At 44.4% G+C, this 56,546-nt stretch carries 58 protein-coding genes, 4 tRNA genes and 1 other annotated feature (1 of these 63 only partly in view); of the genes, 44 read left to right on the plus strand and 18 right to left on the minus strand.

Annotated features, from left to right (window positions below; translation table 11 throughout):
• Positions 1-384, plus strand: the 3' portion of a protein-coding gene (gene sigE / locus BK120_RS14165) for an RNA polymerase sporulation sigma factor SigE (protein WP_054027973.1). It extends 339 nt beyond the left edge of the window; the window shows 384 of its 723 coding nt (coding positions 340-723); its start codon lies beyond the left edge, outside the window; it ends in the stop codon at positions 382-384.
• A 104-nt stretch (positions 385-488) separates the two neighbouring features.
• Positions 489-1,271 carry an RNA polymerase sporulation sigma factor SigG gene (gene sigG / locus BK120_RS14170; RefSeq protein ID WP_054027974.1) on the plus strand — a complete coding sequence of 261 codons (783 nt, stop codon included), beginning with the start codon at positions 489-491 and terminating at the stop codon, positions 1,269-1,271.
• A 54-nt stretch (positions 1,272-1,325) separates the two neighbouring features.
• Here the strand turns inward: sigG and BK120_RS14175 are convergent, their stop codons facing one another.
• On the minus strand, positions 1,326-1,754 hold the full coding sequence (locus BK120_RS14175; protein ID WP_076268168.1) for a DUF3995 domain-containing protein: 429 nt from the start codon (positions 1,752-1,754) through the stop codon (positions 1,326-1,328).
• Positions 1,755-1,770: 16 nt separating this feature from the next.
• Entirely contained in the window at positions 1,771-2,337 is a 567-nt protein-coding gene (locus tag BK120_RS14180; RefSeq protein WP_076268169.1) for a TetR/AcrR family transcriptional regulator, read from the minus strand.
• A gap of 178 nt (positions 2,338-2,515) precedes the next feature.
• Here BK120_RS14180 and BK120_RS14185 point away from each other — a divergent pair, with 178 nt between their 5' ends.
• The 9 genes from BK120_RS14185 to BK120_RS14225 all read left to right on the plus strand — a co-directional run bounded on the left by BK120_RS14185 (position 2,516) and on the right by BK120_RS14225 (position 10,646).
• Complete coding sequence (locus BK120_RS14185) at positions 2,516-2,797, plus strand: YlmC/YmxH family sporulation protein (RefSeq protein ID WP_076268170.1); 282 nt, start codon at positions 2,516-2,518, stop codon at positions 2,795-2,797.
• Between the two features lie 140 nt (positions 2,798-2,937).
• Positions 2,938-3,789 (plus strand): peptidoglycan editing factor PgeF, encoded by an 852-nt coding sequence (gene pgeF / locus BK120_RS14190; protein WP_076268171.1) that lies wholly within the window; start codon positions 2,938-2,940, stop codon positions 3,787-3,789.
• 3 nt (positions 3,790-3,792) lie between these two features.
• The gene (locus BK120_RS14195) at positions 3,793-4,512 is read left to right on the plus strand and encodes a YggS family pyridoxal phosphate-dependent enzyme (RefSeq protein ID WP_076268172.1); all 720 of its coding nucleotides are present in this window, start codon (positions 3,793-3,795) and stop codon (positions 4,510-4,512) included.
• A gap of 2 nt (positions 4,513-4,514) precedes the next feature.
• Positions 4,515-4,964, plus strand: coding sequence for a cell division protein SepF (locus BK120_RS14200; RefSeq protein ID WP_076268173.1), 450 nt, complete (start codon positions 4,515-4,517; stop codon positions 4,962-4,964).
• Between the two features lie 10 nt (positions 4,965-4,974).
• Entirely contained in the window at positions 4,975-5,241 is a 267-nt protein-coding gene (locus BK120_RS14205) for a YggT family protein (protein WP_054027981.1), read from the plus strand.
• Positions 5,242-5,259: 18 nt separating this feature from the next.
• Entirely contained in the window at positions 5,260-6,042 is a 783-nt protein-coding gene (locus BK120_RS14210) for a YlmH family RNA-binding protein (RefSeq protein ID WP_076268174.1), read from the plus strand.
• 96 nt (positions 6,043-6,138) lie between these two features.
• Complete coding sequence (locus BK120_RS14215) at positions 6,139-6,636, plus strand: DivIVA domain-containing protein (protein ID WP_076268175.1); 498 nt, start codon at positions 6,139-6,141, stop codon at positions 6,634-6,636.
• A 79-nt stretch (positions 6,637-6,715) separates the two neighbouring features.
• Positions 6,716-7,017: a binding site (T-box leader), on the plus strand.
• 46 nt (positions 7,018-7,063) lie between these two features.
• On the plus strand, positions 7,064-10,162 hold the full coding sequence (ileS, locus tag BK120_RS14220) for an isoleucine--tRNA ligase (RefSeq protein WP_076268176.1): 3,099 nt from the start codon (positions 7,064-7,066) through the stop codon (positions 10,160-10,162).
• 145 nt (positions 10,163-10,307) lie between these two features.
• Positions 10,308-10,646: a DUF5665 domain-containing protein gene (locus BK120_RS14225; protein WP_256710892.1), complete on the plus strand. Its 339-nt coding sequence runs from the start codon at positions 10,308-10,310 to the stop codon at positions 10,644-10,646.
• Here BK120_RS14225 and BK120_RS14230 read toward each other — a convergent pair whose 3' ends face one another.
• A complete protein-coding gene (locus BK120_RS14230) occupies positions 10,647-11,378 on the minus strand; it encodes a TraR/DksA C4-type zinc finger protein (RefSeq protein ID WP_076268178.1) in 732 nt (243 codons plus the stop codon). It abuts the gene before it with no gap.
• Positions 11,379-11,606: 228 nt separating this feature from the next.
• Between BK120_RS14230 and lspA the strand changes: the two genes are divergently transcribed.
• The 16 genes from lspA (at position 11,607) to BK120_RS14310 (ending at position 32,655) form a co-directional block, all read left to right on the plus strand.
• Entirely contained in the window at positions 11,607-12,128 is a 522-nt protein-coding gene (gene lspA, locus BK120_RS14235) for a signal peptidase II (protein ID WP_076268179.1), read from the plus strand.
• Positions 12,109-13,047, plus strand: coding sequence for an RluA family pseudouridine synthase (locus tag BK120_RS14240; protein WP_083681965.1), 939 nt, complete (start codon positions 12,109-12,111; stop codon positions 13,045-13,047). Before lspA ends, BK120_RS14240 begins: the two co-directional genes overlap by 20 nt.
• 112 nt (positions 13,048-13,159) lie before the next feature.
• Positions 13,160-14,395, plus strand: coding sequence for an LL-diaminopimelate aminotransferase (locus BK120_RS14245; protein ID WP_076268181.1), 1,236 nt, complete (start codon positions 13,160-13,162; stop codon positions 14,393-14,395).
• Between the two features lie 339 nt (positions 14,396-14,734).
• Entirely contained in the window at positions 14,735-15,310 is a 576-nt protein-coding gene (gene pyrR / locus BK120_RS14250) for a bifunctional pyr operon transcriptional regulator/uracil phosphoribosyltransferase PyrR (protein WP_076268182.1), read from the plus strand.
• The gene (locus BK120_RS14255; RefSeq protein WP_076268183.1) at positions 15,307-16,206 is read left to right on the plus strand and encodes an aspartate carbamoyltransferase catalytic subunit; all 900 of its coding nucleotides are present in this window, start codon (positions 15,307-15,309) and stop codon (positions 16,204-16,206) included. The genes pyrR and BK120_RS14255 overlap by 4 nt, the downstream gene beginning before the upstream one ends.
• 40 nt (positions 16,207-16,246) lie before the next feature.
• Positions 16,247-17,533, plus strand: coding sequence for a dihydroorotase (locus tag BK120_RS14260; RefSeq protein WP_076268184.1), 1,287 nt, complete (start codon positions 16,247-16,249; stop codon positions 17,531-17,533).
• A 60-nt stretch (positions 17,534-17,593) separates the two neighbouring features.
• A complete protein-coding gene (carA, locus tag BK120_RS14265; protein ID WP_076268185.1) occupies positions 17,594-18,739 on the plus strand; it encodes a glutamine-hydrolyzing carbamoyl-phosphate synthase small subunit in 1,146 nt (381 codons plus the stop codon).
• A complete protein-coding gene (gene carB, locus BK120_RS14270; protein WP_076268186.1) occupies positions 18,726-21,950 on the plus strand; it encodes a carbamoyl-phosphate synthase large subunit in 3,225 nt (1,074 codons plus the stop codon). Before carA ends, carB begins: the two co-directional genes overlap by 14 nt.
• 137 nt (positions 21,951-22,087) lie before the next feature.
• Positions 22,088-22,825 (plus strand): orotidine-5'-phosphate decarboxylase, encoded by a 738-nt coding sequence (pyrF, locus tag BK120_RS14275; RefSeq protein ID WP_076268187.1) that lies wholly within the window; start codon positions 22,088-22,090, stop codon positions 22,823-22,825.
• Entirely contained in the window at positions 22,818-23,465 is a 648-nt protein-coding gene (gene pyrE / locus BK120_RS14280; RefSeq protein ID WP_076268188.1) for an orotate phosphoribosyltransferase, read from the plus strand. The genes pyrF and pyrE overlap by 8 nt, the downstream gene beginning before the upstream one ends.
• A gap of 175 nt (positions 23,466-23,640) precedes the next feature.
• The gene (locus BK120_RS14285; RefSeq protein WP_076268189.1) at positions 23,641-25,368 is read left to right on the plus strand and encodes a methyl-accepting chemotaxis protein; all 1,728 of its coding nucleotides are present in this window, start codon (positions 23,641-23,643) and stop codon (positions 25,366-25,368) included.
• Positions 25,369-25,545: 177 nt separating this feature from the next.
• Positions 25,546-26,277, plus strand: a complete 732-nt coding sequence (locus BK120_RS14290; protein WP_076268190.1) for an ABC transporter ATP-binding protein — start codon at positions 25,546-25,548, stop codon at positions 26,275-26,277.
• Entirely contained in the window at positions 26,249-27,310 is a 1,062-nt protein-coding gene (locus BK120_RS14295) for an efflux RND transporter periplasmic adaptor subunit (RefSeq protein WP_305953887.1), read from the plus strand. Before BK120_RS14290 ends, BK120_RS14295 begins: the two co-directional genes overlap by 29 nt.
• Before the next feature lie 3 nt (positions 27,311-27,313).
• Positions 27,314-30,244 carry an ABC transporter permease gene (locus BK120_RS14300; RefSeq protein ID WP_076268192.1) on the plus strand — a complete coding sequence of 977 codons (2,931 nt, stop codon included), beginning with the start codon at positions 27,314-27,316 and terminating at the stop codon, positions 30,242-30,244.
• Positions 30,245-30,252: 8 nt separating this feature from the next.
• A complete protein-coding gene (locus BK120_RS14305) occupies positions 30,253-31,143 on the plus strand; it encodes an ABC transporter ATP-binding protein (protein WP_076268354.1) in 891 nt (296 codons plus the stop codon).
• Between the two features lie 6 nt (positions 31,144-31,149).
• Positions 31,150-32,655 (plus strand): ABC transporter substrate-binding protein, encoded by a 1,506-nt coding sequence (locus BK120_RS14310; protein WP_076268193.1) that lies wholly within the window; start codon positions 31,150-31,152, stop codon positions 32,653-32,655.
• 67 nt (positions 32,656-32,722) lie between these two features.
• Here the strand turns inward: BK120_RS14310 and BK120_RS14315 are convergent, their stop codons facing one another.
• Entirely contained in the window at positions 32,723-33,235 is a 513-nt protein-coding gene (locus BK120_RS14315) for a 2'-5' RNA ligase family protein (RefSeq protein ID WP_076268194.1), read from the minus strand.
• 141 nt (positions 33,236-33,376) lie between these two features.
• Between BK120_RS14315 and BK120_RS35270 the strand changes: the two genes are divergently transcribed.
• The 4 genes from BK120_RS35270 (at position 33,377) to BK120_RS14330 (ending at position 33,948) form a co-directional block, all read left to right on the plus strand.
• A complete protein-coding gene (locus tag BK120_RS35270) occupies positions 33,377-33,541 on the plus strand; it encodes a hypothetical protein (protein ID WP_162839330.1) in 165 nt (54 codons plus the stop codon).
• Between the two features lie 109 nt (positions 33,542-33,650).
• Positions 33,651-33,727 (plus strand) — tRNA-Met (locus tag BK120_RS14320).
• Between the two features lie 37 nt (positions 33,728-33,764).
• Positions 33,765-33,841, plus strand: a tRNA-Ile gene (locus tag BK120_RS14325).
• A gap of 21 nt (positions 33,842-33,862) precedes the next feature.
• Positions 33,863-33,948 (plus strand) — tRNA-Leu (locus tag BK120_RS14330).
• A 206-nt stretch (positions 33,949-34,154) separates the two neighbouring features.
• Here the strand turns inward: BK120_RS14330 and BK120_RS14335 are convergent.
• A complete protein-coding gene (locus BK120_RS14335; RefSeq protein WP_076268195.1) occupies positions 34,155-34,670 on the minus strand; it encodes an RNase H family protein in 516 nt (171 codons plus the stop codon).
• 220 nt (positions 34,671-34,890) lie between these two features.
• Here BK120_RS14335 and BK120_RS14340 point away from each other — a divergent pair, with 220 nt between their 5' ends.
• The 3 genes from BK120_RS14340 to BK120_RS14350 all read left to right on the plus strand — a co-directional run bounded on the left by BK120_RS14340 (position 34,891) and on the right by BK120_RS14350 (position 36,686).
• Complete coding sequence (locus tag BK120_RS14340; protein WP_076268196.1) at positions 34,891-35,286, plus strand: RDD family protein; 396 nt, start codon at positions 34,891-34,893, stop codon at positions 35,284-35,286.
• 170 nt (positions 35,287-35,456) lie between these two features.
• The gene (locus BK120_RS14345) at positions 35,457-35,942 is read left to right on the plus strand and encodes a hypothetical protein (RefSeq protein ID WP_076268197.1); all 486 of its coding nucleotides are present in this window, start codon (positions 35,457-35,459) and stop codon (positions 35,940-35,942) included.
• 51 nt (positions 35,943-35,993) lie between these two features.
• Positions 35,994-36,686, plus strand: a complete 693-nt coding sequence (locus BK120_RS14350) for a uracil-DNA glycosylase (RefSeq protein ID WP_076268355.1) — start codon at positions 35,994-35,996, stop codon at positions 36,684-36,686.
• Positions 36,687-36,744: 58 nt separating this feature from the next.
• Here BK120_RS14350 and BK120_RS14355 read toward each other — a convergent pair whose 3' ends face one another.
• The gene (locus tag BK120_RS14355; protein WP_076268198.1) at positions 36,745-37,707 is read right to left on the minus strand and encodes an S-layer homology domain-containing protein; all 963 of its coding nucleotides are present in this window, start codon (positions 37,705-37,707) and stop codon (positions 36,745-36,747) included.
• A 200-nt stretch (positions 37,708-37,907) separates the two neighbouring features.
• Here BK120_RS14355 and BK120_RS14360 point away from each other — a divergent pair.
• Together BK120_RS14360 and BK120_RS14365 are read left to right on the plus strand one after the other, a co-directional pair.
• Positions 37,908-37,980: transfer RNA gene (locus BK120_RS14360), tRNA-Val, on the plus strand.
• 695 nt (positions 37,981-38,675) lie between these two features.
• Positions 38,676-39,218, plus strand: a complete 543-nt coding sequence (locus tag BK120_RS14365; protein WP_076268199.1) for an NAD(P)H-dependent oxidoreductase — start codon at positions 38,676-38,678, stop codon at positions 39,216-39,218.
• Positions 39,219-39,280: 62 nt separating this feature from the next.
• Here BK120_RS14365 and BK120_RS14370 read toward each other — a convergent pair whose 3' ends face one another.
• Entirely contained in the window at positions 39,281-39,655 is a 375-nt protein-coding gene (locus tag BK120_RS14370; protein ID WP_076268200.1) for a winged helix-turn-helix transcriptional regulator, read from the minus strand.
• Positions 39,656-40,030: 375 nt separating this feature from the next.
• Between BK120_RS14370 and BK120_RS14375 the strand changes: the two genes are divergently transcribed.
• Positions 40,031-40,630 (plus strand): DUF4352 domain-containing protein, encoded by a 600-nt coding sequence (locus BK120_RS14375; RefSeq protein ID WP_076268201.1) that lies wholly within the window; start codon positions 40,031-40,033, stop codon positions 40,628-40,630.
• A 361-nt stretch (positions 40,631-40,991) separates the two neighbouring features.
• Here the strand turns inward: BK120_RS14375 and BK120_RS34580 are convergent, their stop codons facing one another.
• Positions 40,992-41,162, minus strand: a complete 171-nt coding sequence (locus BK120_RS34580) for an aspartyl-phosphate phosphatase Spo0E family protein (RefSeq protein WP_083681967.1) — start codon at positions 41,160-41,162, stop codon at positions 40,992-40,994.
• A gap of 213 nt (positions 41,163-41,375) precedes the next feature.
• Positions 41,376-41,549, minus strand: a complete 174-nt coding sequence (locus tag BK120_RS14385; protein WP_076268202.1) for a YjfB family protein — start codon at positions 41,547-41,549, stop codon at positions 41,376-41,378.
• A 190-nt stretch (positions 41,550-41,739) separates the two neighbouring features.
• Here BK120_RS14385 and BK120_RS35275 point away from each other — a divergent pair, with 190 nt between their 5' ends.
• On the plus strand, positions 41,740-41,907 hold the full coding sequence (locus BK120_RS35275) for a hypothetical protein (RefSeq protein WP_179089803.1): 168 nt from the start codon (positions 41,740-41,742) through the stop codon (positions 41,905-41,907).
• A gap of 137 nt (positions 41,908-42,044) precedes the next feature.
• On the plus strand, positions 42,045-42,296 hold the full coding sequence (locus BK120_RS14390; protein WP_076268203.1) for a DUF3892 domain-containing protein: 252 nt from the start codon (positions 42,045-42,047) through the stop codon (positions 42,294-42,296).
• A 65-nt stretch (positions 42,297-42,361) separates the two neighbouring features.
• On the opposite strand, the gene BK120_RS14395 is transcribed toward BK120_RS14390, so the two are convergent.
• The gene (locus BK120_RS14395; protein ID WP_076268204.1) at positions 42,362-43,090 is read right to left on the minus strand and encodes an MBL fold metallo-hydrolase; all 729 of its coding nucleotides are present in this window, start codon (positions 43,088-43,090) and stop codon (positions 42,362-42,364) included.
• Between the two features lie 132 nt (positions 43,091-43,222).
• Here BK120_RS14395 and BK120_RS14400 point away from each other — a divergent pair, with 132 nt between their 5' ends.
• The 3 genes from BK120_RS14400 to BK120_RS14410 all read left to right on the plus strand — a co-directional run bounded on the left by BK120_RS14400 (position 43,223) and on the right by BK120_RS14410 (position 44,588).
• On the plus strand, positions 43,223-43,426 hold the full coding sequence (locus BK120_RS14400) for a hypothetical protein (protein ID WP_076268205.1): 204 nt from the start codon (positions 43,223-43,225) through the stop codon (positions 43,424-43,426).
• A gap of 169 nt (positions 43,427-43,595) precedes the next feature.
• A complete protein-coding gene (locus BK120_RS14405; protein ID WP_076268206.1) occupies positions 43,596-44,159 on the plus strand; it encodes a stalk domain-containing protein in 564 nt (187 codons plus the stop codon).
• 120 nt (positions 44,160-44,279) lie between these two features.
• Positions 44,280-44,588, plus strand: a complete 309-nt coding sequence (locus BK120_RS14410; RefSeq protein WP_076268207.1) for a DUF1292 domain-containing protein — start codon at positions 44,280-44,282, stop codon at positions 44,586-44,588.
• Between the two features lie 78 nt (positions 44,589-44,666).
• On the opposite strand, the gene BK120_RS14415 is transcribed toward BK120_RS14410, so the two are convergent.
• Positions 44,667-45,083: a DUF1885 family protein gene (locus BK120_RS14415; RefSeq protein WP_076268208.1), complete on the minus strand. Its 417-nt coding sequence runs from the start codon at positions 45,081-45,083 to the stop codon at positions 44,667-44,669.
• A 132-nt stretch (positions 45,084-45,215) separates the two neighbouring features.
• Positions 45,216-46,685 (minus strand): aminotransferase class I/II-fold pyridoxal phosphate-dependent enzyme, encoded by a 1,470-nt coding sequence (locus tag BK120_RS14420; RefSeq protein WP_076268209.1) that lies wholly within the window; start codon positions 46,683-46,685, stop codon positions 45,216-45,218.
• A gap of 175 nt (positions 46,686-46,860) precedes the next feature.
• Between BK120_RS14420 and BK120_RS14425 the strand changes: the two genes are divergently transcribed.
• Positions 46,861-48,054 carry an MFS transporter gene (locus tag BK120_RS14425; RefSeq protein WP_076268210.1) on the plus strand — a complete coding sequence of 398 codons (1,194 nt, stop codon included), beginning with the start codon at positions 46,861-46,863 and terminating at the stop codon, positions 48,052-48,054.
• Between the two features lie 60 nt (positions 48,055-48,114).
• Here BK120_RS14425 and BK120_RS14430 read toward each other — a convergent pair whose 3' ends face one another.
• Genes BK120_RS14430 through BK120_RS14440 form a run of 3 tightly spaced genes read right to left on the minus strand, consistent with a single transcriptional unit; the run spans position 48,115 to position 50,611 of the window.
• Positions 48,115-48,777, minus strand: coding sequence for a TetR/AcrR family transcriptional regulator (locus tag BK120_RS14430; protein ID WP_076268211.1), 663 nt, complete (start codon positions 48,775-48,777; stop codon positions 48,115-48,117).
• 56 nt (positions 48,778-48,833) lie between these two features.
• On the minus strand, positions 48,834-49,853 hold the full coding sequence (locus BK120_RS14435; protein ID WP_076268212.1) for an ABC transporter permease: 1,020 nt from the start codon (positions 49,851-49,853) through the stop codon (positions 48,834-48,836).
• The gene (locus BK120_RS14440) at positions 49,850-50,611 is read right to left on the minus strand and encodes an ABC transporter ATP-binding protein (RefSeq protein ID WP_076268213.1); all 762 of its coding nucleotides are present in this window, start codon (positions 50,609-50,611) and stop codon (positions 49,850-49,852) included. Before BK120_RS14440 ends, BK120_RS14435 begins: the two co-directional genes overlap by 4 nt.
• A gap of 255 nt (positions 50,612-50,866) precedes the next feature.
• Here BK120_RS14440 and BK120_RS14445 point away from each other — a divergent pair, with 255 nt between their 5' ends.
• Positions 50,867-53,896 carry an efflux RND transporter permease subunit gene (locus BK120_RS14445; protein ID WP_076268214.1) on the plus strand — a complete coding sequence of 1,010 codons (3,030 nt, stop codon included), beginning with the start codon at positions 50,867-50,869 and terminating at the stop codon, positions 53,894-53,896.
• An 80-nt stretch (positions 53,897-53,976) separates the two neighbouring features.
• Here the strand turns inward: BK120_RS14445 and BK120_RS14450 are convergent, their stop codons facing one another.
• From BK120_RS14450 to BK120_RS14460, 3 genes are read right to left on the minus strand one after another with little or no spacing between them, the layout of a single operon-like run.
• Positions 53,977-54,624, minus strand: a complete 648-nt coding sequence (locus BK120_RS14450; protein WP_076268215.1) for a DUF1054 domain-containing protein — start codon at positions 54,622-54,624, stop codon at positions 53,977-53,979.
• A gap of 26 nt (positions 54,625-54,650) precedes the next feature.
• Entirely contained in the window at positions 54,651-55,292 is a 642-nt protein-coding gene (locus BK120_RS14455; protein WP_076268216.1) for a response regulator transcription factor, read from the minus strand.
• Between the two features lie 41 nt (positions 55,293-55,333).
• Entirely contained in the window at positions 55,334-56,464 is a 1,131-nt protein-coding gene (locus tag BK120_RS14460; RefSeq protein ID WP_076268217.1) for a sensor histidine kinase, read from the minus strand.
• Between the last annotated feature and the right edge of the window lie 82 nt (positions 56,465-56,546).

Raw genomic sequence — 56,546 nt, forward strand, 5'->3', positions numbered from 1 at the left:
TACGCCTCGCGTTGTATTGAAAATGAAATATTGATGTACCTGCGCCGCAATAGCAAGACGCGTACCGAAGTGTCCTTTGATGAGCCGCTTAACATCGACTGGGATGGAAATGAACTGCTTCTATCGGATGTGCTCGGAACGGAGAATGACACGATTTACCGTAACATTGAAGAGCAGGTAGATCGTAAGCTGCTTCACAAAGCGCTTGATAAATTGTCAGAGCGTGAACGAATTATTATGGAGCTTCGCTTCGGTCTTGCCGACGGTGAGGAAAAAACACAAAAGGATGTTGCTGATCTTCTTGGCATTTCACAGTCCTATATTTCACGCCTTGAGAAGCGAATTATTAAAAGGCTACGCAAAGAATTTAACAAAATGGTTTAGATCCCGCATCCTGCTTGCAGTTGTCGAACGATGTCGCAATAGGAATAAAAAGGACTCCTGAGGAGATAATGTACATTAATGTTTCTCCTTGGGAGGTAATCACGTTGACCCGAAATAAAGTCGAGATCTGTGGAGTGGATACCGCGAAACTGCCTGTCCTTAATAATGTCGAAATGAGAGAATTGTTTACGGCATTGCAAACCCGTAATGAGTGGGCAGCAAGAGAGAAATTAGTTAACGGTAATCTGCGGCTAGTGCTTAGCGTTATACAACGGTTTAACAATAGGGGAGAGTTTGTAGACGACTTATTCCAGGTCGGATGCATTGGACTTATGAAGGCGATAGATAATTTCGACCTTAGCCAAAATGTCAAATTTTCCACCTATGCCGTACCGATGATTATCGGGGAAATACGCCGTTATTTGCGTGACAACAACCCTATACGCGTATCACGCAGCTTGAGAGACATTGCCTACAAGGCGCTTCAAGTTAGGGATAGCTTGACGAACAAAAATTCACGCGAACCGACGATTTTTGAAATATCGGAAGCTTTAAACGTTCCGAAGGAAGATGTCGTATTCGCACTGGACGCCATTCAAGATCCTGTTTCATTGTTTGAACCGATCTACCATGACGGCGGCGATCCTATTTATGTTATGGACCAAATTAGTGACGAACGAAACAAAGACGTATCGTGGATCGAGGAAATCGCGCTTCGGGAAGCTATGCATAAGCTGAACGACCGTGAAAAAATGATTTTGTCGATGCGCTTTTTCGAAGGCAAGACGCAAATGGAGGTAGCCGATGAAATCGGCATCTCACAGGCACAGGTTTCTCGTTTGGAAAAATCGGCTATTCAGCAAATGCAAAAGCATGTAAAAACATAAAAAAACGGTGCCTCTCGGCACCGTTTTTTTGTTTATGTGATTTATTGAAGGGGACTAACCAATAATCATCAACCAAAAAGATAAGAAACTGATGATCAGACAAAGCGGAGAGTAAACATACGTATCCATTCGTGCAAAATGCGTATTTCGAATCGTTTTGAACAACCCGACAGCACGAAATTCACCAACTGCTCTAGCCAAAAAAACAATAGCAAGTGCCCAGGCTGCAATGGAGGGCAGCGATGCTGGTCCGATGACAGGGATAATATCAGCAAACATGAGAATGAATGCGGCGCCCGCAAAGAAAAGTACTGCAACAGCTGCCGTTCCAACAGGACGAGGTTTAAAAAGAGGCTGAGATGTGTAATTCTTTGTCGGGACAGCAATGGAGATTCCATGCCGACCGCCTAACACCCAATATATATGTATTACGCCGATGACGAACAACACCGCACTAATGAGCGCTGCTAATAACGATTGCATCACATATCCCTCCGTGTCATGAATGATTTTTTTCAATAAACGGCATAAGCAGGTCAATCTGCTTCTTGGTTTCTTCTGGATTGAGAGTACGATGTTTATTTCGTTCGTACCATCCCAAGTAATAACTGTATAAGAGTTCAGATGTATTCTTTGCCTCATCTTCTAATAATTCGCACGCTATGAGCAAGCCGCTCATATAATTCAAGCGCTGCTGCTCAATTTGCTGAAGCAGCTCGGCATACGCAGGCGATGTCGTTCCTAATTTTCGGAAATGATAAATAAAATCTTTTCCTTCTATCGTGCTGAACATGACGCTGAGCAGCTGGTGTACCTTTTGCTTCGGTTCTAATGAATCATGCTGCTGAATATGAGCGATGATTGATGTGGTTGTTTGTTCATGCCAGTAATGAATAATACGATCCACATACAAAATACGATTTTTAAAATACCAATAGAAGCTGGTTTTACTGCTGTTTAACTGCTTAGCGAGCTGTTCGATAACGAGAGCTTCGATACCCCCTTCAGCAAATTTTTGCAGTCCAAGCTTGATCCAATCGAGTTCCGTTGCGACGATTTTTGGCATGATATGCTCCTTATTCGATCCTTTGATATTCTTTTATTGTACGCTATCGTACATAAAAATCAAATTTTGAAATAAGAGGCTCCTTTTCTTGATAAGAAGGACATTTTGGGCGATTTCCACATATAGTTATAGGAGAGACAAACGGGTGATCACTCTACTTGAAAAGTGGTGAGCGGAAATGAAAATATCTGATTTTCAAACAAAGGACGTTATTAATATTGTGGACGGAAAAAAGCTGGGTCAAATAACGGATTTGGAGCTTGATCTGCGGCAAGGTCGGATCGATTCTATTGTGGTGCCGCAGTATACTAAGTTTTTGGGGATGTTTGGCGGTGGCGGCACGGAAGTCGTTATTCCATGGCGCAATATTGTGAAAATTGGGGCAGACGTTGTGCTCGTTCGAATGGATGACACGAAACAGCTTCGTTCAGAGGAAGAAGATTTGCACGCTCGCTCATAAAACGCTAAACTGTGACTATACCAGCAAAGCTGATTTGCTTTGCAAACCTTAGCAAATGCTTACGAAGTAGGTTTGCTCTGTAAGCCTAAGCTTATGCTTACGAAGTAGGTTTGCTTCGCAAACCTTTAAGAGGTGAACAAATGGAAGCTTTTAAACATAATCAATCAGCGAAGGGACCTTCGCTTTTTTTATTGTCTGAATGGGAATCGCGTTATGGTCGTTTGAACGCGGGTTTTACAGGACGTCAAGGCGGTGTTAGCGAAAGCCACTTTTCATCGTTAAACATGGGCTTGCACGTCAAGGATCAAGATGCTGCGGTTATATCGAATAGGCGATTGTTGACCGATGCTATCGGCTGGCCATTTGAAGCATGGACATGTGCTGAACAGGTGCATGGGAACCGGGTATGGCAAGTGACTGAAGCAGATAAAGGCAAGGGTAGAAATAGTCTGGACGATGTGCTCAGGGATTGTGATGCTATCATGACAAATGTCCCTGGGGTGCTGCTGACTTCTTTTTACGCAGATTGTGTCCCATTGTATTTCTATGATCCAGAGCATGATGCGGTGGCGCTTGCCCATGCCGGTTGGAAGGGAACCGTCCAGCAGATTGCTGTAGAAACGGTACAAGCAATGGAGCAAGCATATGGAACCGACCCTAAAGCGCTTGTGGCAGCGATAGGGCCTTCTATAGGAGGCTGCTGCTATGAGGTGGATGGTCCGGTCATAGAGCAAGTACAGGCGCTTTTGACTGATCTGAGCTTGTCGCAAGAAGAAGCGGATTCCATGCTTAAGCTGAGCGAGAATGGCAAAGCGAACTTAGACTTGAAAGAAATAAACCGACAGATTATGATAAAAGCAGGAATTTTGCCGATACGTATCGAATTAACAGAGTGGTGCACTGGATGCGGACGGGATTTATTTTTTTCTCATCGCAAAGAAGGTGGCTTAACCGGCCGAATGGCCAGTTGGATCGGCATTCGGGAGAGGTGAAACATGTCATTCACATTAGAGAATAGAATTGAGCTTGTGGAAGAGCGAATTAAGAAAGCTTGCGAGCGTGCCGGGCGCAGCAGAGATGAAGTTCAAATTATTGCTGTTACGAAATATGTTTCTTTAGATACCACGAAGGCTGCCCTAGGGCAAGGCTTGCTTCATTTGGGTGAAAATCGTTGGCAGGACGCACAGACGAAGTGGGAAGCGATAAGCGGCAGTGATGATCTAGCAGCAGAGGATCAGCCTATCTGGCATTTTATCGGTTCATTGCAAACGAATAAGGTGAAGGACGTCATTGGGAAGTTTACATACATGCATTCGTTGGACAGGCTATCGCTTGCTGAAGCCATAAATAAGCGTGCTTCCCAGCTAGGGATTATCGTTCCTTGCTTTATTCAAGTAAATGTATCTGGGGAAGATTCCAAGCAAGGCATTAATCCAGACGAGCTCTTTCCCTTTGTGGAGCAGCTTGCTAAGTTTAATTCGATCAAGCCAATTGGTTTGATGACGATGGCTCCTTATGAAGCCGAACCAGAGCAAACGAGACCCGTCTTTAGAGCATTGCGAGAGCTGAAGGATGAATTAGAGCGGCGCTCGGAACATCCAAACACCATCACCCAGTTATCAATGGGCATGTCGAATGATTTTGAGGTTGCCATCGAAGAAGGAGCGACATGGATTCGCCTTGGTACGATATTAGTAGGGAAAGAGGAGGAATAGGGATGAGCGTCATGAACCGCTTTATGAGTTTTCTTGGCTTGCAAGATGAAGAAGAAGTTGTAGAGAGAGAACGTGTTGTACAGCAGGAAGAACAAGAAGCTGAAACTTCTCCCTTCGAGGCACGTAAAAACACGAAGAGCAATAATGTCGTCAGCATTCATTCACAGAAGAATGTCCGGGTAGTACTTAGCGAGCCAAGGTCTTATGATGAAGCGCAAGAAATTGCTGATCATTTGCGTTCACGCCGTGCAGTAATCGTGAATCTTCAACGTGTTCGCAGCGATCTTGCTGTTCGAATTGTTGATTTTCTAAGCGGTACCGTGTACGCTTTAGGCGGAAGCATCTCTAAGCTAGGACCCAATATTTTTCTTTGTACGCCGGATTCAGTCGAAATTCAAGGTGCTATAACGGAAATGCTGGCGGAGGAGAACGACTACAACAAAATGAGGTGACCTTGAGTTAATGGATGAAGTTTATAGTATTGTGATGCTGGTACAAAAAATTTACACGTTTATGATCATTGGTTATGTGCTGCTATCTTGGTTGCCTAACGCTCGTGAAAGCTTTATCGGCGTATTTCTAGGTAAGCTGGTTGAGCCATACTTAGGTATTTTCAGAAAGTTTATTCCGCCAATCGGAGGCATGCTGGATCTATCTCCAATCCTTGCCGTGTTCGCATTGCAATTTGTAGCGTATGGCCTGATTGCAGTAATCGGATTTTTTATTTGATTAAAGGAATGAGTTTAAATGAAACAAGGAATATACGATCATTTCCATCCCGACGAGAAACCTTTCGTAGATCGGGCGGAGGAATGGATAGAGCGGTCCGCACAGCAGCATGAGCTGAAGCGGACCGATTTTTTAGACCCAAGACAAGCACAAATATTGACTATTTTGGCAAATCGCAACCCTGACGTTAATGTCCGGTTTGACGGCGGTTATGATCAAGCTGAGCGTAGACGAGCCATTATAGGTCCAGATTATCGGAATTTGGATGACGAAAATGCTGGCATATCTGTTCTTGTAGTTAATGGACCGGGACAAGCCCAAATGGAATTAGATCATGGTGATTTTTTAGGAGCACTGCTTGGACTTGGTATAAAACGTGACCGAATTGGTGACATACATGTGCATGAGCATTTTTGTCATATCATTGTTATGGATGAAATTGCGGATTACTTGAATATCCATCTAAGACAGGTTCATCGGATTAATGTGCTGACAGACGTACTTCCACTATCTGAGCTTCAGACGGCTTTGGTTAAGCTGGAGGAAATGAGTTTGTCAGTTGCTTCTATGCGATTGGACGGGATTGCGAGCGATGTTTATCGCATAAGCAGATCCAAAATCGTTGATCCGATTCGGGCAGGGAGATGCAGGGTGAATTGGAAATCGGAAGAAGACCCATCCGAGCAGCTTCGAGCGGGTGACGTTGTGTCATTCAAAGGACTTGGCCGATTTAAAGTACTAGAGGTGGATGGCGTGACAAAAAAAGGCAGAATTCGAGTAAAGATCGGCAAATTTATTTGAATGATTGCAGGAATTTTCCTGTAGTTGTCGAATTATTCTCATCAAATCGTGTATTTTCGGTTACGAATGTTCCAAATACCATAAGGAGGTGCCCCAATGCCGTTATCGCCATTGGACATACATAACAAAGAGTTTGGTCGGAGATTACGTGGCTACGATGAGGATGAAGTTAATGAATTTCTAGATCAGGTCATCAAAGACTATGAATCGCTCATTCGTGAAAATAAAGAAATGCAAAACCAAGTATTAGGCTTGCAGGAGAGATTGAATCATTTTACGAATATCGAAGAAACGCTTAGCAAAACGATTATAGTTGCACAAGAAGCAGCCGATGAAGTAAGAAACAACGCGAAGAAGGAAGCGCAGTTGATCATTAAGGAATCAGAGAAAAATGCTGATCGAATCATTAATGATTCACTTGCCAAATCTCGCAAGGTTTCTCTTGAGGTGGAAGAGCTTAAAAAACAAGCTTCCGTATACCGTGCTCGTTTCCGTACACTTGTAGAAGCTCAGCTTGAACTGCTTTCCGTAGATGGTTGGGATACGCTGGAGCCGCATGTAAGACAAACCGAGCATGAATTGACTCGCGGCTAGTTTTTTTATAAACAGGCGAAATGCCATTTGACATTTGGCCTGTTGTTACGCTATAACTAATAGTAATTAATTGATGATCTAAACTTCGTTGATGAGAACAAGTACGTTTTGAGTTCACTCCTCAGAGAGCCGGCGGCAGCTGAAAGCCCGGTGTGTGAGCTATTGCGGAATATCCTCTCTGAGAAGCGGTGCTGAACCTGCGTAAGCAGCAGTAAGTGCTGACGGCTGTCCCCCGTTACAGGGAACGCGAATATTATGTTCGCGACTAAGGTGCCGCATGAAGCACAGCTGAATGTAGCTGTCTGCTCTCATTAACTTGTTGCTGGTTTTCAGCAGCAGTGCGGAACAAGGGTGGTAACGCGACTAAGCCTCGTCCCTTCTCATAGGGATGAGGCTTTATTTTTGTTTAAATTAGGAGGCTGAAGCGATGCAACGCGTAGACGTTAAGGAACGTGCCCGCACCCGTGAGCTGCGAGTGCTGGAGCAATGGAAAACAGATGAAACGTTTAAAAAATCAATAGCAAACCGGGAAGGCAAGCCGAATTTTGTATTTTATGAAGGGCCGCCTACCGCTAATGGAGCACCACATATCGGTCATGTACTTGGCCGCGTAATTAAGGATTTTATTTGTCGCTACAAAACAATGGCAGGATACCGTGTTATCCGTAAAGCAGGATGGGATACGCATGGACTGCCGGTTGAGCTTGGAGTTGAGAAGCAGCTAGGCATCTCCGGCAAGCAGGAAATCGAAGAATACGGTGTAGAGAAGTTTGTGAAAAAATGCAAAGACAGCGTATTTGAATATGAGAAGCAGTGGCGTGAGCTGACAGAAGGCATCGCGTATTGGACGGATTTAGACAATCCATATATCACGCTTAAAAACGAGTACATCGAGAGCGTATGGCATATTTTATCGTCAATCCACGGAAAAGGTCTGCTGTACCGCGGTCATCGCGTAAGTCCTTATTGCCCGGATTGTCAAACGACGCTTAGCTCACACGAGGTTGCTCAAGGTTATGAGGATGTTAAGGATCTAAGCGCAACAGCGAAGTTTAAGCTAGTGGAATCGGGAGAATTCGTTCTTGCTTGGACAACTACGCCGTGGACGCTTCCTGCAAATGTGGCGTTAGCCGTAAATCCAGAGCTTGATTATATCCGTGCTTCCAAAAACGGTGAAGTTTATATCGTTGCTCAAAATCTAGCGGAGAGCGTTCTTAAAGAAGATTATGAAGTTCTATCCGTATTGAAAGGTGCTGAGCTTGTTGGTCTTAGCTACGAGCCGCCATTCCAATACGTTGCTCTAGAAAAAGGCCACATCGTTATTGCAGGCGATTTCGTTAGCGACACTAGCGGTACGGGTATCGTTCATATCGCACCAGCACATGGTGAGGATGACTACCGAGTTTCACGCGACAACGGAATCAGCATGCTGAGTGTTGTTGATTTGGCTGGTCGCTATACGTCAGAGGTTACTGACTTTGCAGGACGTTTCGTGAAAGACGCTGAGCTTGATATTGACATCGTCAAAAACCTTAGTGAACGCGGTCTTCTTTACTCGAAGGAGCGCTACGAGCATAGCTATCCATTCTGCTGGCGCTGCAAAACGCCGCTCATCTACTATGCGATGGAAAGCTGGTTTATTAAAACAACAGCGGTTAAGGATCAGTTGATCGCCAATAACAACAGCGTAGATTGGTATCCTGGCCATATCCGTGAAGGTCGCTTTGGTAAGTTTTTGGAGGATTTGGTTGATTGGAACATCAGCCGCAACCGTTACTGGGGTACGCCGCTTAACGTTTGGGTCTGCGATGTAACAGGCAAGGAGTATTCACCAAGCAGTATTGCTGATCTGCGTGCGATGGCGATTGGCGATGTGCCTGAAGACATTGAGCTTCATAAACCGTATGTGGATGATATTAAGCTAAAATCACCTTTCGCTGAGGGTGCTGAAATGACGCGTACACCTGAAGTTATCGATGTATGGTTCGACAGCGGTTCGATGCCGTTCGCTCAGCATCATCATCCGTTTGAGAACGAGCAGCAATTCGCTGAGCAATATCCAGCAGACATTATCTGTGAGGGTATTGACCAAACGCGCGGCTGGTTCTACAGCTTGCTTGCAGTTTCTACGCTGTATAATGGCAAAGCGCCATATAAAGCGGTTATCTCGACTGGCCATATTTTGGATGAGAACGGGCAAAAGATGTCCAAATCTAAGGGCAATGTAATCGACCCTTGGGAAATCATCAACGAATATGGAACGGACGCGTTCCGCTGGGCATTGCTTGCAGACAGCGCGCCATGGAACAGCAAACGCTTCTCACGCGGCATTGTTGGCGAAGCGAAATCGAAAGTCATTGATACCATCGTAAATACACATGCGTTTTTCGCGTTATATGCTTCAATCGATGGCTTTGACTACACAGCGCATGAAGAGATCAAATCAGACAACAAGCTGGATCGCTGGATCATTTCACGTCTGAACAGCTTGATTAATACAGTGAACAAGGGTCTTGAAGTAAATGATTTCCTAAATCCAGCTAAATCGATTGAGGTTTTCGTTGACGAGCTGAGCAACTGGTATATCCGCCGTTCACGTGATCGTTTCTGGGGAAGCGGGCTTACAAATGATAAATTAGCCGCTTATCAAACTTTGCGCAGCGTATTGCTTACCCTCTCGCGTCTGATCGCTCCTTATGCACCTTTGCTTGCAGAGGATGTATTCGGAAACCTTGGCGGGGCAGGCAGCGTTCATTTGGCTGATTATCCGAAAGCGGATGAAACGCTTATTGATGAGATGTTGGAGCGCGATATGGAAAGCGCAAAACAAATCGTTGAGCTTGCTCGCAACGTTCGGAACGAAACGGGAATCAAAACGCGCCAGCCTTTGTCGGAGCTAATCGTATCGCTTGATCGTGATTTCAACGTAGCAGACTACGAGGATATCGTGAAGGATGAAATAAATGTAAAAGCTATTACCGTACAAAATTCAGACAGTGGTTTTGTTGACTTCACTCTTAAGCTGAATCTTAAAGTTGCCGGTAAAAAATACGGTAAAAACGTTGGACCTATTCAAGGTCAGCTAAAAGGACTATCAGCAGAACAGACTCGAAACATCGTAAATGGAGGAAGCTTCGACTTCACAAGTGCAGAAGGCGAACAGCTATCGATCACTGTTGATGAGCTGTTGGTTGAGAAGCAAGCGAAGTCAGGTTTCGCATCTGCATCTGGCAATGGTGTTACTGTAGCGCTGAATACGGATATTACAGCAGAGCTTGAGCAAGAGGGCTGGGTTCGTGAAGTGATTCGCGCCGTTCAGGATACACGCAAAAAGCTCGATCTGCCAATTGAGAAGCGCATCGATCTAGTACTTGATGTTGACGCAGAGCTTAAAGCGGCGCTGGATGCGTTCGCACAAGTGCTTCAAGACAACGTGCTTGTTCAAACCGTCACTTATGGTGATGAGCCGGGGATGGAGAAAGTTGTGCTTGGCGAAAAAGAAATAGGGATTTTCATCCGCGGATAAGGTTATAGTATAAAGGAAATTAACAAGCGAAAAAAACGAGGCCGTCGCCTTCCGACAGCTGCAGCAAACGACTGAATGGTCGCGATGCTTGCAATGTCCGGCAGGTCAGGCCTCGTTTTATTGTTTGACAAAGGGGATGCCTCGTATGAATACAAATAACCCGGAACAGCCGAAAAATTTGAACGAGTTACAAACTTCGTTAAGCAAGCTTGATAAACGACTGCAAACTATTGCTACCGAAATGGAACATACCCAAATAGCGGATTACATTGATCTGTTAAACAGACCATGGACAATGATTTGGAAAAACCTGCTGGCTGGTACAGCCAGAGGTGTAGGAATCGCGATTGGCTTTACCTTTTTTGCTGCGACTATTCTTTATGTTCTGCGTATATTAGGAGCGTTAAACTTACCGATAATCGGCGACTATATTGCAGACATTGTCCGAATTGTCCAAATCCAGCTTGAAGGAAAAGTTTATTGATTATAAGTGTTGATCTTCAAGATCAGCTTCTAATCCATGATCGCCTTCGTCTGACTCCAAGTAATTTTTGTACTCTCGGTTGCGAATGACGGACACATGGCGCCCTGTAATGTCAGTTGCAAGAAAGCTTTCAATGGATTCAACGAAGCCGTCATTCTCGAAAGCTTCAATGCCTACATGCTCATAATCGGCGACATCTCGATTCTCAGATGTGGCAGGTGAATCCGCATTGCCCCATTGCTCAACAATTTGCCAAGCATCCTCGCCATCAAAGCCGTTGTAGGAATCATGCTCATCCATGCTGGTTCGACCAAATGGCGGATCGAGAAATAATTCTTCAACTGGCCTGCGCAGGGATAAATGTTGCCTTGGCGCATGTTCAATGCAGTAAAGCGTATCGGGCACGGCATCCAAACGTTCAAGCGGAATAGGTTCATTGCATGTTTTACAAATGCCGTATGTTCCATCAGCAATCGCGGTTAGCGCTGCCTCAATGCGATTTAGATGCAATTCCTCTTGTTCATGAAGGGCTACATCTTTCTCGCGTTCATAAAGCTCAGTAGCGACATCACCTGGATGATTATCGATTGTGGATAGTTCTCCGGTAGTGTCACGCAACGAATTCGCTAAGCCATAATGATCGTTTTCTGAGAAACGTTTTTCAATTTCGCGCTGCTCGTCCAATAATCTGGCTTGCAGCAGCTGAATATGAGCAGTGTTTGGCTTTGTCATTTTGAGCACCCTCCTTAGCAGGGAACATAATTGCAGTATTAGCTTTTGCTGAAATACGGTTTTTCAGTATGGTCTTCAATGGAAGAACAGCAGGCGGGTGCTGGCTCTTATTTAGCTCCGTATGCTACAATTGATTAGCAAACTTTCAGAAATGCACTGGCTATTCACATTTGGTCTGAAGTGTTTTTGAATGGAAACGCTGCTTTACAAAAAATTAGGAGTGATTCGATGCGTTTTTATTATTACTGGGTAGCGGTATTAGTGTTAGTCCTTGATTTTGTAACAAAGAAATTAATTGAAACAAAATTAGAGATCGGGGATCAAATTAGCGTTATCGGTAATTTTTTTCTCATCACTTCGCATCGAAATCGCGGTGCTGCATTTGGCATCTTGCAAGAGCAAAGACTGTTTTTTATCATTATTACCGTTATCATTGTTTTGGGTATCATTTGGTACATACAGGCATCGAGAAAATCAGCTAAGCCTTGGCTGCTAGTAGGACTCGGACTAGTTCTTGGCGGCGCAATTGGCAACTTTCTCGATCGTGCGCGTTATGGTGAGGTTGTCGACTTTCTGCAGTTTAACTTCGGCAGCTATGGCTTCCCGATTTTTAACGTGGCGGATTCAGCGATTGTCTGTGGTGTAGCATTAATTCTTATTGACACCTTGTTATCGGCTAGAGATGACAAGAAACGTTTGCAAAATGGAGAGGACAAGGATCAAAACAATCATGAGCAGCAACCTGTATAATGAAGAACCGTTGGAATGGATCGTAGAGGCGGAGCAATCCGGCGAACGAGTAGATAAGTTTGTAACAGACAGTATTGACGATCAAGGCGTATCCCGAACGCAGGTTCAGGAATGGATCAAAGCAGGGGCCGTACAGGTCGATGACAAAGTAGCAAAAGCGAATCTGAAGGTAGCAGAGGGCAATCGTGTCGTTCTGATTATCCCAGAGCCTGAAGAGACGGCCATTGTTCCTGAGAACATCCCGCTTGAAGTTATCTATGAGGATTCAGACTTGATCGTTATTAATAAAAAGCGCGGAATGGTCGTTCATCCTGCACCTGGTCATTCTTCAGGCACGCTTGTTAATGCGCTGATGTATCACTGCAAGGACTTATCCGGTATTAACGGCATGATCCGTCCAGGCATTGTTCACCGCATAGATAAGGACACAACAGGTTTGTTGATGGCTGCCAAAAACGATCTGGCGCATGTCTCGCTTGCTGAGCAGCTTAAGGAGCATACGGTAACGCGAAAATATATCGCACTAGTGCACGGCAATTTGCCGCATGACCAAGGTACGATTGATGCGCCTATCGGACGTGACCTGAATGACAGGAAGCTGTTTACAGTAACTGAGCACAATAGCAGACACGCTGTAACCCATTTTCACGTATTGGAGCGTTTAGGAGATTACACGATTGTTGAGCTTCAGCTAGAAACGGGACGTACCCATCAAATTCGTGTACACATGAAATATATTGGTCACCCGCTTGCGGGAGATCCGGTTTATGGCCGCAATAAGACAGTAGCGTTAAAAGGACAAGCTCTGCATGCAACGCTGCTTGGCTTTACACATCCGCGCAGCGGCGAGCGGCTGGAGTTCGAAATGCCTTTGCCGGCAGACTTCGAAAATGTATTAAGCAGCTTGCGTTCAAGGTAATAGTGCAATAGTGCAAACTTTTCACCACATTATTCATTATTTCAAGCACATAAGTACGTTATTCTAATCAATAACAACTGAAGTAAATGAATATAAGGATAGGTGACGTGAAATGACTTCCATTAACCAAAATTACTTGGAGCTGCAAGGCAGCTACTTGTTTTCTGAAATTGCAAAACGCCGTACTAAATTCATTCAAGAAAATCCAAATGCTGAAATTATCAGCTTAGGAATTGGTGATGTTACGCGCGGTTTGCCGGATGCGGTTCTGAATGCTATGCACAATGCAGTGGACGAGCTTGCAGCTCCAGGTTCATTCCGTGGATACGGACCTGAGCAAGGCTACGATTTTCTAATAAATGCAATTATCGAAAATGACTATAAAGCACGCGGCATTGACATTGCAACAAATGAAGTGTTTGTAAGTGATGGTTCCAAATGCGATGTCGGCAATATTCAAGAAATTTTCAGCGAGAACAGTATCGTTGCGGTACAAGATCCGGTTTATCCAGTCTACGTCGATACGAACGTTATGGCTGGCCGCGCAGGCAAATACAATCAAGATACAAAGCGCTACGAGAACATTGCGTATTTGGAGTGTACAGCTGAAAATGATTTCAAGCCTAGTCTTCCTGATCGTAAAGTAGACATTATTTACTTGTGCTATCCGAACAATCCAACTGGCATGACGCTTACGAAAGAAGAGCTTAAAGTATGGGTTGACTATGCGAAAGCAAACAACTGCATCATTCTTTATGACTCCGCATACGAAGCATTTATTCAGGAAGAAGATGTTCCGCACAGCATTTACGAAATCGAAGGCGCGCGTGAAGTAGCCATCGAATTCCGCAGCTTCTCCAAAACAGCAGGTTTTACTGGTGTTCGCTGTGCCTACACAGTTGTGCCGCGCGAGCTGAAAGGTCTTGATGCTTCAGGCAATGAAGTGTTGATCAATGATTTGTGGAATCGCCGCCATACGACGAAGTTTAACGGCGTATCATACGTTACACAGCGTGGAGCAGCTGCAATCTATTCGGAAGAGGGCAAAGCGCAAATCAAATCTTTGGTTGATTACTACATGAAAAATGCAGCAATTATCCGTGACGGCCTTGCGTCCATCGGTCTTGAGGTATTTGGCGGAGTAAACGCTCCTTATATTTGGCTGAAAACACCGAACGGCATGGATTCATGGTCGTTCTTCGATAAGCTTCTTACAGAAGCAAACATCGTTGGAACGCCAGGCGTAGGCTTCGGTCAAAGCGGTCAAGGCTATTTCCGCCTTACAGCATTCGGAAGCCTTGAGAATACTCAAAAAGCAGTTGAAAGAATTCGTAAATTAAGCCTGTAGCAAATAATCGCTATCCTTGCATAGTTTATCAGGATTGGTCCACACTAAGTTGAAGCGGAAATAATCGTTTTTACTTGACATCTTTTGTCGAATGTGGGATAATTCCTATGATATACATCAGTACCTTTAACTCAGTCCCGAGAGGCTGGCAAGGTAGCGTGAATAACAGGTCTATAGAAGAGAGGAATAGGACAGCTTTATGCACTGCTTTCTGTGACGAGAGCTCTGCTTGCTTGCACCTATCTCTTTAAGCCTTATCACAAGCTCCTTGCGAAATTCGCAAGGAGCTTTTTGTCGCAACCTGGCAGTTTTGGACGGTTATGGAAGGAGTCAGCGGAAATGACGGAAGAAGAGCATTTAGTCATCATGGATGAAACGGCGATTCGCCGCGCATTAACGCGAATTGCTCATGAAATTGTGGAGAAGAACAAGGGAATCGACAACTGTGTGATTGTAGGCATTCGCACAAGAGGGATCTACCTTGCTCGGCGTATTGCAGAGCGTATCGGTGAAATTGAAGGAAAGCCTGTTCCTGTGAGCGAGCTTGATATTACTCAATATCGTGATGATCGCAAAGCAATCATATCTGCAGACATGGAAATAGCAGCAGCAATTGGCGATACCGACGGCGTACCCTTTACGGTTCAAGACAAACGCATTATTTTGTTCGATGACGTATTGTACACGGGCCGCACGATTCGCGCTGCAATGGACGCGCTTATGGATTGCGGACGGCCGCAAAGCATTCAGCTCGCCGTCCTTGTAGACAGAGGACATCGCGAACTGCCGATTCGACCAGATTTTGTAGGCAAGAACGTCCCAAGCTCTAAACAAGAGCAAATCGATGTGGCTCTTACCGAAATCGATCAAATCGACCAAGTGACCATTATTAATCAGAGGGGGCAAGCCGGATGACCATCACACAGCTTAAACAACGGAGTTTGCTCGGATTAAAAGATTTAAGCCAAGAAGAGATTGAATCGATACTAGATCGTGCTGCTTATTGGGAGAATCATTCAAACAAAGTGCACACGACGATGCAAGGCAGATTTGCAGCCAATATGTTTTTCGAGAACAGCACGCGTACTCGCTTTTCATTCGAAGTAGCAGAGAAACGACTAGGTACAGAAGTACTGAATTTCTCCGCTGCGGTTTCAAGTGTACAAAAGGGCGAGTCAATCTACGATACTGTACGCACACTTGAATCAATGGGAATTGACGTTGGCATCATTCGCTTAAAGCCGATCGGCGTTCTTGCAGAACTGGCAACAAAGATCAAGGTGCCGCTCATTAATGCCGGCGATGGCAATAACGAGCACCCGACACAAGCGCTGCTGGATATGTACACGATGCGCAAGCATTTTGGACAACTCAAAGGCTTAACGGTCTCGATCGTTGGAGATGTGCTGCATAGCCGCGTTGCAAGATCGAATCTATGGGCTTTGCAAAAATTCGGAGTTAATGTGAACTTTTGCTCACCGCCAAATATGCAAGCCTCTGAACTTGACGTCTCTTATGTCTCTATAGATGAAGCATTAAAATCAGATGTTGTCATGATGCTGCGCGTCCAGCTGGAACGCCATGAAAGCGGAATGCTGAATTCTGCTGAAAGTTACCGCGAGCATTACGGCTTGACGGTAGAGAGAGCCAGCAAGCTCGCTAATCACGCGATCATTATGCATCCTGCTCCAATTAACCGCAACGTAGAAATAGACGATGAACTGGTTGAGCATCCACAATCTCGCATTTTCCCGCAAATGGAAAACGGGGTTCCTATCCGCATGGCGGTAGTAGAGCGTGCGCTCAGCTAACTTTAGCAACATAGATCTAAATCCGGAGGGTGAAACGACAATGTCATTATGGATTATAAACGGTAACGTATGGAATGAAACTTCGGGCAGCTTAGAAAGTAAGCATATTCGGATCGAAAATAACAAGATTGAAGCTATTATAGACGGTTCCGAGTCAGTAGATACAGGAAGCGCAGAAGTCATTGATGCAAAGGGCAAGCTGGTATCGCCAGGCTTTATCGATATGCACGTTCATTTGCGCGATCCGGGCTTTGAATATAAAGAAGATATCGCAACAGGCACACGCTCAGCGGCAAAAGGCGGTTTCACAACGATTGCATGTATGCCTAACACTCGTCCTGTAACGGATACTGCTGAAACAGTACGCTACATTACGAACAAGGCGGCTCAAGTCGGCGTTGTCAAAGTATTGCCATACGCATCGATCACTAAAAACGAGCTTGGCCGCGAGTTGACGGATTTTGCTTCATTAAAAGAAGCGGGTGCAATTGGCTTTACGGATGACGGTGTAGGTGTCCAGAACGCGCAAATGATGAAAAACGCGATGGCGCTTGCTCATTCCATGGATATGCCGATCATCGCTCACTGCGAAGATGATTCATTAGTTGAAGGCGCTTGGGCATCGGAAGGCGAGTTTTCCCGCAAGCACGGCTTGAAAGCTATCCCGAATGAATCCGAAGCGATTCATGTAGGCAGAGACGTTCTATTAGCAGAAGCGACGGGCGTTCATTATCATGTATGCCACGTTAGTACTGAGCAATCGGTACGGTTAATTCGCCTAGCTAAGCAAATCGGAGTTCGCGTTACTGCTGAGGTTTGCCCGCATCACTTGCTGCTGTCTGATGAGGATATTCCGGGCCTTGATGATGCAAATTGGAAAATGAATCCTCCGCTTCGTACGCCGCGTGACGTTCAAGCGGTTATCGAAGCGATTGAAGACGGAACGATCGATATGGTCGTTACGGACCATGCACCGCATAGCGCGGAAGAGAAAGCTCGCGGCGTTCAACTTGCACCTTTTGGCATCGTTGGCTTCGAGACAGCTTTCCCGCTCTTGTACACAAAATTTGTTCAAACCGGCAAGTGGACGCTTGGCTTCCTGCTGCAGCGCATGACTGCAGATCCGGCACGTGTTTTCCGGCTTCCAACGGGGCGCTTAGAGCAAGGTGCTCCTGCTGATATTACAATCGTTGATTTGGACAACGAGCGTTCGGTTGATCCGAGCACATTCGCATCCAAAAGCAACAACACGCCATTCGGCGGCTGGAAGCTTAGCGGCTGGCCTGTAACAACGATCGTTGACGGCGCAGTTGTTTGGTCAGAATAAATAACTTTTACTAACTAAAGCCAATATATGGGGACAATCAACACCTGAGGAGTGATACGGATGCAAGCAAGATTATTATTGGAAGACGGTACATTGTTCACAGGACTTTCGTTCGGTGCAGAAGCACAAATGATGGGCGAGGTTGTATTTAATACTGGAATTACTGGTTATCAAGAAGTTTTATCCGATCCGTCCTACTGCGGACAAATCGTAACGATGACTTATCCGCTAATCGGCAACTACGGCATTACACGTGATGATTTTGAGTCGATGCGTCCATTTATTCACGGCTTTGTCGTTCGTCGTCATGAAGAAGTGCCAAGCAACTGGCGCGCTCAATATTCACTAGGACAACTTCTTAAAGAATACGGCATCCCGGGCATCAGCGATATTGATACACGTATGCTTACTCGCAAGCTTCGTAACTACGGTACAATGAAGGGCCTAATCACAACAGGCAACGAGCGCGTAGAAGAACTTGCTGAACGTCTGAACATCTCGAAGCTAATGACGGATCAAGTCGCACGCACCTCTACATCTCATGTATTCTCAAGCCCGGGTCAAGGCGAGCGTATCGTACTGGTTGACTTCGGTGCAAAAAGCGGTATTTTGCGCGAGCTTACTAAGCGCGGCTGCGATGTAGTTGTTGTTCCTCACGATACAACAGCAGACCAAATTCGTCGCCTAGCTCCAGACGGCATTCAATTGTCCAATGGCCCTGGGGACCCGCAGGATGCACCTTATGCTGTAAAAATGATTTCTGAGCTGCTCGGCGAATATCCGATCTTCGGAATTTGCTTAGGCCACCAGCTGTTCGCATTAGCTTGCGGAGCAGAAACAACGAAGCTTAAATTCGGACATCGCGGCGGAAACCACCCGGTTAAAGAATTGGCAACTAACCGTTGCTACATTACTTCACAAAACCATGGCTACACGGTGCTTGAAGAAACAGTAGCGAACACGCCGCTTGTAGTAACACATATCAATAACAATGACCGCACGATCGAAGGACTTAAACACAATACATTCCCAGCTTTCTCGGTTCAATATCACCCAGAAGCTGCGCCTGGACCGTATGATTCCAGCTATTTGTTTGATGAGTTCCTAGAAATGATCCGTACGCACAAGAAAAATAACCCACAAAAACCTCGTCAAGCTGTGTTGTCGGAGACGTTGAAAGGAGAGCTTCAGTATGCCCAAAAATAATGAACTCAAAAAAATTCTCGTGATCGGTTCCGGTCCAATTGTCATCGGACAAGCGGCGGAATTCGACTATGCCGGTACTCAAGCCTGCCAAGCGCTCAAAGAAGAGGGCTATGAGGTTGTTCTTATAAACAGTAACCCAGCAACAATCATGACAGACACGAACATGGCTGACAAAGTATATATCGAGCCTATTACTTTAGATTTTGTATCACAAATCATTCGTCAAGAACGTCCAGATGGACTTCTTCCGACGCTTGGCGGCCAGACAGGCCTTAATATGGCGGTTGAGCTTGCACGCGCAGGCGTTCTTGAACGCGAGAATGTAAAATTGCTTGGAACACAGCTGACAGCTATTGAGAAAGCGGAGGATCGCGACTTATTCCGTGACCTTATGCGTGAGCTGGAACAACCAGTACCAGACAGCGACATCGTGACTACAGTAGAAGATGCAGTTAACTTCGCTAACACGATTGGTTACCCAATCATCGTCCGTCCTGCTTATACACTGGGCGGAACAGGCGGCGGTATTTGTGCGAATGAAGAAGAACTGCGCGAAACGGTTGCTTCTGGAATCCGTTATAGCCCGATTAGCCAGTGCTTGATCGAGAAATCGATCGCAGGCATGAAGGAAGTCGAATATGAGGTTATGCGTGATGCGAACGATAACTGTATCGTTGTCTGCAACATGGAAAACTTTGACCCGGTTGGCGTACATACAGGCGATAGCATCGTCGTAGCGCCAAGCCAAACCTTGTCTGATCGCGAGTATCAAATGCTTCGTTCAGCTTCCCTAAAAATCATTCGTGCGCTGAACATCGAGGGCGGCTGTAACGTACAGTTCGCACTTGATCCACAAAGCTATCAATATTATGTCATTGAAGTAAATCCGCGCGTAAGCCGTTCATCGGCACTAGCGTCGAAAGCAACAGGATACCCAATTGCCAAAATGGCAGCAAAAATCGCTGTCGGCTACACACTCGATGAGCTTGTAAACCCTGTTACAGGACAAACGTATGCTTGCTTCGAGCCAACACTTGATTATATCGTATCAAAAATTCCACGCTGGCCGTTTGATAAATTCGTTAACGCGAACCGTAAACTTGGTACGCAAATGAAAGCAACTGGCGAAGTTATGGCTATCGGCCGTACGTTTGAGGAATCCATTCATAAAGCGGTTCGTTCACTGGAAATTGGCGCTCACCGCATTCACTTGAAAGAAGCTTCATCTTTGGAAGATGCAGTGCTTCGCGCACGTCTAGAGAAGCCGGATGATGAGCGTATGTTCCTCGTTGCAGAAGCGTTCCGCCGGGGCTATCAGCTTCAAGAAATCCAAGACATTACAAACATCGACTGGTGGTTCCTTGATAAAATTCAGTCCATCGTAACATTCGAGGATCGTATGCGCAGCGAATCAACGTTGAATCAACAAACGTTGTATGAAGCTAAACGCAAAGGTTTCTCAGATCGCTCTATTGCTGAAATTCGTCAAGAAGGTTTCCCGAATGGCAGTCACACAACGGAAGCTGACGTGCGGGCACTTCGCGAACAGCTTAACTTGAAGCCAGTATACAAAATGGTTGATACATGCGCAGCTGAATTCGAAGCTTCGACACCATATTACTACTCCACTTATGAAGTAGAAAATGAAGTAACAGTTACGGACAAACAGAAGGTTCTAGTCCTTGGATCTGGACCAATTCGTATCGGTCAAGGCATTGAGTTCGATTACTCAACGGTTCATGCGGTATGGGCGATTCAAAATGCAGGTTATGAAGCGGTTATTATCAACAATAACCCAGAAACGGTTTCAACGGACTTCAGCACATCGGACAGACTTTACTTTGAGCCATTGTTCTTTGAAGATGTAATGAATGTTATTGAGCAAGAAAATCCGATTGGTGTAATCGTACAATTCGGCGGTCAAACGGCAATCAACCTTGCAGCTCCGCTTTCCAAAGCTGGCGTACGCATTCTAGGCTCCAGCCTTGAGAGCATTGATGCTGCAGAGGATCGCAAGAAATTCGAAGCATTGCTTCGCAGCCTGAATATCGCACAGCCTGACGGCAAAACGGTTATCTCTGTTGATGAAGCGGTAGTTACGGCACAAGGACTTGGTTATCCGGTACTCGTTCGTCCTTCCTATGTACTTGGCGGACGCGCAATGGAAATTGTGTACTCGGATGAAGAACTGCTTAACTATATGGAAGTTGCAGTGAAAATTAACCCTGAGCACCCGGTTCTAATCGACCGTTATATGCTTGGTAAAGAAGCTGAAGTAGACGCGATTTGTGATGGTGAGACCGTTGTTATTCCAGGGATTATGGAGCATGTTGAGCGCGCAGGCGTTCACTCAGGCGATTCCATTGCGGTATATCCACCACAATCACTTTCGGAAGAAATTAAACAGCAAATCGTTGACATCACGATTAGCATTACTAAAGCTCTTAACGTAATTGGACTTGTTAACATCCAGTTCGTCATTCACCAAGAAAAAGTATATGTGATAGAAGTTAATCCGCGTTCATCGCGTACCGTACCTTTCCTAAGCAAAGTTACGAATATTCCGATGGCAAACTTAGCTACTAAAGCAATTCTCGGTACGAAGCTTGCTGATCTTGGTTATGTTGAAGGCTTATGGCCTGAGGATGAATATGTTTCGGTTAAAGTTCCTGTCTTCTCCTTCGCGAAGCTGCGCCGGGTTGACCCAACGCTAACGCCGGAAATGAAATCAACAGGTGAAGTAATGGGCCGCGACGTTCAATATGCGAAAGCTCTTTATAAAGGTCTCATTGGCGCAGGTATGAAAATTCCAACATCAGGCGCTATCATAGCTACAGTTGCGGATAAAGATAAAGAGGAAGCAACAGAGTTGCTTCGCGGATTCTTTAACCTAGGCTACAAAATTATTGCTACAGGCGGAACGGCGAAAGCACTCGAAGAAGCCGGCCTTATCGTTACGACTGTTAATAAGCTTAGCGAAGGCTCGCCGAATATTCTTGATCTAGTACGTGAAGGGCAAGCGCAATTTGTAGTCAATACGTTGACTAAAGGCAAAGCTCCTGAACGTGATGGATTCAGAATTCGTCGTGAAGCGGTTGAGAATGGCGTCGTTTGTATGACATCGCTTGATACAGTTCGTGCATTGCTTGTTATGCTCGAAACGTTGAACTTCTCCTCCCGTTCAATGCCAGTAGCGCTACAAAACAAATAAGCTCTCTGAGCTTAAAAGTACGGCCAGCGTTTATTGCTTCGCTATCTACCTTAAGACGTTAGTCTCAAGGTAGATAGCTAGAAGCAAACGTATGGCCGTTTATTTTGCAAATGAACAGAGAAATGGAGCGATTTCGGATGAAATTGACTAAAGAGCAAGCAGCAGGACGGATTATGGTAGCCCTTGATTATCCAGATGCAGCAGCGGCTGAACGTTTAATTGCCGAACTGCAAGGCATTCCCTGTTTTATGAAGGTGGGCATGCAGTTGTTTTATGCTGCTGGTCCTTCTTTCGTGCAAAGCTTGAAAGAGCGTGGTTACTACGTATTTCTTGATGTGAAAATGCATGATATTCCGAACACTGTCAAAGGCGGCTCTAATAGCGTAACGAAATTGGGAGTTGACATGTTTAACGTCCATGCAGCAGGGGGCAGTGATATGATGGAGGCTGCGCTTGAGGGCGTAGATATTGCATTAACAGGCAGCAGCCTTCGTAAGCCAACGGTAATCGCGGTAACTCAATTGACAAGTACGAGCCAGTCGATGCTCAATGAGCAGATCGGTATTAGCGGAACCGTAGAAGCGGCAGTGCTTCGTTATGCAGAGCTTACCAAAAAAGCGGGTTTGGACGGTGTTGTCGCATCACCTTCCGAGGTTGAGGCTATTAAGTCGCTATGCGGCAGCTCTTTCAAAACCGTAACGCCAGGCATTCGTCCCATTGGAGCGGATGTTAATGATCAATCACGCATCATGACGCCAAGTGAGGCGCTGCGCAAAGGAACGGATTATATGGTTATCGGTCGCCCGATTACAGCGGCACCAAATCCGCGTGCAGCATTAGAATCTATTATTGAGGAGCTGATTTCCTATGAGTAAAATTACTTTATCTGAATTGCCAAATCAAATTGCTAAAAGCCTGCTAGAAATCGAAGCCGTAGCACTTCGCCCTAATGAGCCATTCACATGGACATCAGGCATTAAATCACCAATCTATTGTGATAACCGCCTTACGATGACATACCCAGCGATTCGCGATCTTGTTGCAGAAGGTTTCGCAACGATCATTCGTGAGCGTTATCCTGATGCTGAGGTTATTGCGGGCACTTCAACTGCCGGTATTCCACATGCAGCTTGGGTAGCACAGAAGCTTAATCTGCCGATGGCTTATATTCGCGATAAAGCGAAAGGTCATGGCAAGCAGAATCAAATCGAGGGCCGTGTTCTACCTGGTCAAAAGGTCGTTGTGATCGAGGATTTGATATCGACAGGCGGAAGCTCGCTTAAAGCTGGTCTTGCAGTTAGAGAAGCAGGCGCAGAAGTATTGGCGGTGCTTGCTATATTCACTTACGAATTTGATTCAGCGATTCAAGCCTTTGCATCAGAGCAAATGCCTCTTGTTACATTGTCTAGCTATAGCGCACTTATTCAAACGGCTGTAGAGCTTGGAAAAGTTGCTCCTGAAGATGTAGCTGCTTTGCAAGCTTGGAGACAAGATCCTCAATCGTTTGGAAAATAATTACTGAAATAAAAAAAGCGTGCTCTTTTCCATGAGAGCTCGCTTTTTTTGTGACAAAATTGTTCATAATTCGACACTAAAAATTAATTTTTTTTGAAAGGGACTCTTCTAAATAGCTATTTGTCTCCGATAAATAATTATAGAGTATAGTCATGAATTGAGGGGCGGGGTTTTAATGAAATTGTCTTTACGTGTTAGGTTAGTCTTTTTGTCTTTGGTTCCACTTATGTTTTATGCATTTACTGGGCTTTATTTGCTCAATGAGCAGTGGCGCGTGTTGAATGACATGACAGATCGTATTTATGAAACTTCTAATCAAGTAGACACATTAGTATTAAACGCGGATAGGGATATGTATCAGGCCTATCAAGCTTACTTGAGAGTGGAATCCGGTACTTTGGATCAAGTAAATGCAGACGCTGCTCGAGCGGAGTTAGCCGAAAATATAAAACAAGTTGAAGACCGGGTAGGAGAAGCACAAGCCATTCTTTATGAGAAAGGACTTCAGAACTTAGCTGAAGGGGAATCTGAGCGCACCATAAACCAAATTTTAATTGAGTTTAAGGCTAACTTTAATTTCTGGTCAGCTGCAGCGGTAAAAGCAGCAGCGGATGGAAAAAACAATTTTCAAAATAAACAGATCGATAATAGCTTCTTAACAAGCCGTACAGGGATTGATGAAATCGGTCAAAATATTAAAATCTATGCACAATCCACGATTACTGATATTACAAATGAGCTTAGAAAAACGCAGCTTACTCTCTTAATCTGCATCATTGTGGTTACATTAGTTATTTTAATTGCTATGTACTTTACAGTGCGTCATATCATGAAGACAATCAAGAGTGTTGTATTTAAGACACAGCGAGTAGCAGAAGGGGATTTAACGGTTCTTCCGGATCAGAAATACAGCAAGGATGAGCTTGGCCGTATTTCGCAATCGGTGGATCATATGATTGAAGCTACTAAGCAGCTGATTAGCGGTATTGCTAGTAATGCAGTTGAAGTGACCAAATCAACTGATCAGTTAACGACTGCATCTAAGGAATCTGCAGATGCAGCAGAGCATGTCGCTCAAAATATTCAGGAAGTAGCCAATGGCTCAGAAGTACAAGCAAGAGGTGCGGAAGAAACATCTAGAGCGATCGAAGAGATGACGATAGGCATTCAACGAATCGCAGAAAACACAGCCTCGATTGCCGATAAATCATCATCAACCTCTAAGCAGGCTGAACTTGGTCATGAAGCGCTGCTCCGGTTAATTGATCAAATGAGCGAGGTAACCTCAGTAACTGGCAAACTATCGAATACAATTGAAACGCTTGAGCATCGTTCCAAGGAGATAGGTGCAATTGCCGAGAATATAACGAGCTTTTCAAATCAAACGAATATTTTGTCGCTGAACGCATCAATTGAAGCAGCCCGTGCAGGCGAACACGGCAGAGGTTTTGCGGTCGTTGCAGGAGAGATTCGAAAGTTGGCAGCGGGATCCCTTGCATCTGCTGACGGAATACATCAACTCGTAGACATTACCCGAAGTGAAATCGCAGGAGCTTCAGCTTACATGTCGCAAACGGTTCTAGAGATGGAGCGAGGCAGCGCGCGGGTAGGCGAGGTTCGTCAGAACTTGGATGTCATCGTTGCTTCTATTACACAGATGAGTGAGCAGATTCATGAAAATTCTGCAATTACTCAGCAAATGTCAGCCAGCTCGGAGCAGGTAAGCGCCTCAATGCAGCAAACGGCTGCTACAGCTGCCGTTAATCTGGAGAAGACAGAAAATGTTGCTGCCGCAACGGAAGAGCAGCTCGCTTTGATGGATAACATTTCTTCAGCAGCTGTTCATTTAGAGGAAATTGTACGCGATTTGGACCTTGCTATTTCTCATTTCAAGGTGAAGTAAGATAATGTAAAAGCTGTTTTTTATGCGGAGTTTAAGCCTTCGCTAAAAGCAGCTTTTTTTGTTCGAAAAAGGTTTTAAAAAGTTGTTTAAATTTGACGTAACTTTTTGAGCATGTCCTACGTCTATCATGTAAGATGAGAATTATGAAAGTTGGTTGAGGAGGGATCGGAAGCGCTAATGGCCATTCCGCAGGAAGAAGAACAGAAGGTAGAGGAGCAGGTTGAAACGACTGAGGAAAGACGCGATCTGCTTAAAGTTATTGATGTAGAGCGAACGTTCCAAGTTGGAGGAACTCCGCTGCCTGTACTGAAGGGCATCAATATGGAGCTTAAGGAGCGTCAATTAGTCATGCTCAGAGGCAGATCAGGCTCTGGCAAGACGACGCTGCTGAATTGCTTGGGCGGTCTCGATACGCCAAGCAAAGGAGAGATTTTGTTTAACGGTTTGAAGTTTCACAGCATGAGCGATGACCAACGCACTTTAGTTAGGCGAAAGCACATGGGCTTTATATTTCAAGCCTTCGCACTTATGCCGCTATTGTCCGCGCGTGAGAATGTGGAGCTGTCTCTTCGGATGGCTGGTGTACCGCGAGCGGAATGGAAGGATAGAGTTACGCAATGTCTTGAACTGGTTGGTTTGGAGCGCCGAATGAATCATCGTCCCTTCGAGCTTTCCGGCGGTGAGCAGCAACGGGTTGCAATTGCTAAGGCGATCGCCCATAAGCCAATGCTGCTGCTTGCTGATGAACCGACGGCAGAGCTTGATACTGGCATGTCAGCTCAAATTATGGCGGTTTTCCAAAATATTATTCGCACTGAACAAGTTTCTATTTGTATGACTACACATGATCCTACGATTTTGGAGGTTGCTGACATTGTCTATGAAATGGTGGACGGAAAATTTATTTAAGCGTTCAATGGTTGTTGTATTAAGTGCTTCTTTGGTGCTTTCAAGCGGGTGCTCCTTGCTTCCCGCAGAAGATGAAGAAGAGGTTATACCTGAGATTGCCCCTGCACAAATATCCAAGAAGCCCGAGTATGAGGTAACGACGACGACATTAGAAACGTCGATACCGCTGATCGGCAAGCTTATCTCTTTGGAAGAAGAGACGATGTTTTTCACATTGGACGGCAAGAATTTGAAAGAGTTGAATGTGAAAGTAGGAACAACTGTAAAAGCCGGTCAAGTAATTGGTCAGCTGGACGTTGATGTACTGGTCAAAAGCTTGCGGCAAGAACGGCTTTCATTTAGGAAAATCGAAAATGAGATGAAAGACACGCTTCGCCAGCGTGATGAAATGGATCCGATTGAATTTGAAGGTAAGCTGATTGCTTTTGAAGAACAGAAGCAGAAGCTAGTCGATATGGAAGAGGAAATCGGGAAAGCGACATTAAAGGCTCCATTTGCCGGAACGATTGTTTCTCTTAACGTGCAGAAGGGCGATTTGATTAAAGCCTATGCTCCAATTGCCATTGTAGCTGATACGAGCAAGATTACAGCTGCAGCCAAAATTTCTAAGTCAGAGCTAGAAAAACTAGGCGTTGGCATGGAAGTAACGGCTGATATTACGAGCGTTGGTAAATTTAAAGGCAAGATCAAGCAGCTCCCTTACAAAACGGAGGAACAGAACAACGGCGGCGGCGGTGGTTCTGGAGTAGAGAAACCGGAAAAACCCGAAGACTTCTTAATCGTTGATCTTAAGGATTTGCCTAAAAACTTGAACCGCGGAATGCCGCTTTCGATTAAAGTCATTACGAAGCGCACTGAAAATGCTATTGTTATTCCTCCTTCTACGCTTCGTTCTATTGGATCTCGTACGTACGTGCAGGTCATTGAAGGCGAAGTTAAGCGCGAAGTTGACGTAGAGGTCGGCCAACAAACCTCGACGAATATCGAGATCCTCAAAGGGTTGAAACCGGGGCAGAAAGTTGTAGGTCGATAGCCAATGGGAATTCCGCTGTTTCGTTTTTTGTTCCGCAAAATGTGGAACACGCGCTGGCTAACCTTAAGCACGCTGGCTGGGCTAACTCTGGCGGTTGCATTTGCAACGAGTATCCCTATGTATGCAGATGGCGCACTCAAGAGAGTAGTAGCCGAATCACTGCAGCAGAAGAGTACCGGATTACCTGCGGGCTCGCTTCTCATGAGATATCAATCACCTGCTGGCGGGAAAACGGATTTAGCAGCGCTGTCGGAGCTTGAAAAGTATATTAAAGATGGAATACCGAAAGAAATTGGATTTCCATTTGGTACGTATGTAAACAGCTATTCGATTCGCGGTGCAGAGGTCGTTCCTGAGGATTCTAGCAAAGTAGACGCAGGACGCAACCGTCAACTGACGATTATGAATCTGTCAGAACTTGAAAAAAATACAGAGCTGACCCAAGGTAAATGGTTTTCAAATACCGAAGGGGATGGAGACATACTCGAAGCAGTCATGTTCGAGGAAGCAATGTATAGAAATGATGTACATATCGGCGATGTTTTTGAATATCCGATATACGGTGGACTGGATCTGACATTGCGAGTGAAAATTGTCGGAGCAGTCAAACCGCTTACTGATACGAGTTCATACTGGTATCAAGGGATGGAAAGCTTGCTGAACACGTTCCAAATAAGCAAAGCAGCATTCGAAAAGACGCTGTTAGCGAATAAAAAAATACCGCTGCATAATGCAAGCTGGTACTACGCATTTGATTTATCAGAAGTAAAAACGAGTCAATTAACACCGTTAAGCAAGACGCTTGAACGCTTGAATATTGAGCTGTATCAGCGCCTTAAGGACACAAGAGTAGAAATTTCTTTTGCATCCACGCTTACCGAATTTAAGAAACAAAGCCTGCAGCTGCAAACATTGCTGTTTACGCTAGCTGCTCCTATGCTTGCGATGGTGTTTTTCTTCATTGCCATGAATGCAAGGCAGTCACTGGATAAGCAGCGAAGCGACATTGCAGTGCTTCGAAGCAGGGGGGCCGGCACACGGCAAATCATTTGGATTTATTTGCTCGAAGGACTACTGCTTGGCGGTATCGCGCTTGGAAGCGGTCCGTTTATCGGTTGGTTCATGGCGAAGAGTATCGGATCAGCCAATGGCTTCCTCTCTTTCGTTAATCGGAAGTCCATACCGGTAGGCTTCTCTACGGAGGCCATTATTGCGGGTGGAGCTGCAGTCTTTCTAGCGCTTATGGCGACCATTATTCCGGCTGTTATTTATGCAAGATCTTCAATCGTAAGTTATAAGCAGGATCTGGCGCGTTCTGATCGCAAGCCAGTTTGGCAGCGTTGGTATCTTGATGTCTTGTTAATTGCCACTGCTGGTTATGGCTGGTATATGTTCAATGAGCGCCAAATGTTGACGTTCAAAACAGGCATGACAACGGATCAATTGAACGTACAGCCATTTTTATTTTTTGTTCCTGCCTTATCAATCTTTGCATTTGGGTTGTTTTTCTTAAGATTATTCCCATGGCTATTGAAGGTGTTTACATGGCTAGGACGCAAATTTTTACCGGTTCCGCTTTATTTGACGCTGACTCAGCTTTCACGTTCATCCAAGGGATATTACCCATTGATGATTCTATTGGTGCTGACGCTGGGGCTTGGTGTTTATAACGCATCGGCAGCTAGAACGATTGATTTGAACTCCACGGAACGTACGCTGTATAAATACGGAGCAGACGTAACCATTCAAACGGTTTGGGAAGGGTCTCCGGAAATTACTACAACGCCTGGCAACAACGGCGGAAATGGTGGTAATGGCGGCAGTGGAGGCAATGGCGGCGGTTCTGGTGGCGGTGGAAACGGCGGAAATGGTGGAGGAGGCAACGGCGGTGGTTCAGGCGGCGGAGGCGGTGGCGGTCAAACCATACCTTCAAAGATGTTGTTCAGTGAACCTCCATTTGAGCTTTTCCGTTCCCTTGATGGCGTAGAAGCGGCTGCTCGTGTACTACAGACGAAGGGCAGCGTGGTCATTTCAGGCAAATCGATTGGTCAAGGAACCGTAATGGGTATTGATAATGTCGACTTTGCTAAGGTCGGCTGGTTCCGTAATGATTTGTATCCTGTTCATCCGAATTATTATTTAAATAACTTGGGTAAATATGAGCATGCGGCGCTTATTCCTTCGAAAGTAGCAGAGAAATATCAATTAAAAATCGGAGATCCAGTGTCAGTTGGATTCGCCGAAGGTAAAGTGGATTTTATGGTCGTTGGCATTTTGCCTTATTGGCCTAGCCAATATCCAGATAAATCACCGTTTATTATCACGAATTTAGATTATATTTATGACCAGCTTCCGCTCATTCCTTATGAGGTTTGGCTGAAGATGAAGCCTGATGCTAAAGTAGCTCCGATCGTTGAAGCACTGCAAAAGGCTGGAGTGGAGATAGCAGCTATTAAAGATGTAAGAAGCGAGCTAATCATTCAATCGAAGCTTCCAACTAGGGGCGGCGTATTCGGAATATTGAGCTTAGGTTTCCTTGTTTCGGTCATCATCACATTAGCTGGCTACGTCCTATTCTGGTTCTTCAATCTCTCAGGGCGTGTTGTCCAATTCGGGGTATTGCGGGCAATGGGATTATCGCGAAGACAGCTTACGGGGATGCTGCTTCTGGAGCAGTTATTTACAGCAGGACTTGCGATTGGACTTGGCGTGTTAATTGGTAAAGGTGTGAGCTTGCTCTTCCTGCCATTCTTGCAAACGACAGAAAACGTTGCAGAAACAGTACCGCCTTTCCGAGTCATATTCGAGTCTAGCGATACGAACCAATTGTTCATAGTTGTCGGATTTATGATGCTGACCGGCGCATTGCTGCTCTTCCTGCACATACGCAGGCTCAGAGTGCATCAAGCGGTCAAGATGGGAGAAGAACGATGACAACAGCGATGATCGATTGCGAAGGTCTAGTGAAAATTTACAAGACAGACGATCTAGAGGTCGTTGCCCTGCAAGGCTTGAACCTAAAAGTAAACGAAGGCGAGCTAATGGCTATCATCGGCAACAGCGGCAGCGGGAAATCGACGCTTCTGAATACGCTGGGCGGTCTTGACCGCCCTTCAGCCGGCCAGGTGCATGTAGGTCCTTGGGATCTTCTGAAGATTTCTGAAGAGGATCTAGTGAAATACAAGCGGGAGACGGTAGGATTTATTTGGCAAAATAATGCCAGAAACCTGCTGCCTTATCTGACTGCCCTCGAAAATGTAGAAATGCCGATGATGCTCTCGGGAAAAGTTGATCGCGCGTATGCGAAGCAGCTGCTTGAATGGGTTGGCTTGAAGGAGCGAATGCATAACAAGCTCCATCAATTATCAGGCGGTGAGCAGCAAAGGGTTGCCATTGCCATTTCATTGTCGAATCGCCCGAAGCTTCTGCTTGCGGATGAGCCGACAGGTTCGGTTGATACGGCTACCTCCGATTTGATAATGGGTATTTTCCGCAGGTTGAATCGCGAAATCGGTATTACCATCGTCATTGTAACGCATGACTTGACGCTTGCAGGCAAGGTAGACCGAGTGGTTGCCATTCGCGATGGCTTGACGAGCACCGAGTTTATTAAACGCAATCCGAATATTAATCTTGATGGAGGTGAGGCAGAGCTTCCAGCTGTTAGCAGCGGACTGCAGTCTGTGCATGAAGCCTATGTCGTGGTAGATCGCGTTGGACGTTTACAAGTGCCTAAGGAATATTTATCTGCTCTTAATATTAAAGACAAAGCAACGATGGAATTTGACGGCGAGCGGATTATTATTACTCCGCCTAAATCACTAGGGGGTTAAAACCAAATGAATAATAAAAGATTGTCAGGCAAGCGAATTCGCAAATTTACTTTAGTATCGTTAACACTTACCTTGCTTATTGGCCTGCTTGCAGCGTGCAGCAGCGGCTCAGACAGCTCAACAGAAAAACGGGTTTTACGTATTGGCGTGCTTTATGGCGGTGCGGATAATGAGCCGTATTTCCGTCAGCAATACACGGATATGTATGAAATGTCTCATCCTAACATTGAGTTTCAAATCGTAGGCGCAATCAACTATGATGATCAACGCTTTGAACAGCAAGATCCTGCAAAGCCAACAAAGCAGCCAGATCCGTATGAAAAAATGAAAGAAATGCTAACTGGATCAAATCCAGTCGATGTTGTTGTTCTGGATTACAATATGCTTCGTCGGATGACACAAGACAACTTGCTGCAACCGCTGGATCCGCTAGTAGCACAAGATAAATTCGACTTGTCGGATTATGTTCCAACTGTTGTTGAAGGCATAAAAGCTGCTGGTGACGGCGGATTGTATGCATTGACGCCAACGTTCAACTCTTCTGCACTTTACTACAACAAAAAAATGTTTACTGATGCTGGTGTAACTCCTCCAACTAACAAAATGGAGTGGACTGAAGTTCTTAACCTGGCACGTCAAGTGGCTAAAGGTGAAGGCGTGGACCGTAAATTTGGATTCTCCTTCAATCGCTGGTCCAATGACGGCTTTAGCAATGCGCAGTCTTATAGCCAAGCATTGCAGCTAAAAATGTGGGATGACAAAGGCGAGAAAATGCTCGTCAATAGCGATCAGTGGGAAAATGTATGGAGCACTGTTGCATCGCTGTATCAAGAAGAAGTGATTCCTACACAAGAATTTATGAATAAAATGTATGAGAAGCAAAACGCTGAAGGCGGCAATGACCCATTCTATGGTGATTTGTTCATCAAAGGCAAAATTGCGATGACGATCGGTGATTATGGTTATATTAATGAGCTTAAGAGAGCTTCGGACAACGCTTCGAAAATTAAAGATTTTGAAGCTGTTGATTGGGACGTTGTGACAGTTCCCGTTTCGCCAAGCGATCCAGAAGTGGGCAGCAGTATTTCATTGAGCCAGTTGATGGGTATTAACAACAAAGCTCAAAACGATAAAGACGCTTGGGATTTCATCAAGTTCTCCAACAGCAAGGAATGGGCTAAGCTGAAATCGAGAAGTCTATATGAAATGGTTGCACGTAAGGAATTTTTGACGCCAATCGGCGGTTTGCAATACAATATTGACGCATTTACTTCACTTAAACCAATGCCAGCTGTAGATAATGACAAAATCTTCCGTGAGAAACCAGGCGTATGGGAAGCTCAACAACCTGGCTATGAATTGTTCCAGGCCGTAATCGAGAAGAAAAAATCTGCTCGTGAAGCGCTAGCTGAGTGGGAAACACGCGGAAATGCGGTTTTGGAAAAAATTAAAAACAATCCAACTGGAGAAGGCAACGGCGGCGGAGTCGAAATTATGCCGATGCCAAGATAATTTGAAATAAAAAAGAAGCCCGTAATCGACCTCTGCGTCGTTTGCGGGCTTTTTCCTTAATATTTGTCTAACCTCGTAATAGAAAGGACTGGTAAGCGGTCCAAGAGCCGTTCTCGGTCTGATACATCAGATGTATGCGATCAATTCTCGAAGTAAGATCAATGGACTGCATGCGCAGATTTCCGAATAAATCATGCAGCTCATCAGCTGAGATTTCTTGCCCTATCGTGACATGTGGCGTGTAAACATATTTGGGCTCGACAATGGCCAGCGGACCGCTGCATACGCTCTCCTGGAGCTTCTGCATGGAAACGGTGTCTTCAAGCGCTAAATAGAGCACATGACTTACAGGAAAAAAAGTAGATACACGGTTCAAATGGATAGAGAAAGCAGGTAGCTTAGATGTTGTTTGCTCTAAATGAGCGACTGCAAGCTGCAATTCATCGTCTGACCAATCTTCTGCGTATCGTACTGTCAAATGAGCAGGTACAGCTGTGTAATGCGGATCATGGCGTCTTCGCCAGCTATTAGCGAAGTCCTGTACATGCTTTTCGGGGAAAACAACAATTCCATATAACATGGTCTTCAGCTCCTTCGAAATGACCTATTTTGAGTATACCCCATTTGCATGTATGATCCCAATTTTGGGGTATTCTAATGTATACAGCCTTTATTGGAGTGATAAGCATCAGCTACTCCAATAAGATAGCGGAGGGATGACATGAGATGGGTATATTGGGTTCGCCTATATGAAACCAAATTTCAAGCGGGTTGTTTGGTTAGGAGAATGGAGAATGACGGTTGGATGTACGGCTATGAAACTCCGCATGAGGTAGAGGTATTTCGATCCCGAAAAGGGCGATACGGCGTGAGGTTTATACCATAAAAAATAAAAAGAAAATAAATTAGAATATTTTGCTTGACTTAAAACACACCTATATAGTATATTATTTTATGTCGCCAATTCAACTGGCTTTGCTCAAATGGATATACGTCGCGGGGTGGAGCAGCCCGGTAGCTCGTCGGGCTCATAACCCGAAGGCCGCAGGTTCAAATCCTGCCCCCGCAACCAACCTTTCGATGAATACGTTGAAATATACGTTTTTCGAGGGCCCTTAGCTCAGTTGGTTAGAGCGGTCGGCTCATAACCGATTGGTCGGGGGTTCGAGTCCCTCAGGGCCCACCATAAGCAAAACCTTTACAACATGCCGGGGTGGCGGAACTGGCAGACGCACAGGACTTAAAATCCTGCGATGGGTGACCATCGTACGGGTTCGATTCCCGTCCTCGGCATACCTCGAAGACATTGACGAGTCAATGATTTTCACGAAGTACATAAGATGTACGCACGATAAAAGAACCTCTTTTCTAGAATCTGACTTGTCAGTTCTGAGCAAAGGAGGTTTTTTTATTGCTTTTTACTAAATTGCTAGTGAATTAATTGATCATGTAAATATCTAATAGTGTTAAGCAAATTAGAGGCAAGCAGCAATAATATTTTAATTAATAGCAGCTCGTCTCGCAGCATTATGGGCTAACCTATGGAGTGTATTGTTTTTCTTGTGCTTGCTTATGTATTTTATTTGTATGTGAACGTTGGGATACATATTATTTAAATGATGTAGAACTGCCAATATTTCATCTCTAGCTTCTTTATAATGTGAATGAGAAAAATAATCTTTTGATAAAATGTTTGCGATTTGACTGCAATCAGTATAGATAATAGCGAATTTCGGCTCATACTCCGTCAGCGCACTTGCAAGTATTTCAAGACTGTAATGAACAGCAAGCAATTCACCGTAATTGGAACCTTCAATATGTTCCATCAGAATTTTTTTGGCAGTAATGCGTATCGTTCTATTGAAGACAAAGCAACAAGCTGCTCCATAATTATTTTGCGCAACGAAACCGGAGTAATCACAATACAAACAAATCATACTCTTGTTCACAATGTTTTGTCTTAAACGGGGATTGGCATATGCTCTTTTTATTAGTAATTCTGTTGTAATATCCACAAAATCTATCCTCCAGATTGTATTCCTTCTTTTATTATTTTAATCATCGTCAAAAAAGAGATGGGTTAGACTTCAAATGGGATAGCTTCGAAATATTTTTTACTTTAAGGATTGGCGAATGGATTAAGGTATACATCGGAGCTGATAAGCGTAAGTTTTAATAGGAATGTGTCTGAATAAGGGAGTAACATTAATGATGTAATAATGGAGGGGACTCGGCATGAACGCAGGTTTTTGGATTCGATTAGGAGCTTCGTTGCTGGATGGCATTATTATTGGCATTCCATTAGCCATTATTTCATTAATATTTACAGGAGGAAATGAAGGTAGAGATTATTTTACAGATGCGGTCTCATTCCTATACTCGTTACTGGTTCCTGTATTTTGGAGCGGCTATACCATTGGGAAAAGGATATGCGGCGTACAGATTAGAAAGCTGGATGGCTCACCTCCAGGAATAGGCACCATGTTATTGCGTAATGTTGTCGGTGGACTCGTTTATGGATTAACATTAGGTATTGCTGTGATCGTCAGCGCCTTTATGGTCGGTTTGCGCGAGGACAAAAGAGCGATTCATGATTTTATAGCAGGAACAGAAGTGGTGCATTCTGATTAAGCGGTATTATGAGCTCGTTGCGATATTATGCAGCGGGCTTTTTTTATTAAACTTTTGGCATTTGCCACGATATTTAATGAGGGAACTTTTTTGCTTTCTCTATTTTGAATGAAGTAAACTAAGAGTTGTATTGAAATACATGAGCGATAAGGGAAGTAGGTGGATGATTGATGCAGCACAAGAACGAGGAGACTTCACTTAAGCTAAGCGCACGTCGGCTCTATGCGGAGATATTCTCTTTAAAGGACACGCTTTACAATGATCTTCTACATCGGTTTAAGGATGATGTATCACTCACAGAAAAAGCGGAGCAGTGGAAAACCGGCATAATGGCAGCTGCGATCTCTACAGCGCTCTACAGCTCTTCTCTGGGCGGAAATAAGGAGTTTCCTTATGTCTATTCCTATTTGAAAATAAAGCTTAAAACGTATCATTCTGAAGGGGAAGCGGCGATAGAGGACTGTATGTCTGTCATTTCAGGCCTATTAAATGAAGCTGATTACAAGCCTGATTCATTTTCCGAAGGAATCGCTTTATGGCTTTATTTTAGTATTCAAGGAAAAGAGTCGTTTGTAGAAGAAGAGACGGTTCCATATTTGCTTACTGGACAATATATTAATCAAGTTTTTTATAATTGGTTCGATAAGCAGAGCTAATAAAGGCTGCTTATTCAAAAACGATTGCGTTTGAAGGGGATATTAATGATTATGAATACGTTAGCAAATGATTGGGCGCAGAAATTGCAGAGTGAGCTTGAAGCGCCTTATATGCAAGAGCTTTTTGCCATATTGGCAGAAAAATATAAAACGACCACGGTTTATCCGGAAGCAGAAAATATATACAATGCACTTCATCATACATCCTATGAGCAGACGAAAGTGGTCATTTTAGGACAAGACCCCTATCATGGACCAAAGCAGGCGCATGGGCTTAGCTTCTCCGTGCAGCCAGGATTAAAGGTACCTCCTTCACTTAAAAACATTTACAAAGAGCTGGAGTCGGATGTAGGGGCCACTGTGCCTGACCATGGAAGCTTGCTTTCATGGGCTAAGCAAGGAGTGCTGCTTCTAAATACAGTGCTTACGGTAGAGGACGGCAATCCTAATTCCCATCAAGGGATAGGGTGGGAGCAATTTACCGATCAAATTATTGCTGCTCTAAACGATAGGGATAAGCCAGTGGTATTTATACTTTGGGGCAAGAATGCAGAAGCGAAAGCGAAGCATATTAATGGGGACAAGCATCATTTAATTATTTCACCGCATCCAAGCCCATTTGCAGCGCGCAAAGGTTTTTTTGGAAGCAAACCATTCTCCAGGACAAATCGTTTCCTAGAATCGATTGGAAGCGAGCCGATTGACTGGTCGATTCCGATGCTGAATGAGCTTGAAAGCAAATAAAAAAAAGACTTCTCAACTGTCTGATGGTTATAAGACAGGTAGAGAAGTCTTTCTTGTTTTAATTGATGATGATCGCTTTGCCTGTTGACGATTCACTCGATCCCATAGATTGCGAGGATTGGGTGAGTACTGGCTTTAGCTTAGCATCAATATAAGTGGAGGCGGATACATCTGTAATAACTTGAGGATACATTTTATCAGGATCAGGCATGACCAATTCTACATTGATGAAAGCTTGATCACCTTCGAAAGCAATAGAGGTAATACGGAAACCATAACCGGGATGTCCTACTTGTGTGCTTACGGTTACTTTATTGATTTGCGGGTTTACCGCCTCAATGGAAAGCTTCAGGTCGAGGCTCGGTTGCTCAGGCTTAGTTGGAATCGGAGCCGTCTCCTTTACAAATGTAATGGCGTCATATAGCCAGCCTGCTGCTTCACCGCGGAAAATAGCTTTTTTAGGATAAAACTTGTTCGCACTATCCAATGTGACGATTTTGCTTATGAGCAGCTTTTGAATGCTGTCCATGTAGGTTTTGTTCACATCAGCCGCATCTTCCAACTGCATGAAAATTTCAATAAAGGCGTAATCGCCTTTCGTCATCATAGCTTTAAACAAATGATGAGCAAATTGCTCGCGGGTCATGATGTCGTTAGCTTTGACCGATTTTGGAATTTCTAGACCATTAATACTCGCGATGATAAAAGCTTGCGAATACCAAGCGTTATCTTTTATGTTTGTAAAATAGTCGCTTGCTTTAGGTTCTTTAATGAAGCGGATATGGTTGATATTAATATCTAGCCCTTTAACGATCAAAGAAACGCCTTCGGCATAAGTGAGCTTGCCTTTAGGATTAAACTTGTCATGTTTATCTCCGCTTATTATGCCCATCTTCTTAAGCTCGTTAATTTTATGCTCGTTTACGTCATTTTTAACGTCCTTGAATGCCCATACGGATTGTCCAAGAGTGAAGAGCATCATTGCAACCAGTGTCATTGTCAGTATCAATCGTCTTTTCATACGGTCACCTCTTCTTTTATTTGCTGCAGCACTTACTTGACGTCGTTAAAAGACAAATTGTTGCAATTATTATACAATCATTATGACCGATTCCACTTTTGTGGAGACATCTTGATAAGAGTGGAGAGTCAGAAAAATCTGTAAAGAAATATGTTGACTTGGCGTCTTGCAGCTGATATATTATTAATTGTCGCTAACATGATCTGGTAGCTCAGCTGGGAGAGCACTATCTTGACAGGGTAGGGGTCACAGGTTCGAACCCTGTTCAGATCATACAAACAAAAAACCCGCAAACCCTTATGATACATGGGATTGCGGGTTTTTACTTTCTCGAATAACTCAATCATCATCACGTGGTTTTGACTGTGATACGAATTTGATATTCAAGAACTCCAAATAAGAGGCTGACCGACACGAATACCAAACATCGGATTTCTGCTTATTCTTGTTAAGCTGAATCAGACTTCTTTGATGAGAGGTGATTCCAATGAATCAACAAAATCCAATATATATTCTCATACAAGTTATACTCCCGCTGGCTTTGGTCTTTCTATTCATCTACATCTACACCAATAGGATGACCAAAACGACACATTTTGCTTGTCCTTTGTGTCGCAGTCGTTTTAAATTATCAAAAGTAGGCTTTGCATCGGCACTAAAGACGGGAGTATTTAACGAGCGAATCGTAACTTGTCCTGTTTGCGGCTATAAAGGCAGGATGCCCATTTTAAAGGATTAGGAGTTTTAACTTGGAATAAGAACAGGGTAGGGGTCTCAGGTTCGAACCCATTTAGATCACCATAACTTAAACTTCGGAAGCCTTGATAATCAAGGCTTTTTTTGTTTAATGATCGCTACAATACTTACTTTATGGTAAGTAGGTGAACTAAAAGTGCATACTTCCGCAATGCGGCGATGCAATCTATACTCAAGTTCAGAAACAAATACCGCTCAAGGAGGGCAATACATTGAAAACACTCGTTATTATTACACATCCAAACATGGAAGCATCCATCGTCAATAAACGCTGGGCGGATGAGCTTCGTAAATATCCCGACAAATATACGGTTCACGATTTGCACAGAGCCTATCCCGATGGAAAAATCGACGTGGAAAAGGAACAACAGTTGATTGAAGCGCATAGCCATTTAGTTTTGCAGTTCCCTGTTTACTGGTTCAGTTCTCCACCGCTGCTTAAACAATGGCTTGATGAGGTGCTGACTTACGGGTGGGCATACGGGTCAAAGGGCGATAAATTAAGAAATCGAAAAACCGCTCTAGCTGTAACCGCTGGTGGAAGGGAAAAAGACTTTACCGAGGAAGGGAAACTCCGTTACGGACTTGACCAACTCCTATCTCCCTTTGACACGACATTTTTATATTGCGGCGCCGATTATCGTTCCTTCTATGCCTTCTATGGCGCAGAATACGAGACCGAAGGAGATCCAGATTACTTAAGGAAATTAGATATTAGCGCGCAGGGTTATGTTGATTTTATTGATCGTCTTTAATTAGTGGTGAAAAGAAAAGCAGCATTTCCATCCATGGAAATGCTGCTTTTCTTCTTGAGTGTTTATATCGAAAGCGGAATTGTTGCCGCCTGCGCGGCTGGTATACCGTTTTTTTCTCCCCATTGGCACATGATATCCAGTACCGGAATTATCGTTTGCCCCAACTCGGTCAAGGAATACTCAACTTTGGGAGGGATTTGTGGGAATTCCTCGCGGCTGACAATGCCGTCTGTCTCCAACTCTTTTAACATCACGCTTAATGTTTTAAAGGATATAGTGCCGATTCTCCGTTGCAGCTCATTGAACCGCATGACCTTGTTTTCGGAGAGCCAGTACAATATGGTCATTTTATATTTGCCGCCAATAACAGACAATGTGTAGCCGAAGCCAGTGTCTTTGGGTTGAATGCCAGATGGTATACAGTTTTCAACCTGCATGGGCTGTTATCCTCCTTTTGAAATATTCGACGAAAAAGGCAGGTGCTGCCGTGTCTCTATGCTAAGAATTCGCTTTCTCTGTAATTGACAATTCACTGAAAAATCAACCTGGGAGCTATAGACTTACTATACCATTTCGAAATGATTAGTTCAAAACACTCAGGCAGTAAAAAGGTGCTTGATATAGCAAATGAGAAACTTCATGTACTACCATCTCATAGATATTAAATAGAGCTAATATTAAAAGTATTTTTTAGCAATCTATTATAAGTATCAATTATTTGAAAAAGAATTGACGTTGTATGACAAATTTTTCTAAGACAACCCTTAGAATCTGTGGTAATATGTAGAAAATTGTTGAAAGGGGAAAAATTGATGAAAAAAGTTCAAATCTTTACATTACTCGTACTCCTATTGCTAGTTTTATCAGCATGCGGGGGATCAGAAACCAATAATGCAGCCAAATCTTCGAATAACAATCAAGCAAGCACGGTGGATGGCAAGGAGACTGAGGCTACTGAAACACCCAAAGAAACGGAAACTCCGCCTACGGAGGAGCCGAAAGAAGCATCCTTCAAGCCAGGTGATAAATTCAAATTAGGCACTTGGGAAATTACCCTTGAATCATTTGAGTTTAATCAAAAAGTGAGTAGTGATATGTTTTCCTCAAGCGCTGATGAAGGCAATAAATTTATTGTATTAAATTATAATGTTACCAATAATGGCAAAGAGGCAAATGATTTTACTGCAATGATAAATGGTATTCGAATGAAAGCTATCTTTAAAGGCGAGTATGAATATGATTACACAGTAACTATGATCGATGGAGACTTGAGTCAAAATAGTATTAAACCATTAGCGAGCAAAAAAGGTTTTGTTGTAATCGAAGTTCCAGACTCGGTTGCTAGTTCCAATGAAAGTCTTGTAATTAAGCTTGAAGATGATGGGGAAAAAGCTCAAATCGTTTTAAAATAGTAGAAACAAGCACCCATTATTATGGGTGTTTTTTTATCCTGAAAACACTAACTTTAATCGCGGCAGTTGATTGTTCCATTCTTTTAAGAGAGAGCTGCGCCGAACATGGCAAGGTAAAGTAGTTAATTAGAGGAAGCAGGCGGGAAAATCAAAACAGGGAGGTCGAATAGCGTCGTGGCAGTTAGGATCGTGAGCCTTATGAGGTGAAGAGGAGAATGCTGCAAAATCTTGATAAGGTAGGTGCACGTTCAGAACCCTTGCATAGCAAGGGTCCCTTTTATTTTATCTCCACAATCAAACCTCCAAAACGTAATTTCATATTCGTTCATGCCATATAAGAAAACCTCTTCATACGAAAGGGCTAATTTGAATGATTGGCTAAACATCCGGAATATTGATTTAAGAGATAATCCAGTTCTTGGCTAATTTTGAGAACAGCTTGATCTGTAAAATTATTGCACGCGCCAAATATCTCGACCATTTCAGCTCGTAATTCTTCAATTCTTTGTTGATAAAAGCAGATGTTCATCATAATCCCTCCAACTTTTCATTTGTTAAATTAAGGATAAACGAAGGTTGTTAGAATTTTTTAACAATGAGATTAGGATAATGTTAGTTTTCTGAACAATCTCAAAGAAGTAGGCCTTCGTATTAGATTAACTAAACATATCCGTTTCATTTGAAACAGTTTCAAGATGGAAAACCCCCAGTAGCGATTCATGCCTTTGGGGGTTCAGGGTTCAGTTTAAACTTGTATATCGATGCTTTGGCCTAAATGAGGTTGTGCTTGTTTCATCATTTGAACCATATCCTGCGCTTGCTGCGTAGCTTGTTCCTTAGCTAAAGACATGACTCGGATGCTCGCTGCAAGTGCTAAGCTGTTCTGATTCATCGCAATTGATGCTGCTGCTATATCCATAATACACCTCCTTATACCATTATCGGCAAAAACGATCAACTTCTTTACAATAAATCGTTGCTCGCTGGAACTGCTCTGATATGCTGCTTAAAGCTATTTCATGCGACCTAATTGTGGATTTAATTTAAACAATACTAAAGGCACGATTAACAGCATACGATGATAGAAAGCGCGCAGGAGGCGGTTGCTGTTGGCAGCAGAGTATGCCTATTTAGCCATTTGGCTATTGGGGATGTTTGGAATTATCGGCATTGTTATTGGTTCTGTAGCAAATTTCGCAATACATGATTCCTTGTCGCATGACGAGCAGTTTGTTTGGAGAAGGAAACTTCCAGCTGACGCGATCAAAAGAAAATAAAAACAAAAATCCAGCGTTCGCTCCTCATGCGATAGCGCTGGATTTTTTTTGTAAGGTGATGGTGCATAATTATTGCACACGCAAGGCATGATATAAATTGGCTGTACATTCTTATAAGTTGAGAGGGGCTAACAAAGATGAGTCACGAGGTTGGCGGACAAGATACTAGGGAGCAAATTGTTGCCGTACAAAAGGATGGAGACGGTGATCTTACCGCATTCAAAACGAATAGCGGCCGAGTGCTTGACTATGCAACGGCACTTCAAGAGGTACAAGCAGGTCATATTGCAGGGGTAAATGCCTTTAAAGGAAAAGATGGCGACATCTATATTCGAGGCGACGCAGATGGAGATCCAACAAACAATTTGGATCAGCTTCCAATGTTCTAAATGAAATGTTAACAACATTAATAAAAAGGCGCCGCATTTCTTAGATGTCGGCGCCTTTTTTGTATTTAGTTGATCTCATAGCTTTCATGCTGCCTAACGATTCGCATATGGCCGGTTAGACCTTCATATTGCTCTATGGTGTCCCCGTAATGCATAAGCCATATTTTACTTTGAATAGATTCAGGAAGGCTTAGAAGCTCCTCCAGGCTTGCGTGAACAACAGCTGGCGCTTCAAGTTGGCAATCATGGTAAATAGTCGTTACGCCTTCATCAACTAATTGCTGAAGCAGCTCTGGATCAAATCGCATGTCGGCAGAGTAGAAGAAGCTGTTGTTAAAAATAAAGGAATAGCTTGGCTTATTAGGAATATGCTTCGTTTGCAACAGCTTAACAGTCAAACCAGGATGAATCTCAAATTCGTTATTTGGCTGAATCGGATGGACCTCGAAAAAATCCTCAAGCTTGGTTAAAGGATCCTGCGTTAAACCTCCGCGAAGCGTTTGCTCCCAGAGCGGTTCAACTAACGACTCTGCTATGTATAGGACAGGTTTTCGATTATATTTAAACATCATTTGAAAAGCGTATTCTTCTAATCCACCTACATGGTCTCCATGAATGTGACTAATGAGAACAGCATCCAGGTCAGAGAAGGCAATTCCTTGTTGATGTAAAGCCTTCGGTAAAGTGATTCCGCAGTCTACGAGCAATCGGAAGCCATTCACCTCAATAATAGCGTTATTATTATCGTATTTTTTGGCAAAGGCACTGCCTGTCCCAATCATTTTTATTTTCATGAATCACACCTCCTCAGCTTTCTATATTGTTTAATGTACCAAATTTAAAATATATCTGACAAATAAAGATGCACATTCGCCCCTGTCTACATACAATGCTAAAGCGATACGTACAGTGGAGGCGAACAAGTGATGAGCAAAGGAAAAGGCAAAGTTGTAAAGAAGAAACAGCCGGCAAGCGATCGGAAACAGTATAATTATAAACTTGTACTTTCGGATACCTGTGCAGTATGTAAAACACCGTGTACAAGAGGGATGGCATACCTTGCAAGAATGAAAAACCCTGGCACAGTAGGCAAAGGTGTTCCTTGCATTTTAACAAGAACGTATGGGTAATTATTATTTCCACTTTTATATTTCCCAGGCAAGCGCAGGTTTCAACAGCATTTGACAATAATGGTTAAGTTGTAGTATGGGATTAAAAATGTTTCATAAATCGCGCAACTTTGCGCGGGTTGACGAGTATAACCTTTCATCCAGGCTATCGGATGGAGGGCTTACAACTATGAAAATCAGAAAAATCGTTATTCTGCTTCTGCTGCTATCTCTTTGGGGTGGATCGATGATGTTCGCAGACTCGGCTATACAGAAGGTTCGCGTTCTCATTAACGGAGATGATCAGGATGACGGTGGAATAATGACCGATGGCAAAACTTATTTGCCGCTTCGTCAATTAGCCACATCTATGCAGGCCATTGTGGAATGGGACAATCAAACGAAAAAAGCGACCGTTTATAAGCCTAACGTGCATATGTTTCTGTTCCAAAATAATGCGGTATTCGGAAACGTAGCAAAAGGCTATCAAGCGAAGTTTAAAGTGTTTGCCCAAATCGATAATTTGATGACGGATATTGTAGCCGTCAAGGTTTCCATTTTCGATCCGAATGGTAAAGAGAAAGTGATTCAAACGGAAAGTGTCAAAACATCAAAAGATAATTTCTGGTTCGCTACAGAAGATATCTCATATAAATTCGAATCTAGCGGGAAATATCCGATTCGTTTTTACCTTAAGCTTAAGGGCTCAGATGAGTGGACTGTTGTTTCAGAAAAACTAATTTCTTCTTTGTAGTAATCAAATGGTCTACCTAAGGCGCTCCTTTTCTTCATAGGGGCGTCTTCGTTTGACCGTTGATAGAGTGTCATGTTAATATACGATAGTCTGTAAACATTATTGAAATGGGGTAATAACATGAGCGAACATCAGCATGGCGATGATTGCGGCTGTGGTGAAGACCACGAGCATGAAGAGCATGTCTTTATCGTGACTGACGACGAGGGCCAGGAACGTGAAATGGTCATGGTTTATACGTTTGAATCCGAAAGCCAAGTTTACGCTGTATTGCTGGATCGCAACGATCCAGAAGCAGACGGCGTTATCTTCCGTATTGAAGAAGAAAACGATGAGTCCTTCCTAGTAGGCATCGAAGATGATGCGGAATGGGATCGCGTAACAGCGATTTACGAAGAAATTGCTCGTACGGAAAGCGAAGAGAACTAGTTCTCTTAAGCTTTATACGATCAAGTACTAAAAAAACGATCTGCGAGTTTCGCTTGCGGATCGTTTTTTTTTATTAACTTATTTGCGTGGATTAAAATAAATCGTTCTTCCATTAAACATGGTCAGCTCTGCCTTCAACTGCTTTGCTATATATTTGCATAGTTCATTTGCTTTCGATTTGTCTCCGTGCGTAGCTTCCTCTGGTAACACGACTTGAACGCAAGGGACGTTTTGGCCTGCTGCGCTTGCCGTTTCGCCTGGTCCAAAGATGATGTGCTTATAAAGGTGATTGATACCCTTTAAATAAAACCAACGATCATCATCCTTCGATTCGATCGTATAAGGAAATGCGGCTTCGGCATAGTCCCAATCCAATTGCGAGCCGGTAAGACTTGTTTGTTCCCGGTAACCTATAAGCTCGTTCTTAATTTCTTGCAGCGTCAGTTTCTCCACGGATGATCCTTGCACAAATTTGATATAAGCGCTTTGACTCATCGCATCTCACCTCTGCCAACATCATAGCATGCTCGAAATAGGTTGACAATAAGTGGTATTCCGTAAAAATAATTAGTAAAAAACCGACCTCAGGATTTCTATAAGATTCCTGTAGATCGGTTTTATTTTTTATTATGAAATGGCTGTTTCTTCAACGATTACTTTAACGAATTCGATGCTGCGATCTTCCGGCCCTTTGACAGGCAATCCGACTTGGACATGATCCACGATATAATCGATATTTTTTTGGGTAATGACTTCGCCTGGCAGCAGAATCGGGATGCCTGGCGGGTATACATAAATGAATTCAGCAATGATTCGGCCAGCTGACTCTTTGAACGGAAGAACTTCTGTCTCACCATAAAAAGCATCACGAGGCGTTAAGGACAGCTGTGGAATATCTGGAATTTTGACGACTAATTCACGTGCTTCAGCGCCTTCATGAAAATGTTCAGACAATCCGCGCAGGGCAGTTAACAATTTAGACACGGAATCAGAGGTATCACCAGGCGTAACTAAGCAAAGAATGTTATACATATCGCTCATTTCAATTTCCACATTATAGTTGTCGCGCAGCCAGTTCTCCGTTTCATATCCAGTGATGCCAAGGTGGCGAACATGAACGGAAACTTTAGTTGGATCGAAATCATAAGTAGCCTCATCGCCGAGAATTTCTTCTCCGAAGCAATATAGACCTGGGATTTCATTGATTTGTTTGCGTGCGGTTTGAGCAAGCTCAATCGCGCGCTCAGCGATAGCATGTCCGTTCAAAGCAAGGTTGCGTCTAGACGTATCAAGCGAGCCTAACAAAATATACGAAGTCGACGTTGTGGTAAGCATGCTGATAACGGTTTGAATACGGTGCGGGTTAACTCTTCCTTTGCGCACATTAAGAACCGAGCTTTGCGTCATAGAACCGCCGAGCTTATGAACACTTGTCGCAGCCATATCCGCGCCTGCTTGCATCGCTGACATTGGCAGCTTCTCATGGAAATGAATGAGTACGCCATGTGCTTCATCCACAAGTACAGGGATATCAAAGCTATGAACGAGATCAACGATCTCCTTAAGATTGGCGCAAATACCGAAATAGGTAGGGTTGATGACAAGCACGGCCTTGGCATCCGGATGGCGCTCAAGCGCTTTACGGACGGAGCGGGTCGTTATGCCATGATCAATACCTAGCGTATTGTCACGGGCTGGCGAGATGAATACTGGTCTGGCACCTGCAAAAATAATAGCGGCCATAATGGATTTGTGAACATTACGAGGCACGATAATTTTGTCCCCCGGGGCACATACGGTCAAAATCATCGTCATAATTGCGCCGCTTGTTCCTTGTACAGAGAAATAAGTATAGTCTGCTCCGAAAGCGTCAGCAGCTAGCTTCTGCGCTTCCTCAATAACGCCGGTTGGCTGATGCAGGTCATCAAGCGGTGCTATATTGATTAAATCGATCGACAACGCGTTATCGCCGATAAATTCGCGAAATTCGGAATCGCTGCCTAATCCCTTTTTATGTCCGGGAATATGAAACTGAACGGGATCCTGCTCCGCATGCTTACGAAGCGCGGTGAAGAGCGGGGTTAAATTGTGATCCATCGCTTTCATCCCTGCCTTTCTTTAAAGTTTACAAACAAAGTTGAGTATAGCAAATACAGGGGGGAATGCAAGCTTCATTTTTGAGATAGGTGCATCATTTTCAATTTGTTCTTCAATTGTTCATACATGTGTGATAAATGGATATGGTAACATAGGTTGGTGGAGGGGTTGTATTATGAAAGATAAACGAATGCTAATTGTAATGGCTACTTTAATGACAACATTTATAGGGTTCGGCATTATCATCCCGGTTATGCCAGAAATTATTCAAGCCGCAGATCCGAGCAAAGCGGAACTCCATACAGGTTGGATGCTTGCTGTTTATTCTGCTGTTTCCTTTTTCTTATCACCATTTTGGGGAAGCTTGTCCGACCGTATCGGCAGACGGCCAATTATTTTAATAGGGATTCTTGGTTTTGCCGCAAGTTTTTTGTTATTTGGTTTATCGTCAGGAAACTTAACGCTCATGTACCTCTCAAGGGTGCTGGGTGGCTTGTTCTCGGGGGCAGTCGCTTCCGTTATTGTAGCGTATGTCGCTGATATTACATCGCCTGAGGAAAGAACGAAGGGGATGGGACTCGTTGGGATGTCCATCGGTCTAGGCTTTACGATCGGACCTGGCGTTGGCGGTTTGTTAAGCGTGATCTCACTGGAAACGCCATTTTATGCAGCATCAGCGCTAGCACTGTTAACGTTCATCTTGGCTGCATCAAAGCTTAAGGAATCACTAACGCCTGAGCAGCGGAGCAGCCAATCAGAGAAGCGTGTATCACGCTGGGCTGCATTTACAGGACCGCTTAAATATTTGTATGTGTTAGCCTTTTTTGTAACATTCACTCTCGCTGGAATGGAAGCGACCCTGCAGTTTTTTGGCATGCGGCGTTTTGATGTGACTCCATTTCAGGTCGGAATCTTATTTTTTGTTTGCGGCTTTGTGGGAGCACTCGTACAAGGCGGAGTTGTGCGACGGAGAATTAAGACAGGCGAGGAGCCGAAATATATTGCGATCGGACTTGTCATCTCGGCACTTGGGTTTTTTATGCTTCTAGGCGCACATTCCCTTTGGTGGGCTACGTTGTCACTTGCTGTATTCGGAATCGGCAATGCCTTAATTAGGCCATGTGTCACCTCGCTCATCACTCAGAAAACGACTGTTGGCAAAGGGGTAGCATCCGGTCTAAGCTCTTCGATGGACAGCTTGGGGCGTATTGCCGGCCCGCTGCTCGGTTCATTTTTCTTCACGATAGAAATGGGACTGCCATACTTGCTCGGCGGCATACTATGTCTAGCTGCTCTGCTGCTATTGTTTCGTTTTCGTCAAATGGATAAAAATGGAATTTCCGAAAAAGAAGTTAATGCTGCAAAATAAAATGAAAACAAGCCGGTTCCTCATCTTGCGATGGGCGACCGGCTTGTTTTCTTTTGGAGCTTAAGGGGCAAGCCCTTTTATAATAAAAGTAATAGTCGCCTCTTTCTCTATATCATCATCCCAGTGAATGCCATCTGTTTTTCCGATGAACGTACGACTAAGGACATAACCAATTAAGGACGAGGCGATTAATCGAATGACAGTAAGGGGTGCCCAATTAACGATTACGCCTTGCTGCTGAAATTGCGTAATACTAATACTGAATTTTTGTACCACTTTTGAGAGGATGAGTTTCTGGAATTGATCGAGCAGTTCGGGATGAAAGGGAATTTCTTGAACAAAAATTTTCAACACCTGAATATGACGCTCAACAAATGTAATGCGATTTTCTATAATTGCGCGCAGCATAAGGTCAAATGTATCAAAACGGCTCTCGAGAACCTTATAGAAATCGCGAAGTACAAATGGAGCGATTAACTTTGCCATAACAGGCGCTACAATCGAGAAAAGCAAATCTTTTTTGGTTTTATAATGACGAAAAATCGTTCCTTCTGCCACACCGGCTCGCTGGGCGATTTCACTTGTAGAAGAGGCGGCAAAGCCCTTCTCGGCAAATATTTCGGAGGCGGCCTGCACGATTTTCAATTGTTTTTCCGTCATTTTTTCTTCTTCATTATCTAGTTGCAATAGCTTCTGCAGCCATTGATCCACCGGTTCTGACATGCAAGACACTCCTTCGCGTTAACCCATTCCTTTGATTATACCAGTTGTTCTATTGTCTACATACGGCGATGCTTCTTTAGTGCCAGTACATTCAATACTGCAAACAATAAGGAAAATCCCACCAACACATATACATTTACCTGAAAATCACCCCAGCTCTCTCCGCGTATCATTATTCCCTGCATAGCATCTGCGCCATAGTAAAGAGGCATTAGGTAGCTTAGCTTTTGCAGCCAGGGGTTCATGGCATCAAGGTTAAACAACCCGGAGAAGAAGGCTTGCGGCACGATGACAATAGGAATGAACTGTATGATCTGAAATTCACTGCTTGCAAAAGAAGACAACAGTGTTCCTAGTGTTAACGCTGTTAATGATAATAATAAATTAATGACCAGCATATACAAAATGCTGCCCTCCATGTACATCCCAAGAACTTGAACGGAATACCAGGCGATCAAGCAGGCTTGAATTAGGGTGAAAATACCGAAACCAGCTAAATAACCGACTACGATTTCGCTTCGTCTAATTGGCGTAGCTAATAAGCGTTCCAAAGTACCGCTCGTTCGCTCTCGCAGGAAGGAGACGCCTGCAAGTAAGAAAACAAAGAAAAACGAGAAGAAGCCTATTAAGACAGGCCCAAAGGAGTCGAATGGAGCCATGTCAGGACCACCGTGCAAGTAAGAAATAGCTGGGGCGGCTTTATCTAAGCCTTGTTGCATCACGCTTTGAATAAGCAATATTACCGCTCGATTGATGGAGGGATCGCTGCCCTCAAGCGTTAGTTTAGGCATGCCGCCGCTCGCTTCCAATATCGCGTCGAGCTTGCCGTCCTGTAAAGCAGCTTGAGCAGCAGCACTTTCATCATAAAGTGTGATTTTAGCATCAAGCTGCTCAAACTTTTCTGTTAAAGCTGCAGGCACATTAACCATTCCGATTGCTGGAGAGACAGCTTGCCCATCAAAAACTAATTTCATTAAAGTTAAGATGAGCAGGGGAGCGAGAAATAACAAGGCAAGCGTTCGTTTATCACGCAAAAATTGATTAATAATTCGTATGGCGAGCGCACGTATTCTCATTGTTCAGCTCCTTTGCTTTGACCAAGCGCAATGAACGCCTCTTCGAGTGTGGCGCAGCCTACTTGCTGCTTAAGTGCTTCAGGCGTATCGATGGCTGTAAGTTTACCGCTTCGTATGAGCCCTAACCGATCACATTTCTCTGCCTCGTCCATGACATGGGTCGTTATAATAATGGTCACGCCTTGTTTGCTCAGAGCGGATAGCTCTTTCCAGATCGATTGGCGTAAAACAGGATCAATGCCAACGGTTGGTTCATCGAGTACGAGAAGCTCAGGCTCATGCAATAGCGCAATAGCAAGCGAAAGCCGGCGTTTCATACCGCCAGAATAAGCAGCCGTTTGCTTCTGAAGATGATCGGTTAGCGCAACAAGCTTGGAGACCGTTTGAATCCTTTCTTGCAGAATTGCTCCCTTTAATCCAAACATGGCCCCAAAAAACGCTAAGTTTTGCATGCCAGTCAACTCACTATACAAAGCGTCTGATTGAGCCATATATCCAAAGACTTGCAGCATTTTCAACTGCGGCATGGGCTCGCCAAGCATGCGGACGGTTCCGGTATCTGCCCTGTCTATTCCAGTCATGACCTTGATCAACGTTGTTTTTCCCGAGCCTGAAGGACCTAATAACCCAAATAGTTCACCTCGCGGAATAGAAAGTGTAATGCCATCAAGAACGGTACGATCCCCAAATGAACGGTTAATGTCTTGCAATTCTACGGCGAAGGTTGTTTCAGCTAATATTGCTGGACTGTTAGTCATTATCGATCACACTCCACATTCTCAAATGAGTAATCACTCCCCCAATTATATACAGAGGATGCCTAAAATAATAGTGAGTACTTACTCATTTTTCTTCCAGACTGTCCACATCCTCAGTCTCTGGTCGTAGATGAATCAAGACTAAAGCCGAGAACCAATTACCTTCTCTGGACGTTTTTGGTAATCATTCTTTCCCTCTATGATTAGAAAAGACAAAAAAAAGAAATCCGTAATCGGAGAAGGAGTCGGAAACAAATGAGTAAATTGACGGAATGGTCGTTCCGAAATAAGGCGGCTATTATACTGATCGTCATAATGGCTTTAGTGATGGGGGTAATCAGCTATTTGAGGCTTCCGATGGAGTTTCTGCCTGCTGCAGATAATCCACAGGTCATGGTCACGGCAATAGGGCCGGGGAATGACGCGAAGACGATGGAGCAGATGGTCACAAATCCATTGGAAGAAGCTGTAACGCTCGTTAAAGGAAAAACAGATATGTTCTCTACATCAGGTGATGGTTATGCTCAAATCAGCTTGAATTTCAATTCGAAGACGAATATGAAGGAAGCGAAGACCGAAGTCGAGCAATTGGTCGCTCAGGTACAGCTTCCGGCAAATGTAATGAAGCCTTTCGTCTTGCAATTGAATACTTCAATGATTCCAATCTCATGGGTGACGTTGACCTTTGATGAAGGATTATCTGAGCAGCAAAAAGACGCAAAGCTGAAAGAAGTAACGGCGGAACTTAAAAAGACCGAGGGTGCGGGCGAGGTTAGCATTAGCGGCAAATCGTCGCCATCGGTTCATGTCGTACCCAATACGGAGAAGCTTGCTCAGGCAGGAATTCCAGTACAAGCGTTAATGGGCGTGCTTCAAGGCAGGGGAGCGTCGGTTTCACTCGGGGAACGCACGCTCGATGGCGCAGATGGCAATATTAACGTGTACGATCAAGTATCTGATGTGGAAACACTGCGCAAGCTTCCTGTTGCAGCAGGTGTGAAGCTTGGGGATGTTGCAGCGGTTGAGCTTGCCAAAGACCAAGAAAGCATAAGCCGTATGAACGGCAAAGATGCGATTATGTTCACAATATCTAAATCTGCAGATGCGAATGCTGTAAATGTAGGCAAAGCAATTAAAGAAACGATTGATCGTTTAAATGCAGATGTGGAAGGAATCGATGCATCTATCATTTTGAGCACATCTGATTCGGTCGTATCTTCTGTTAATAGTATGCTGAGAGAGGTTTTGCTTGGCGCATTGTTCGCAACCATTGTCATTTTATTGTTCATGCGCAACTTTAAAGCAACGCTCGTGACGATTGTTTCGATTCCGTTATCGCTCGGCATAACGCTGTATCTGCTCCAGCTCTCTGGTGTATCACTTAACATTATTACACTTGGAGGCGTAGCCGTCGCGGTTGGAAGGCTGGTCGATGATAGTATCGTCGTTATTGAAAATATTTATAGAAGGCTGCAGAAGGAGTCCTTCTCTATTAAGCTAATTACGGATGCAACGAAGGAAGTGGCTTCGGCCATTACCTCGTCAACGCTCGTTACAGTTGCAGTATTTTTGCCAATGGGCCTTCTGCGCGGTTCATTGCAAGCATTTCTTCTGCCATTCGCGCTGACAGTCGCTTACTCATTGCTCGCTTCTCTACTTGTAGCGCTGACAGTTGTACCTCTTTTAAGTGCAATATTGCTTCGCGGCACAAAGGAGAAGGAGCATGCGGGTTCTCCAAAATTCGCTTCCTTCATTCGTTGGAATCTTGCTCACAAATTAGTGCCGTTAATCATTGCGGTATTGCTGTTTGCAGGATCGATCGGCGCTTATATGTTCATGCCAAAAGGAGCGCTTGATTCCTCGAGTGCGGGGAATTTAAATGTGGCACTGCAATATCCGAGCGATACGCCGGCGGATCAAGTACTCGAAGCAGGGAAGAAATTCGAATCCTATCTAACTGCAAATCCAGATATTGAATGGGTCATGATGATGCTTGGCAATAGCGCAGATGCGGCTAAGTATGGCTCGGTGACTTCACCGACGCTCATTACGTATATGGTAGATTTGAAGGAAGGCGTTGACGCAGAGCTCTTGATGGATAATATCAAGACTCAGAAGGATAATTATAAGGACGCAACCTTGACGGTTGATGCGGCCGATCTAATTATGGGCGGCGGATCATCGCAAATTTACATCGATGTCTCTGGTGAGAACTTGGAGCAGCTCTCTACAACCGCAGACCAGTTGATCGCAGCGATTAAACCTATCGACGGTGTGCTCAAGGTCGAGAGCAATCAAGAGGAGAAAAAGTCGGTTTATTCCTTCCATGTTGATCCTACCCTAGCCAAAGGCCAAGAGGTAGCCATGCAGCTGCAAAGCATGCTTAATCCATTGCCGATAGGATCGATCCAGCAAGAAGGCAGTGAAATTCCGGTTATTATGCTGCCTGTTTTAAACCCAGATTCAAAGGCAGAACTAGAAAAATTAACTGTAATGATAGAGTCTGGTCCAACAGCGATGTCGAAGGTAGCGGAGTTGGTTCGGACCGAGGAGCCATCCTTGTACTACCATAAAGAAGGCAAAACGTATATCCGTGTCACAGCGAGCGCCGAACCAAAAGAACTATCGGTCGTCGGCGATGAAATATCAAAAGCAACAAAGGATCTCAAGCTTCCTGATGGCGTCAGCCTTGCAGTAGGCGGAGCGTCGGCTGACCAATCGAGCGACTTTGCAGATTTGGGCTTAACAGCGCTTATCTCCATCGGTATTGTTTATCTGATCATGGTGTTGACGTTCAAGACGCTTCGTGCTCCGCTGGCGATTATGATCTCCTTGCCGCTTGCAGCAATCGGCGCAGTAACAGGCTTGCTCGTATCAGGCGTAACGCCGGATTTCACAGCCATGTTCGGAGCGCTGATGCTTATCGGAATTGTCGTCACGAATGCTATCGTATTAATTGATCGTGTGAAGCAAAACGAGCTGACGATGCCGATTCGTGAAGCGTTGATTGAAGCGGCTACGACACGGATGCGTCCAATCGTAATGACTGCGGTGGCGACGGTGTCCGCGATGCTGCCACTCGTATTCGGTTCGCATGAATCGGGCAGCATCGTCTCCCAAAGCTTAGCGATCGTCGTTATTGGTGGGCTAGTTGCGGCTACGCTGCTCACGCTAATTATCGTTCCTTGTGTCTATGAGCTGCTATTTTTCCGTACTTCACGCAAGCAGCGTCGCAATATGGCTTCCTCCGCACATGCGGAAGCCGCTGCATCACAGCAAGTGTAACTAAACGATAAAAGGCAGTACTTTTAGGTCAGAATGGACCTAAAGGTACTGCCTTTTTTGAATAGATATTAAATCCATTCTTATACATTAGCCATATGGTATAACGGCATAAGCGTTTTATAAGTGGAGGAAGTAAGCTCAAGCAGCGCATCGCCGTCTTTGAGAATCGGATCGCTCGCTTGCACATGACGGCCGATAAGCAGTTCCGCTTTCTGAACATCACGGAAACGAACGAGCGCATCATTCCAATCTTGTTTTGACATCGTACTGATAGCGGTGGACTCTTTTTTCATATGATCAAGTGAAAGTACATAATCCTTAGGTACATTTGCAATGACTTCATCAATTTGGTTCAGGAGGGCGGTTGCGATATTGGATTTATGCGGAACCTCGTAAATGAGTGCAAACCACATAAATAGATGATCATCAAACAATCCAAGCTGAAAATGCGGATGTGCCTTGTAGCCGCGTTTGCTAGCGCAAATGGCGAGCCAAGTATCCTTTGGCGGATTCACTTTACGGCGAGCATGCCTTGCAACATGCAAGTACATTTCATTGCCGGCGTGAACAGCTGCATCGACGCTGAGCTGCTCACCGATCGCTCGGAATTTCGGCTGAATCTGATTTTGAATAGCAGCCATACGCTCCTCAAGTCCTTGAAGCGCAAAAACATCGAAGTCGGCTTGTGTAAAGCCAACAAGCGGGGTAGAAGTAGTCTGTGTTGTCATTAAATTAATCTCCTTCAATCAAACAATTATTGGTGCAATAATTTCAAATAAAAGATGGCGATTTGCGTTCGGTCTCGAAGCTCGAGTTTATTAAGTATTTCAGTAATATAATTTTTAATTGTACCTTCGCTTAGGAAAAGGGTAGCGGCAATTTCCTTATTGGATTGACCGTCCGCAATCAGACGGACAATTTGCACCTCAGCTTGCGTAAGACCGGAAATCATTACTGATTTGGCTGAGTCGGCTCGCGGCGTCTCCAGCATCCCAGCCAATTTACGGGCGATTTCGGGATGGATCAGCACGGAACCCTCATGAACAGTCTTTATGCCGCTTATAATACGGCTTGGCGGTACATTTTTGAGCAAATAGCCATTGGCGCCGTTTCGGATGGCTTGCGCTATGTATTCGTCATCATCAAAGGTCGTCAAAATAAGCACGGCAGGTGGGGGATCAAGTGCGCGAAGCAGCTTCGTTCCTTCCACACCATCGCAGAGCGGCATCCGAATATCCATTAGTACGACATCGACGGGATGTTGGCGGACAAATTGTTCGGCCTCCAGACCGTTTGCACAAACGCCAGCGACATGCAATTCGTTATCCAATCCTAAAATAACGTTCATGCTCTCTCGTATAAAAGGATCATCATCCACTATCAGCACCTGAATCATTTACTCAAATCTCTCCATTTCTAAAAAGAGCAGAATCGTCGTTAACCGCCAAGCAGCGGAAGTGTTGTCGTTATTGAGAACTGATCGGCCTTCTGCCAGTCCATTTGGCCCCCAATTAAGGCAATCCGCTCTCGCATCCCCTTCATGCCAAGACCAGCTTCGATAGGCTCGTCGGGCAAGCTGCCGTTATTGGATACGGTTAGCGATACGTACGCAGTTAAGAAATCTAAAGTAACCACAACCGATGTCGCTTTTCCATGCCGAACAGCATTCGTGATCGCTTCTTGGGCATTTTTAAATAAAATGAGCTCGATGCTCGGGTAAAGTGGTCTGGGATGACCCGTTACACGAAAGCTTACGGATATGCCTAATGCCGAAGCGGATTCTTCAACCAGACGGTCGAGGGCATATTGCCTAACGTCCTTTTCCGCATCCGATGCAAGTCTTCGTACTGTTCTGCGCATCAGCTCCATGCTGTCCTGCAGCTGATCACGCATTTGCTCAACCGTGCTGCGAGCTCTTGCGGTATCTGCATCGAATAAATGCAAAGCCGCTTCGGACATCATTTTGACGCGAATGAGGCGGTGGCCCAAATCATCATGAATATCCTTGGCGATGCGGTTTCGCTCTTCGATCTGCGCTTGATACTCAACTTGCAAGGCGTAATCCTGCATTCTGCGTCTGGCTGAGTCAAGCTCTGCGTGGCTGGCAGCCAGTGCTCCGTATAAATCCTCAATTTGATGATGTTTGTCCTCAAACTCGTTGGAAGCATAGAGGACGGCTGCTGTAGTAATCCATAGTACCGCTACGGCAAATATGATTTCGGGTTCTCTGCCATACATACCTGTCAATAAAGCAGCTAAGCCAGCGATTGTCCAAGCTGTGCTGACCATGCGAGTCGGCCTTTGTTGAAATGAGGCAATAAGGGTGGAGAAAAGCAATAGAAACAGAACTCCGCCATACGTATAGGAAAACCAAGAAAAAGCGATTAACTCCAGCATCAGCAATAAAATTCGATATTTAGGATACATAGAGCCAACTTTCGTTAGGAGCAGTGCAAGGAGTACAGAAGCGGTGTAATGAGCATATAAACCTGCTTCTACATGCACGATACTAATAATAGAAGGAATCGCTACTAACAAGGAACGAATTTGGTGCAGTTGTTTCTTCATATCCGAGCAGCTCCTGCAGCTGAATTTGTTTTATTATAGCACATTGTTTATTGGACGAACGAGACTGAAACCGCTTTTCATC

This window comes from Paenibacillus sp. FSL A5-0031, from assembly GCF_001956295.1.
Lineage (GTDB): Bacteria > Bacillota > Bacilli > Paenibacillales > Paenibacillaceae > Pristimantibacillus.

What these genes read in the sequence shown, in the direction of transcription:
- BK120_RS14405 (WP_076268206.1), top strand. Translation starts at nt 43,596, where the DNA reads ATGAAAATCAGAAAAATCGTTATTCTGCTTCTGCTGCTATCTCTTTGG.
- BK120_RS14440 (WP_076268213.1), bottom strand. Translation starts at nt 50,611, where the DNA reads ATGACTAACAGTCCAGCAATATTAGCTGAAACAACCTTCGCCGTAGAA.
- BK120_RS14400 (WP_076268205.1), top strand. Translation starts at nt 43,223, where the DNA reads ATGAGCAAAGGAAAAGGCAAAGTTGTAAAGAAGAAACAGCCGGCAAGC.
- lspA (WP_076268179.1), top strand. Translation starts at nt 11,607, where the DNA reads ATGCGTTTTTATTATTACTGGGTAGCGGTATTAGTGTTAGTCCTTGAT.
- pyrE (WP_076268188.1), top strand. Translation starts at nt 22,818, where the DNA reads ATGAGTAAAATTACTTTATCTGAATTGCCAAATCAAATTGCTAAAAGC.
- BK120_RS14370 (WP_076268200.1), bottom strand. Translation starts at nt 39,655, where the DNA reads ATGCAGGTTGAAAACTGTATACCATCTGGCATTCAACCCAAAGACACT.
- BK120_RS14445 (WP_076268214.1), top strand. Translation starts at nt 50,867, where the DNA reads ATGAGTAAATTGACGGAATGGTCGTTCCGAAATAAGGCGGCTATTATA.
- BK120_RS14225 (WP_256710892.1), top strand. Translation starts at nt 10,308, where the DNA reads ATGAATACAAATAACCCGGAACAGCCGAAAAATTTGAACGAGTTACAA.
- BK120_RS14430 (WP_076268211.1), bottom strand. Translation starts at nt 48,777, where the DNA reads ATGTCAGAACCGGTGGATCAATGGCTGCAGAAGCTATTGCAACTAGAT.
- BK120_RS14435 (WP_076268212.1), bottom strand. Translation starts at nt 49,853, where the DNA reads ATGAGAATACGTGCGCTCGCCATACGAATTATTAATCAATTTTTGCGT.
- BK120_RS14350 (WP_076268355.1), top strand. Translation starts at nt 35,994, where the DNA reads ATGAATACGTTAGCAAATGATTGGGCGCAGAAATTGCAGAGTGAGCTT.
- pgeF (WP_076268171.1), top strand. Translation starts at nt 2,938, where the DNA reads ATGGAAGCTTTTAAACATAATCAATCAGCGAAGGGACCTTCGCTTTTT.
- pyrF (WP_076268187.1), top strand. Translation starts at nt 22,088, where the DNA reads ATGAAATTGACTAAAGAGCAAGCAGCAGGACGGATTATGGTAGCCCTT.
- BK120_RS14415 (WP_076268208.1), bottom strand. Translation starts at nt 45,083, where the DNA reads ATGAGTCAAAGCGCTTATATCAAATTTGTGCAAGGATCATCCGTGGAG.
- BK120_RS14315 (WP_076268194.1), bottom strand. Translation starts at nt 33,235, where the DNA reads ATGTTATATGGAATTGTTGTTTTCCCCGAAAAGCATGTACAGGACTTC.
- ileS (WP_076268176.1), top strand. Translation starts at nt 7,064, where the DNA reads ATGCAACGCGTAGACGTTAAGGAACGTGCCCGCACCCGTGAGCTGCGA.
- BK120_RS34580 (WP_083681967.1), bottom strand. Translation starts at nt 41,162, where the DNA reads ATGATGAACATCTGCTTTTATCAACAAAGAATTGAAGAATTACGAGCT.
- BK120_RS14195 (WP_076268172.1), top strand. Translation starts at nt 3,793, where the DNA reads ATGTCATTCACATTAGAGAATAGAATTGAGCTTGTGGAAGAGCGAATT.
- BK120_RS14240 (WP_083681965.1), top strand. Translation starts at nt 12,109, where the DNA reads ATGAGCAGCAACCTGTATAATGAAGAACCGTTGGAATGGATCGTAGAG.
- carB (WP_076268186.1), top strand. Translation starts at nt 18,726, where the DNA reads ATGCCCAAAAATAATGAACTCAAAAAAATTCTCGTGATCGGTTCCGGT.
- carA (WP_076268185.1), top strand. Translation starts at nt 17,594, where the DNA reads ATGCAAGCAAGATTATTATTGGAAGACGGTACATTGTTCACAGGACTT.
- pyrR (WP_076268182.1), top strand. Translation starts at nt 14,735, where the DNA reads ATGACGGAAGAAGAGCATTTAGTCATCATGGATGAAACGGCGATTCGC.
- BK120_RS14290 (WP_076268190.1), top strand. Translation starts at nt 25,546, where the DNA reads ATGGCCATTCCGCAGGAAGAAGAACAGAAGGTAGAGGAGCAGGTTGAA.
- BK120_RS14255 (WP_076268183.1), top strand. Translation starts at nt 15,307, where the DNA reads ATGACCATCACACAGCTTAAACAACGGAGTTTGCTCGGATTAAAAGAT.
- BK120_RS14295 (WP_305953887.1), top strand. Translation starts at nt 26,249, where the DNA reads ATGAAATGGTGGACGGAAAATTTATTTAAGCGTTCAATGGTTGTTGTA.
- BK120_RS14345 (WP_076268197.1), top strand. Translation starts at nt 35,457, where the DNA reads ATGCAGCACAAGAACGAGGAGACTTCACTTAAGCTAAGCGCACGTCGG.
- BK120_RS14285 (WP_076268189.1), top strand. Translation starts at nt 23,641, where the DNA reads ATGAAATTGTCTTTACGTGTTAGGTTAGTCTTTTTGTCTTTGGTTCCA.
- BK120_RS14395 (WP_076268204.1), bottom strand. Translation starts at nt 43,090, where the DNA reads ATGAAAATAAAAATGATTGGGACAGGCAGTGCCTTTGCCAAAAAATAC.
- BK120_RS14210 (WP_076268174.1), top strand. Translation starts at nt 5,260, where the DNA reads ATGAAACAAGGAATATACGATCATTTCCATCCCGACGAGAAACCTTTC.
- BK120_RS14310 (WP_076268193.1), top strand. Translation starts at nt 31,150, where the DNA reads ATGAATAATAAAAGATTGTCAGGCAAGCGAATTCGCAAATTTACTTTA.
- BK120_RS14455 (WP_076268216.1), bottom strand. Translation starts at nt 55,292, where the DNA reads ATGATTCAGGTGCTGATAGTGGATGATGATCCTTTTATACGAGAGAGC.
- BK120_RS35270 (WP_162839330.1), top strand. Translation starts at nt 33,377, where the DNA reads ATGAGATGGGTATATTGGGTTCGCCTATATGAAACCAAATTTCAAGCG.
- BK120_RS14205 (WP_054027981.1), top strand. Translation starts at nt 4,975, where the DNA reads ATGGATGAAGTTTATAGTATTGTGATGCTGGTACAAAAAATTTACACG.
- BK120_RS14375 (WP_076268201.1), top strand. Translation starts at nt 40,031, where the DNA reads ATGAAAAAAGTTCAAATCTTTACATTACTCGTACTCCTATTGCTAGTT.
- BK120_RS14300 (WP_076268192.1), top strand. Translation starts at nt 27,314, where the DNA reads ATGGGAATTCCGCTGTTTCGTTTTTTGTTCCGCAAAATGTGGAACACG.
- BK120_RS14385 (WP_076268202.1), bottom strand. Translation starts at nt 41,549, where the DNA reads ATGGATATAGCAGCAGCATCAATTGCGATGAATCAGAACAGCTTAGCA.
- BK120_RS14340 (WP_076268196.1), top strand. Translation starts at nt 34,891, where the DNA reads ATGAACGCAGGTTTTTGGATTCGATTAGGAGCTTCGTTGCTGGATGGC.
- BK120_RS14420 (WP_076268209.1), bottom strand. Translation starts at nt 46,685, where the DNA reads ATGGATCACAATTTAACCCCGCTCTTCACCGCGCTTCGTAAGCATGCG.
- BK120_RS14245 (WP_076268181.1), top strand. Translation starts at nt 13,160, where the DNA reads ATGACTTCCATTAACCAAAATTACTTGGAGCTGCAAGGCAGCTACTTG.
- BK120_RS14260 (WP_076268184.1), top strand. Translation starts at nt 16,247, where the DNA reads ATGTCATTATGGATTATAAACGGTAACGTATGGAATGAAACTTCGGGC.
- BK120_RS14450 (WP_076268215.1), bottom strand. Translation starts at nt 54,624, where the DNA reads ATGACAACACAGACTACTTCTACCCCGCTTGTTGGCTTTACACAAGCC.
- BK120_RS14390 (WP_076268203.1), top strand. Translation starts at nt 42,045, where the DNA reads ATGAGTCACGAGGTTGGCGGACAAGATACTAGGGAGCAAATTGTTGCC.
- BK120_RS14200 (WP_076268173.1), top strand. Translation starts at nt 4,515, where the DNA reads ATGAGCGTCATGAACCGCTTTATGAGTTTTCTTGGCTTGCAAGATGAA.
- BK120_RS14180 (WP_076268169.1), bottom strand. Translation starts at nt 2,337, where the DNA reads ATGCCAAAAATCGTCGCAACGGAACTCGATTGGATCAAGCTTGGACTG.
- BK120_RS14425 (WP_076268210.1), top strand. Translation starts at nt 46,861, where the DNA reads ATGAAAGATAAACGAATGCTAATTGTAATGGCTACTTTAATGACAACA.
- BK120_RS14410 (WP_076268207.1), top strand. Translation starts at nt 44,280, where the DNA reads ATGAGCGAACATCAGCATGGCGATGATTGCGGCTGTGGTGAAGACCAC.
- BK120_RS14185 (WP_076268170.1), top strand. Translation starts at nt 2,516, where the DNA reads ATGAAAATATCTGATTTTCAAACAAAGGACGTTATTAATATTGTGGAC.
- BK120_RS14175 (WP_076268168.1), bottom strand. Translation starts at nt 1,754, where the DNA reads ATGCAATCGTTATTAGCAGCGCTCATTAGTGCGGTGTTGTTCGTCATC.
- BK120_RS14355 (WP_076268198.1), bottom strand. Translation starts at nt 37,707, where the DNA reads ATGAAAAGACGATTGATACTGACAATGACACTGGTTGCAATGATGCTC.
- BK120_RS14215 (WP_076268175.1), top strand. Translation starts at nt 6,139, where the DNA reads ATGCCGTTATCGCCATTGGACATACATAACAAAGAGTTTGGTCGGAGA.
- BK120_RS14460 (WP_076268217.1), bottom strand. Translation starts at nt 56,464, where the DNA reads ATGAAGAAACAACTGCACCAAATTCGTTCCTTGTTAGTAGCGATTCCT.
- BK120_RS14305 (WP_076268354.1), top strand. Translation starts at nt 30,253, where the DNA reads ATGATCGATTGCGAAGGTCTAGTGAAAATTTACAAGACAGACGATCTA.
- BK120_RS14230 (WP_076268178.1), bottom strand. Translation starts at nt 11,378, where the DNA reads ATGACAAAGCCAAACACTGCTCATATTCAGCTGCTGCAAGCCAGATTA.